This window comes from Shewanella sp., assembly GCF_048265805.1.
Classification (GTDB): Bacteria; Pseudomonadota; Gammaproteobacteria; order Enterobacterales; family Shewanellaceae; genus Shewanella.
Window position 1 is genome coordinate 115,343 of sequence record NZ_JBLXAT010000006.1, and the last position, 57,671, is coordinate 173,013.

Here is a 57,671-nt window from a genome sequence, read left to right on the forward strand (position 1 = left end):
ATGTCGGTGATGGCGCCTGAGAGCAACACGCATATTGCCTGTTACGAAGCAACTCACGAGGACCTCATGGCCCGATTACGCGAGCATAAATTGGACGTGATCTTGTCTGATTGCGCTGGCGATTCATTAAAGTACACGGAAATTCTCTCCAAAAAGCTAGGTGAAAGCGAAGTCGCGTTCTTTCATTTAGGCCCGCTACAACAACCGTTCCCCGCGTGCTTGGCGGAAGCCCCTTTACTAATACCAAGTAAAAAGTCGTCTTTAGGGCAACAGCTGTATCGCTGGTTTGCTGAGTTAGACTTAACTGTGTCGATTGCTGGTGAATTTGATGATGCGGCGATGATGCGGGAGTTTGGCTTTGCTGGCCGCGGTATTATTGTGGCGCCGTCGGTTTATGCCGATGGCATCTTAGCGAGAGGGATGCACTTATTGGGTACTACTCGCGATGTGCTAGAGGAATATCACCTCATCTTTGCTGAACGGATGATTCAACATCCGGCAGTAAAGCTGCTGCTCAGTAGCGATTTTGATTCATTGTTCCAAGGTCACGATTCAGCCTCATGAGCCATTAGGTTAATCGACACTGTCTATCGCAACGAGTAAACTTGGGTCAGCATTTATAAATGGAGTGGCTAAATGACTGAACCGATGAACTTTGCTCGTGTTAAATGGGCTTGCCGTCGCGGTATGTTAGAGCTGGATGTCCTATTTCAGCCGTTTGTTGAAAACCAATACCAATCCCTCTCGAACGAAGATAAAGCGACCTTTGTACGCTTGTTAGAGTGTGAAGACCCTGAATTATTTGCATGGTTTATGGGGCATAAGCAGTGTGCCGATGCTGAACTTGCTGCCATGGTTGCGCGAGTTCGTGGACGTGCAGCGCCATAGTTTTTCCCTCAGAAGTTCTTTCAGCCAGCGGCTAAGTTTTTTGGCGTTGGCTGCAATGTTGCTCGCAACGTTTGCGTTGTGGCCTGACATTGACCTCTGGTTTTATCCCTACCTTAAATATCTCTTGTTGTCGCTTAGTTCAGTATTATTGGTGCGGCAATATTTCACCGTTTGTCGTTGGCAGTTCTGTTTCACTTTGGATGAATATGGGCGGGTACTAGCGGCAGACGAACAGCACTGGCAATTAGCTGAACGAAGCTGGGTATCACCTTGGCTAGTCGTGTGCTTTCTTGAGCGAGACGGTCGCGATATACCGCTATTTTGCTTTGCCGATATGTTGGCGGATGACGACTATCGCAGCTTATGCCGGTTGATAATCAACCGGCGGTCACAACCTCAATCTGGCTGAAGAATTGAAGGTTTTGGGTGCGGCAATTGTTGCGGATAATCAATGTTGTAATGTAAGCCACGGCTTTCATGGCGTGACATGGCACAGCGGATAATCAGCTCAGCCACCTGCACCAAGTTGCGTAACTCAAGTAAGTTATTACTTACGCGGAAGTTACTGTAATACTCGTCAATCTCTTGCTGTAGCATGGTTACGCGGCGTAATGCACGCTCCAGCCGTTTGTTGGAACGAACGATACCCACGTAGTCCCACATAAACAGTCTCAGCTCATGCCAGTTATGGGCAATGACCACTTCTTCATCTGAATTAGTCACTTGGCTTTCGTCCCAAGCTGGGATCTCAACCAGGGACAATTTTTTGGGCAGTTGAGAGTCAATATCTTCGGCGGCGGCTCGAGCGAATACCAGGCATTCCAACAACGAGTTACTGGCTAAGCGATTGGCGCCATGCAGCCCAGTATAGGCAACCTCACCAATGGCATATAAACCGTTAAGGTCAGTTTGGCCGTGTAGGTCGGTCATTACGCCACCGCAAGTATAATGCGCGGCAGGTACCACGGGGATTGGCTGCTGAGTGATATCTATGCCTAAGGTTAAGCAACGTTGATAGATAGTCGGAAAGTGCTTTTTAATGAAATCGCTATTTTTGTGCGAAATATCTAAGTAGACGCAATCGGCGCCCAGCTTTTTCATTTGATGGTCAATCGCTCGCGCTACGATATCGCGCGGCGCAAGCTCTGCCCGTTCATCATATTCTGGCATAAAGCGCGTGCCGTCTGGCCGCAATAAATATGCGCCTTCACCTCGTAGGGCTTCTGTCAGCAAAAAGTTGCGCGCTTCTGCATGATATAAGCAGGTGGGATGAAACTGGTTAAATTCCATGTTCGCCACTCGGCAGCCCGCTCGCCAAGCCATAGCAATACCATCGCCAGATGAGACATCAGGGTTTGACGTATATTGATAAACTTTGGATGAGCCCCCCGTGGATAACGCCACAAAACGAGCTTGGATGGTTTCGACGCGCTCTTGTGCTCGGTTCCACACATAAGCACCGAGTACGCGATTGCCTGAGTGACCTAGCTTACGCGTGGTAATTAAATCCACGGCGTTATAACGCTCTAACACATTAATGTTGGGGTGCTGTTTCGCAAGCTGCTGCAGTGTGGTTTGTACTTCCTTACCAGTAGCGTCAGCCGCATGTAAGATACGGCGATGGCTATGTCCACCTTCACGGGTGAGGTGATAGTGTTCTTCGTCAACACTGCCATCGGGTAATTCATCTTTATCAAAGGCGACGCCGCATTCAATGAGCCATTGCATCGCTGCTTTGGCGTTCTCGGCAGTAAAGGTTACTGCGGTTTCATCGCACAATCCGGCGCCTGCCACCAAAGTGTCGGCCACGTGGGATTCTATGGTATCCTCTGCATCGAAAACGGAGGCGATACCTCCTTGCGCATAATAAGTGGAACCCTCATTCAGTGGTCCCTTGGACAATACGGTGACTTTACAGCGAGTTGCTAGATGTAGCGCTAAGGTTAAGCCTGCGGCACCACTACCAATAATTAACACGTCAGTGGAGTGTTCAACTGCTTGTTTCATGGGGTATTATGCATGGATAAGATGGTGGGTTAATCCTATACCAACTCATACTTGTTAGGTAATACTTTTGTCTTTGAAAACAGATTTCAAAAAATTAAAAGATCATTAAGAACTTTTTAGAAAGGCGCTGGTCTACATATGTGAATATGATTCGAGCGACTGAGAAATCAGCATTTTAGATTTGGGAGAAGTCGGCTCGAATGAGTGGACAGATAAGTGATCAACAACTGGTTGAACGAGTTCAACGAGGTGATAAAAACGCATTTAACCTGTTGGTGCAGAAGTACCAAAGTAAGGTAATTAACTTAATTTCGCGTTATGTACGCAACCAAGCCGATGTGGCTGATGTCGCTCAAGAAGCGTTCATTAAAGCTTACCGCGCGTTGCCTAACTTTCGCGGAGACAGTGCTTTTTATACTTGGTTGTACCGCATTGCCGTTAACACAGCAAAAAATCATCTAGTATCGCAAGGGCGTAGAGCGCCAAGTAATGATGTCGATGCTGATGAAGCTGAGTTCTATGAGGGCAGTGATGCGTTGAAAGAGTTTGCTTCGCCCGAACGTTTAATGCTTTCTGACGAAATCAAACAAGTCATTTTCGACACATTGGAATCATTGCCAGAAGAATTAAAGATGGCCATTTCGCTTCGTGAACTTGATGGAATGAGTTATGAAGAAATTGCCAATGTGATGGAGTGTCCTGTGGGAACCGTGAGGTCCCGAATATTTAGGGCGCGTGAAGCCATCGACAAAAAGCTCCAGCCGTTGCTGGAACGATAATCATCAATCTAACAGGTGAGTTAAGTAATGGAAAAATTTGGTCAAGAGTGGGTCTCTGCAGCGGTGGACGGTGAAGCCGATTCACAAGCACTGGCTGAGCTTGCTAGCGACAAAGCTTCTCATGAAAAGTGGCGCAACTATCATATGATTGGTGATGCGATGAGAGGGGAGCTACCTCAGGCCCTGAATTTGGACCTCTCTGCTCGCATTGCTGATGCGATTGAGCAGGAGCCAACCATTATGGCGCCAGCGCCATCACGCGATGAAGCTACAGAGCAACATGTTGCGGCGAAAGTTTCAGGCGATTCAGTGAGGGTTGTACCGTTCTACAAACAGCTTGGTCAATATGCTATCGCAGCAACGGTCGCAGTTATGGCGATTGTGGGCGTACAAAACATGAACCAGTCTGAAGGGGATACCGATGTTACTGCACCATCGTTGGTGACTCGGCCATTGATTGGTAGTGCTTCACCTGTCAGCTATCAAGGCCCGGGCGCACAGCAGCAAGGTTACAATAATGAGCAGCTGCGTGAGCAACAACAACGTATTAATAGTTATCTACAAGATCATCTGCTGCAACAAAGATTGAATGCAGGTGCCGTTGTGGATAACAATATGAAGGAAGCCCCAGCTCCGGCAAATCAGTAAGGAATTCTTTTTGCGTGCTGTAATCCTCTCCTTTATCTTTTTAGTTTTTCCTGCGCTTGCGCAGGATCAGCTTACCGCAAAAGCCTGGCTCGAGAATATGAGTCAGGCTTTGCATCAAAAACAGTTCAAACTTTCAGTGATTCAGCTACAAGCTGATGAAATTCGGCCGATTATCTATATGCATGGCGTAGTTGATGACACTGAGGTTGCTTTTCTCGAACACCTGAATGGCCCGAAAAAGAACGCTGTGCGCGTAGCGAATACGGTGACTTATCTAGAACATGGGCAGCAAGCTTATAGCATTCGAGCCAAGCGCATCCCTGGCGTATTACCTGAGGCGCTGGCCGGCAATATTGACGAGCTTGAAGCGGGATACCAGTTTGTTTTAGGTGGTCGGACCCGTTTGGCAGGCCGTGTTGGGCAGATGATACGTTTTATGCCGCGGGATGATTATCGCTATGAAGCGGCAGTTTGGGTGGATATGGAGACCTATTTACCACTGCGTTATGACGTCGTTACCCAAGACAATAAACTGCTTGAGCAAGTATTGGCTATTGAACTGTTTACGTTTGATGAACCGCCATCATTGATTGAAGATGCCTATAAACAACCTTGGCCAGCGGCGATGAGTCCATCTGAGCGCCAAGATGGTCAAAATTGGCAGTTTGATTGGTTACCCGCCGGCTTTAAAGTGATTGTACGCGACTACCATAGGTTGTTTAATAGCAGTCAAGCGGTGGAATATGTCGCCTTAACTGATGGGTTAAGCAATATATCGGTGTATGTTGCTCGAAAAGGTGATACTTCCTTGCCTGAAGAACTCATTACTCGCAACGGTATTGCGATGGTGACGCGCGATGTTGGCAAACAAGTTGAAGTGGTTGCCATTGGTAAGGTGCCTAAAGCTGCATTAGAACGTATCGCTGAAGGCATCAAGTTAAAGTGAGGGCTTCGTTATGATGGAGCAGGTCGGTAAAGTCATTAAAGCGGATAGCGATGGTTGGGTAACCGTTGAAGTTGAGATGAAAAGCGCGTGCAGTCATTGTTCACAAAGTGAATCATGTGGCACATCAGCGATCTCAAAAGCGTTTAGTGCGCGCGTCCAGCAGTTTTCCCTCCCTGCAACTCAAGCCTATTCACCCGGCACATTGTTAAAGCTGGGACTACCTGAAAGTGTAGTGCTTAAAGCTGCCGCATTAGTGTATCTATTGCCATTGTTGGGCTTGTTCATTGGCGGTATGGTTGGCAGCATGTTAGCCACTGCTTTAGACATCAATGCCGACGCTAGTAGTGCCATCTGGGGCGTGTTAGCTGCGCTCGCCGCATGGCGCTTGGGTAAAGCGCGTGCTGTCGCGATGGAGCATGACGCCCAACCTGTGATTTTAGCCAACCTTGGCACCCCATTGGTGAGTGAGCCTTCTCATTGCCAGTGTTAAGTCTAACTAGTTTTTCCTCTCCTACTAATCTAATTGGTAAAAGTGCGGCAATCAGGTACAATTCCGCACTTTTAGAACCCCAGTCTCAGTAGAGTTTTTCCAGAAGCATAATGAAAAATATTCGAAACTTCTCAATTATTGCGCACATTGACCATGGTAAATCGACCTTGTCAGATCGACTGATCCAAGTTTGCGGCGGCTTGACCGACCGTGAAATGGCGGCTCAAGTGCTTGACTCTATGGATCTTGAGCGCGAACGTGGTATTACCATTAAAGCGCAAAGTGTGACCTTGGATTATAAAGCCAAAGATGGTGAAACCTATCAGTTGAACTTCATTGATACCCCTGGCCACGTGGACTTTTCGTATGAAGTGTCACGCTCTTTAGCGGCCTGTGAAGGTGCACTGCTAGTGGTCGATGCTGGACAAGGGGTAGAAGCGCAAACGCTTGCCAACTGTTACACAGCGTTGGATATGGACATGGACGTAGTACCTGTTCTTAACAAAATCGACTTACCTCAAGCTGAACCAGAACGCGTTATCGCCGAAATTGAAGACATTGTTGGCATTGAAGCAAAAAATGCGGTGCGTTGTTCCGCTAAAACGGGTCTTGGTGTTGATGATGTGCTGGAAACTATCGTGGCACAAATTCCGCCACCAAAGGGCGATCCTGACGCACCTTTGCAAGCACTGATTATTGACTCATGGTTTGACTCATACCTTGGTGTTGTCTCGTTAGTACGTATTAAAAACGGCATTTTGCGTAAAGGCGACAAGTTTAAAGTGATGTCGACCGGTCAAACCCATAACGCTGATCGCGTTGGTATTTTCTCACCAAAACAAACCGACAAAGCGGAATTGAAGACCGGTGAAGTAGGTTTTGTGGTCGCGGGGATTAAAGAGATTCACGGGGCACCTGTGGGTGACACCTTAACCTTGGCAAAAAATGGTGCAGAAAAACCGTTGCCAGGGTTTAAAAAAGTAAAACCTCAGGTGTATGCCGGGGTATTTACTATCAGCACTGATGATTATGAAAGCTTCCGTGATGCCTTAAACAAGCTGAGTCTCAATGATGCTTCATTGCAGTTTGAGCCAGAAACTTCCTCTGCGCTGGGCTTCGGTTTCCGTATCGGTTACCTCGGCCTGTTGCACATGGAGATTATTCAAGAGCGCTTGGAGCGTGAATATAATCTCGATCTGATCACCACCGCACCAACGGTAGAGTATGAAGTGGAACTCACCAACGGCGATGTGGTCTACGTGGATAACCCTTCAGAGTTGCCGCCGCTGAGCAATATTGAAGAGATCCGAGAACCGATTGTTGAAGCTAACATTCTGGTGCCGAAGGATTACCTAGGTAACGTGATTACGCTTTGCGTTGAAAAACGCGGCGTGCAGAAAAACATGGTTTATCACGGTAACCAAGTGGCGTTGACGTACCACTTGCCAGCAGCAGAAGTGGTGATGGATTTCTTCGACCGCTTGAAATCGACCAGCCGTGGTTACGCGTCATTGGAATATAACTTTGTTTACTTCCAAGCTGCGGATATGGTGCGTCTTGATGTGTTGATCAACGGTGATCGAGTTGATGCGCTGGCCATGATTCTACACCGTGAAAATGTGCGTTACCGTGGTTTGGCATTGGTTGACAAAATGAAAGAGCTGATCCCTCGGCAGATGTTTGATATTGCTATTCAAGCGGCCATCGGCAGTCAGGTTGTTGCTCGCTCGACAGTGAAAGCACTGCGTAAAGACGTTACCGCCAAATGTTATGGTGGTGACGTATCGCGTAAGAAGAAACTGTTGCAGAAGCAGAAAGAAGGTAAGAAACGCATGAAGCAACTCGGCAACGTAGAAGTACCACAGGAAGCCTTCCTGGCGGTGCTAAAACTTAACGAGTAATGGATTTGTTGTAATATTCACTTCTTTTCATTGCGCCGCTTTCTGCGGCGCTTTGGTTAGTTTGCTCAATGGGTTACGCGAGCGATTAACCAAAGTGAATGAAAAGGCTGAGCCCCATTAAGGCAGGAGACTTTTTAATTTATGGCAGCCTATTTTTCGACGTTCCTCGTCATTGTTACGCTTATTTCTGGTGTTATCTGGGCACTAGATGCTTGGTTGTGGGCGCCAAAGCGTAAAGCGCGCTTAGCGGTGGCACAAGCCAAAACGCAGCAGCTAACCGAGGAAGCACAAGCGACGATTCTACGAGAGCCTGGCTTTGTAGAAACGGCTAAGTCGATCTTCCCAGTGATTGCATTTGTCACCATTCTGCGTTCATTTTTATGGGAACCGTTCCAGATCCCGTCTGGTTCAATGATGCCAACGTTATTAGTGGGCGATTTTATTCTGGTAGAGAAATTCGCGTACGGCATCAAAGACCCTGTATGGCGTACAAAGTTAGTCGATACAGGTGAACCACAACGTGGTGATATCTTCGTTTTCAAATATCCAAAGGATGAAACCGTCGACTATATCAAGCGTGTGGTCGGTTTGCCGGGTGACAGGATTATTTACCGTAACAAGCAGTTGTATATTCAACAGGCTTGCCATGAGCAAACCCCATGCCCACAACCTGAGCAGATTAGCCATACTGAAGTGAGTCGTGGTGACTTCCTGCAAGATGGTGTGCCATTGTTGCGTTATCATGAACAGCTTGGCGAAGTGAATCATGATATATTGATCAATCCTCTGCGCCCAGAACCAACCGCATATTATTACCAGCAACCTGGTACCGCTGAAGGCGAATACCTTGTGCCGGACGGCATGTATTTCGCCATGGGTGATAACCGCGATAACAGTACCGATAGTCGTTTCTGGGGCTTTGTACCTGAAGCTAACTTAGTCGGTCGCGCGGTATGCATTTGGATTAGTTTTGAATTTGATCGTAAACCGGACGATTTCCTACCACATTGGGTGCCGAGTGGAGTGAGATTTGACCGTATAGGTGGTTTGAAGTAATGGAACCGATTAAGAACATCGGTCGTTTGTGCCGTACGTTAGGCTATAGTTTTCAAGATGAGTCACTGCTGTTGCAAGCGCTGACTCATCGCAGCGCAGCCAATCATCACAACGAGCGTCTAGAATTTCTAGGTGATTCGATTTTATCTATCATCATCTCTGATGCGTTGTACCATCAGTTTCCCAAGGTAACCGAAGGCGATTTAAGCCGTATGCGCGCGACCTTGGTTCGTGGTGATACTTTGGCGAAAATCGCTAAAGAGTTTCAACTGGGCGATTATTTAACCTTAGGCCCAGGCGAATTGAAAAGTGGTGGTTTCCGTCGTGAATCGATTCTTGCTGATGCCGTTGAAGCCATTATTGGTGCTATCTATCTTGATAGTGAGTTGGAAACTGTCCGCGCCCTGTTGCTGGGGTGGTATCAACAACGACTGCAAGAGATTAAGCCTGGCTTGAGCCAGAAAGATGCTAAGACCCAATTGCAGGAGTACCTGCAAGGGGATAAGAAGCCGCTGCCTGAATATGAAGTGGTTTCTATTGAAGGTGAAGCGCATAACCAACGTTTCACCGTAGAATGCCGTATTGAAGGGCTCAACGACGCTGTTACTGGCGTTGGCAGCTCTCGTCGAAAAGCGGAACAACAAGCTGCCGCGCAAGCGCTGGAGTTATTGAAAAAATGAGTCGCACCCCAGACGTGCCAGAAAACGAGCCGTCATTAGATGATCTGTTAGCTAAGCTAAATTCATCCGATGAAGCCCCAAAATACGACGTGACCTACTGCGGTATGGTGGCCATTGTTGGCCGTCCTAATGTGGGCAAGTCAACGTTGATCAACCGTTTGCTGGGGCAGAAGGTGAGTATTACCTCGCGTAAACCACAAACTACCCGTCACCGTATTATGGGCATTCACACTGACGGCGCTTCACAAATCGTCTTTATCGACACGCCCGGCTTGCATATGGAAGAAAAACGCGCCATTAACCGTTTGATGAACCGTGCCGCCGCCAGCTCTATTGGTGATGTGTGCATGGTGATTTTTGTGGTTGACGGTTTAGCGTGGACTGCTGACGATGAAATGGTGCTCAACAAGCTGCGCCGTGGTGCAGATGAGCGTAAAACCGTATTGGCAGTGAATAAAGTTGACTTCATCAAAGACAAAGAAGCACTGTTTCCACATCTGGAAACCTTGCAACAGAAATTTGCCTTTGACGACATCGTACCTATTTCTGCTAAAACTGGTACCAACGTCAGCAAGCTGCTAGAAATGGCTAAAGATTGTCTGCCTGAAAGCGTGCACTTCTTCCCTGAAGATTACATCACTGACCGTTCCCAACGCTTTATGGCGTCTGAAATTGTCCGTGAAAAGCTGATGCGCTTTCTGGGTGATGAGTTGCCTTATGACGCTACCGTTGAAATCGAACAGTTTAAAATGATGGAAAACGGCGTATACCAGATCAACGCCTTGATTCTGGTAGAACGTGAAGGCCAAAAGCGTATGGTTATTGGCAAGAAAGGTGAGCGAATTCGTACCATTGCCACTGAAGCTCGTATGGATATGGAACGTTTGTTTGATAACAAAGTGTTCCTTGAAGTCTGGGTGAAAGTGAAATCAGGTTGGGCTGATGATGAGCGTGCCCTGCGCAGCTTAGGATACGGCGAAGACTAACAGCCTATGCAGCGCGGCTATCTGCTCCATACCAGCGCCTATCGCGAAAGTAGCTTGTTAGTGCGCTTACTGGTCGACAAGATTGGCCGCGTCGATGCCGTCGCAAGAGTGGGCTCAGGTAAACGTTCACTCAAGAGTATCCTTCAACCGTTTCAGCCGTTGCTGTTCGAATTATCAGGACGCAGCGAACTGCGTAGCATGTACCAAATTGAAAGCGCGTCCCCAGCAGTGCCACTGTCTGGGGACGCTTTATATGCAGGCATGTATCTGAACGAATTGCTAATGCGTACCTTAAGTGTGCATCAAACTGGCGAGAGTTTGTTTCTGCCTTATCACCGCACACTGTTACAGCTTGCTAGGGCTTTTGATGAAGCCAGTCTCCGTTATTTTGAAGTGAACTTAATGCACGAACTGGGCTGCATGCCGTCACTGAGCCACGATGCCACTGGGGACACCCTGTCGGCAGATATTTCATATCGTTATCTTACCGAGGCGGGTTTTTTACCCGGAGAGGGGCGCTACCAAGGCGCCATGTTGCAGCGCTTAGCTACCGAAGCATTAGTGGCTGAGGACTTTGCCGCCGCTAAACACTTAACCCGGAATTTACTCGCGCCGCTGCTAGGGGATAAACCGTTACTAAGCCGCCAGCTTTTTGCGGGCAGAAAGCGGTAAACTAACTGTATTGAAGATAGGGCATAGGCCGTATCGCTATGATTAGAAGAGGAATCGTAAACAATGAGCCGGATTTTGCTTGGGGTCAATATCGATCATATCGCCACTTTGCGGCAAGCGCGTGGCACTAACTATCCTGATCCAGTGCACGCAGCCGCTGTGGCTGAACATGCTGGCGCTGAAGGGATCACTCTTCATTTAAGAGAAGACCGCCGTCATATCACTGACCGCGATGTGTATGTGCTGGCAAAGACCATCAAGACGCGCATGAATCTTGAAATGGCCGTGACCGAAGAGATGCTCAATATCGCTTGCGAAGTAAAACCAGCCTATTGCTGTTTGGTGCCAGAAAAGCGCGCTGAGTTGACTACCGAAGGCGGTTTGGATGTGGCAGGGCAGTTGGATAAAATGACCGATGCGGTTAAGCGCCTCACCGCCGTTGGCATTAAAGTGTCGCTGTTTATTGATGCTGACAAAACTCAAATTGACGCCGCCGTGAAAGTCGGGGCACCGGTTATTGAGATCCACACCGGCCATTATGCCGATGCAACCAATGACAAAGACGCCGCTAAAGAGCTGCAACGTATTGCCACAATGGCAACTTATGCGCATCAACAAGGATTAGTGGTCAACGCTGGGCACGGTCTGCATTATCACAACGTTAAGCCTATTGCCGCTATTCCTGAACTGTACGAACTGAATATTGGGCATGCGATTATTGGCCGAGCCGCTATCGATGGTTTGGCGAAAGCTGTTGCTGATATGAAGCAACTGATGTTGGAAGGCCGCCGAGGCGAGTAATCATGGCAATTATTGGGCTGGGTACCGACATTGTTGAACTCGCGCGGTTTGAGCAGATGGCGGCTAACGCGCTAGCTCGCTTAGCAAAGCGAGTGCTTACCGAGGCAGAACAGCAGACGTTTGCCGAGCACGGCTTCCCGGCACGTTACTTGGCCAAACGTTTCGCGGTAAAAGAAGCGGCTTCTAAAGCGCTAGGCACCGGCATCGGCCGTGGCGTGTCGTTCCAGCATTTTGAAGTGAGCAATAATGAATTTGGCGCGCCACAGCTGCAACTTTTTGAACCCGCGTTAGCGCGGCTGCCAGCCAACAGCAAACTGTGGGTGTCGCTCAGTGACGAGAAGCATTATGCGGTGGCAACTGTCATTATTGAAGCGTCTTAGTGGTGACGCTACCAAAAAAGAAGGCTTGCGATTGCAAGCCTTCTTTTTACATCAATCCCCTAGCGGATGCTGGCATCATAAAATTCAGGCATCACCCGCACGTTTTTCACCATGTTATCCGACACCTCAATAATTTCGATGGGATAGCCTGCTAAACGTAGGCAGGTATTGGATGATGGAATATCTTCCAAATACTCTAAAATTAAGCCATTGAGCGTTTTAGGACCATCGGTAGGAAAATCCCAGCCCATCTCTTTGTTGAGATCACGAATGTTGATGGTCGCATCAATCACTAAGGTGCCGTCAGTTTGCGGCGTAATGTCATCGCTTGGTGCATCAATCATGGTGGTGGTGAAGTCACCAACAATCTCTTCCAAAATATCTTCTAATGTCACCAACCCTTGAATGTCGCCGTACTCGTCAACGACCAGACCAATGTGTTCTTTGTTCTTTTGGAAGTTCGCCAGTTGCACGTTCAGCGGAGTGCCTTCAGGTATAAAGTAGAGCTCTTTGACCGCACGCAGCAGCGAAGACTTGGTAAATTGTTCTTTCGATTGTAAGCGCAGCGCATCACGCATATGCACGAAGCCCACAGCATCATCAATGGTATCGCGATACAGCAATACCCGTGTATACGGGCTGTTGATGAGTTGCTTATTGATACTCTTGAAATCGTCATTGACGTTGATAGCGAACAATTCATTGCGCGGCACCATGATGTCTTCAACGGCGACATTACCCAAGTCCAAAATTGATAACAGCATCTCTTGGTGGCGACGAGGGATCAGCGCCCCAGCTTCGTGCACCACGGTGCGTAGCTCTTCTTGGCTCAACGCATCACTCGTTTTCACTGAGCGAATGCCAATGAGGCGCAAAATGCTTGAGGTGAAGAAGTTCATCACCTTAACCACTGGCGAGAGAATGAACAGCAACCATTTCAGCAGCAGGCTGGATGGAAAGGCGATCGGTTCAGGGTGAAGTGCCGCTAAGGTTTTTGGCGTAACTTCGGCAAACACTAATACGAGCAGTGTTAGTACGCCAGTGGCAATGGCGATGCCGAAGTCACCATACAAACGCAAGCCAATAATCGTGGCAATCTGCGCTGCGAGAATATTGACTAAGTTGTTGCCTATGAGAATGACGCCGATGAGTTTGTCTGGACGGTCTAACAGTTTTTGTGCGCGTTCTGCTGCTTTGTTGCCGTTGCTGGCTAGATGGCGTAAACGGTAGCGGTTCAGGGTCATCATGGCCGTTTCTGAACCAGAAAAGTAAGCGGATATAAGAATAAGCAGCAGCAAGAAAAAAACTAGCGCGCCGGTCGATATGTCGTCCAAGAAATGGCTCCGTAGGAAATAGTAGGTTTAGTAATTACCGAGATTGATAAACGGTGTCAAGGCAGTTAACTACTGCCTTGACACTTTTAAAGAACTAATTGAGGATTAATTCCTTAACGATACGCGCTCCAAAGTAGGAGAGTGACAGAAGAAATGCGCCACTGATGGTATAGATAACGGCGGTTCTAATACGTACGCCTTTAGTATATTGCTGCCACAACATGGCAATGTAAACAAACCATGCGATGCTAGATAGTACGGCTTTGTGTCCTTGAGGGCCGGTGAATAGACCATCCATAAAGATAAAGCCCGTAGCGAGCGATAAGCTCAGCAGAATCACGCCGATAATCACCAAGTGATACAGTTGACGCTCAACTGTCATTAATGGCGGTAATACAGAAGAGACTTTCAGTTGCTTGGTTTTTAGACGATTTTGAATAAACCACAGTTGAACCGCGTAAAGTGTTGCAATCACCATAGTGCTGTAGGCCATCAAGGCTAACACCACGTGCACTAACACTTCAGGGTTATGTTCAAAGTGACGAATATACTGCGGTGGCACTAACCACAATAAGGCTACCGATATCATTGAACAGGCATATACCACGGGAACCAGTACAATCACTTTGATGTGCTGCATCACAATAGTGAAGGTGAGCGCAATAATCCAACATACCAATGAAATCACAATGGTCAGACTAAAGTTTTGCCCGTTACCCGTGAATATGGATTGATATAAGGCCACTGCATGAAATATCACGCCAACCGCGGCGAGTAGTGCTACAGCCTTGCGATTGGGACCTTCTGGGTGAAAAAGACGGCTTGTCACCAAAATCAGCGCTATGCCGTAGAAGACCATAGCAACGGCAGAAAATATGACCATCAGACGTTAACCTATCCTTATTGTAAGTGGTGCTGGTGCGGACATAAACATGTTGCGTTATTTAGAATAACATGAGCTTACCGCTATTGGGCAGTGATACAGACAACAAAATCAGCGGTCGGTTGCATTATTAATAGTAAAACGATGTAAATAGTTCCACCGAGGACAAACTCGTGGCCTCGATAGTGGCATATTACTCGCGCCTCTATATAATAGCGACCAGAACTGTATCTGAATCAACATGAAGAACGCCGTATGTTTGAAAATCTCTCCGACCGCTTATCGCGGACACTGAAAAACATCAGTGGTCGAGGCCGACTGACTGAAGACAACGTCAAAGACACGCTCAGAGAAGTGCGTATGGCACTGCTGGAAGCCGACGTCGCATTACCAGTGGTGAGAGAGTTCGTTAACAGCGTTAAAGAACGCGCTGTCGGACAGGAAGTCACCAAAAGTCTGACGCCTGGTCAGGTGTTTATCAAAATCGTCCAAAGCGAACTTGAAAAGGCGATGGGCGAGGCCAACGAACAGCTTAATCTCGCCGCTCAGCCGCCAGCCGTATTAATGATGGCGGGTCTGCAAGGTGCGGGCAAAACGACCAGTGTTGCCAAGCTAGCTAAATTCCTGCGTGAGCGTGACAAAAAGTCGGTACTGGTCGTCAGCGCTGACGTTTATCGCCCCGCGGCGATTAAACAGTTGGAAACTTTGGCGCAAGAAGTGGAAGTGGATTTCTTCCCATCTGATGTGAGTCAAAAGCCCGTTGATATCGCTAACGCAGCGATTGACCACGCAAAACGCAGATTTATTGATGTAGTTATTGTCGATACCGCTGGTCGTCTGCACGTCGACGAAGCGATGATGGACGAAATCAAAGCGTTGCATGCAGCAGTTAAACCGATTGAAACGCTGTTTGTGGTTGATGCCATGACCGGTCAAGATGCGGCAAATACTGCGAAAGCATTTAACGACGCGTTGCCACTGACGGGGGTTATCCTCACCAAAGTGGACGGTGATGCGCGCGGTGGTGCGGCTCTGTCTATCCGTCATATTACGGGCAAGCCGATTAAATTCTTGGGTGTGGGGGAGAAGACCGATGCTCTTGAGCCATTCCATCCAGACCGTATTGCCTCACGTATTTTGGGAATGGGAGACGTACTGTCGCTGATTGAACAAGTTGAACGCGGTGTCGATAAAGACAAAGCGTTAAAACTGGCGTCTAAGGTGAAATCTGGCGGTAACTTTGATCTGGAAGATTTTCGTGATCAGTTACAACAGATGAAAAACATGGGCGGCATGATGAGCATGATAGAGAAGATGCCAGGCCTCGGTAAGTTACCACCAGATGCCATGGCGCAGCTGCAAGGTGGCAAGATGACGGGTCAACTTGAAGCCATTATCAACTCCATGACGCAGAAGGAACGCCGTAACCCAGACCTGATTAAAGGCTCGCGTAAACGCCGTATTGCCGCGGGTTCAGGCACACAAATTCAAGATGTAAACCGCTTATTGAAGCAGTTTACTCAGATGCAAAAGATGATGAAAAAGATGTCATCTAAAGGCGGTATGTCGAAGATGATGCGCGGTTTAGGCGGCATGATGCCGCCGGGAATGAAATTCCCCGGCCGCTAAAAACGTAAAAACAGCCCGCATTGCGGGCTGTTGCTTATACTTAAATACTCGGAATTTCCTAGGCTATCGGGTTGCATTCAGCCAAAACTTAGGTAAAATTCCTCGGCTTTCAATCTGGGACTCTTCGCGAACACGGAGTTCCAGTTTTTATTTTGCTAGTAAGCAAATCAATAGAGGAACTAGAACGCATGGTTACCATTCGTTTATCTCGCGGCGGCTCTAAAAAGCGCCCATTTTACAACATCGTTGTTGCAGACAGCCGTAACGCTCGTAACGGTCGTTTCATTGAACGTGTAGGTTTCTTCAACCCACAAGCTCGTGGTCAAGAAGAAACTCTGCGTGTTGATCTGGAACGTGTTCAACACTGGGTCGCAACTGGTGCGACTACTAGTGACCGCGTTGCGTCACTGATCAAAGAAGCTAACAAAGCTGCTTAATTGGTCAATAGGTATAGATGATGAGCAGTAACCCAGAACCCGTAGTATTGGGCAAGATTGGCGCACCGTATGGTGTCAAAGGATGGGTGAAAATCACCTCATATACCGAATCTGTTGAAGGTATATTTGACTATTCGCCTTGGCTATTAAATCGTCAAGGGGAATGGGTAGAAGTTAAGTTAGTTAAGTGGCGCTGGCACGGTAAATCTGTGGTTGCGTTGCTCGATGGCTTAGAAAATCGCGAACAGGCTCAAGTACTCACGCATTGCGAAATCGGTATTGCGCCTGACCAAATGAAAGCGTTGCCAGAGAATGAATTCTATTGGCGTGATCTCATCGGTTGCGAAGTCACTAACTTAAAAGGCTATCACATGGGTGTAGTTGAGCAGGTGCTTGAAACCGGTTCTAACGACGTTCTGCAAGTGAAAGCTAATGCCAGAGATAGTTTTGGCAAAGTGGAACGTTTAATTCCCTTTGTCACCGAACAGTTCATCAAATCGGTGGATGTTTCGGCAAAACAGATCCAAGTGGATTGGGATCCAGACTTCTAAGTCGAGGAACAGCTATGTGGTTAGGGGTAATTACCCTGTTTCCTGAGATGTTTCGAGCGGTTACAGACTTTGGGGTAACGGGTCGCGCCGTGAAAAACGGCCTGTTGGAATTGAATACGTGGAGTCCACGCGACTTCACCCATGATCGGCACCAAACCGTAGATGATCGTCCTTATGGCGGTGGTCCGGGAATGTTGATGATGGTTCAGCCCCTTCGCGATGCGATTCATGCAGCGAAAGCTGCCGCAGGCGATGAGGCAAAAGTGATTTACTTGTCACCTCAGGGACGCAAGCTGACACAGCAAGGTGTCGCTGAACTGGCAAGCAACTCGAAACTGATTCTAGTGTGTGGTCGCTACGAGGGTATCGATGAACGCATTATTCAGAGCGAGATTGACGAGGAATGGTCCATTGGTGATTACGTGCTCTCCGGAGGCGAATTACCCGCGATGACGCTGATTGACGCGGTATCGCGTTTGGTACCAGGCGTGTTGGGGAAACAAGCGTCAGCAGAGCAGGATTCCTTCTCTGATGGCTTATTGGATTGTCCGCACTACACTCGACCAGAATCACTTGATGGTAAAGATGTTCCAGCGGTGCTACTTAGTGGCAACCACAAAGAAATTGAACGCTGGCGTATGCAACAGAGTTTGTTAAGAACTTTGCAGCGACGACCAGAATTATTTGAAAATCTAGCTCTGACTGACGAACAAAAGACGTTATTAGCGCAACAGATTGAAAAGCAATCCGAAGCGTAGTCAAGCTCAGTTATTTCTAGTTGGAGAAATTCATGAACAACATCATTAAAATGCTCAACGACGAGCAAATGAAACAAGATGTACCTGCATTCGGCGCTGGTGACACCGTTGTTGTGCAAGTACGTGTTAAAGAAGGCGAAAAAGAACGTCTGCAGGCTTTCGAAGGCGTAGTTATCGCTAAACGTAACCGTGGTCTGCACTCTGCATTCACCGTTCGTAAGATTTCTAACGGCGAAGGTGTAGAGCGTGTATTCCAGACTCATAGTCCTCTGGTTTCTAGCATCGAAGTTAAACGTCGTGGTCGTGTTCGTCGCGCTAAGCTGTACTATCTGCGCGAACGTTCAGGTAAATCTGCACGTATCCGTGAAAAGCTGGCTACTAAGTAAGCCGCTATCCATTAGACGCAGTGTTCGCACAAAGCCCGCCTTTATGGCGGGTTTTTGTTTTTCTAGCGTTGCCACATTTCCGTGTGAAAATTGTCTTGATCTTACCTGCAAACCTAGGCAAACTGATCCTTATTGTAATGGTGTAGCATTACAGCAATACATTAAGGCGCGTATTGCTTATCAGTCAGTATTGGAAAGGGTCATGCAGAAAAATCATCTAGAAGACATTCGTATTCATGCGGAAAAAGTGTTGGTAACCCCTGAGGCGCTTAAGCAACAATTGCCACTATCGGAACGTGGGCACCAGTTTATTTTACAGGCGCGCCAGACTATCTCCGATATTGTGCATAAACGAGATAACCGCTTGCTGGTGATTACCGGGCCATGTTCGATTCATGATATCGCGTCGGCCAAAGAGTATGCGCTGAAGCTGAAAAAGCTCCATGATGAGCTGCAAGACCAGTTTTATATCGTTATGCGGGTCTACTTTGAAAAGCCACGCACCACCGTCGGTTGGAAAGGGCTGATTAACGACCCTGACATGGATGAATCTTTCGACCTTGAGAAAGGGCTACTTATGGCGCGCGAACTGATGCTATTCCTCGCCGAAATTGAGCTGCCGGTCGCCACCGAAGCGCTCGACCCGATTAGCCCCCAGTACATTGCCGAATTGATTAGCTGGTCGGCTATTGGCGCACGCACCACCGAATCGCAAACTCACCGTGAGTTGGCATCTGGTCTCTCTATGCCAGTGGGCTTCAAGAATGGCACGGATGGCAGCATCAATGTGGCTATCAACGCCCTTAAGTCAGCGGCGAGCCAACACCGTTTTATGGGGATCAATCAAGCTGGCCAAGTGGCTCTGCTGCAAACCTTAGGCAACCCTGATGGGCATGTCATCTTGCGTGGCGGTGCTACACCTAACTACGATGCTGATAGTGTGGCGCTCAGCGCCGAGCAACTACACAACGCTGGATTAACGGCGCGATTAGTGATTGATTGCAGCCACGGTAACTCGAGTAAAGACCATCATCGGCAGCCACTGGTGTGCCAAGATGTGTTTGAGCAGATTAATTCAGGCAATACTTCAATAATTGGCATAATGTTGGAAAGTCATCTGTTTGACGGCAATCAAAGTGTGAGCCTTCCGCTGAGTGAGTTGCGCTATGGCGTATCGGTGACCGACGCGTGTATTGACTGGGTAACCACAGAAAATCTACTGCGCCGCGGAGCGAGTCAGTTAGCGGAAGTTATTTCTCAACGCTTTGATAATAAGAATAAAACAGCATGAAAAAGGAATCGCTAATGGCAGAGAAGACCACTGAAGAGCTGGAACAGCTGCGTGATCTTATTGATGGTGTTGACCAGCAATTATTGCATTTGTTGCGTAAAAGATTGGATCTGGTTGCCCAAGTTGGTGCGGTCAAACATGGTGCAGGCTTGCCCATTTATGCACCAGAACGAGAAGCCGCCATGTTAGCGAAGCGTCGTGCTGAAGCTAGTGCGATTGGTATTCAGCCGCAATTGATCGAAGATGTGCTGCGGCGGCTAATGCGCGAGTCTTATCTCAATGAAAAGGATGTTGGCTTCAAGCAAGTGCGCGAAGATCTCGGCAAAGTGGTCATTATCGGTGGTGAAGGGCAACTGGGTAAGCTGTTTGGTCAGATGCTCAATTTGTCTGGTTACCAAGTGGTGTCGTTAGATAAGGATGATTGGCAGCAAGCCGATGCGCTGCTAGATGGCGCAGGGATGGTTATTGTATCTGTCCCTATTGCTGTTACCTGTGAGGTGATCCGCGATAAACTCGCTTCCTTGCCGGAACATTGTATTTTAGCCGATTTGACCTCAATTAAATCAGCGCCATTGGCGGCGATGATGGCGGCGCATAAAGGGCCTGTAGTTGGGCTACATCCTATGTTTGGTCCTGATGTGGGCAGTTTAGCGAAGCAAGTGGTGGTGGTGTGTCATGGCCGTGGTCAACAACATTACCAATGGTTGCTAGAACAGATCACCATTTGGGGCGCGCGCGTGGTGGAAGCTGAAGCACCACAGCATGATAAAGCGATGCAATTTGTGCAGGCGATGCGACATTTTTGTACATTTGTGTATGGCTTTAACCTCTGCAATGAAGGTGTGGATATGGACAGCTTGCTGCAATTCAGCTCACCTATCTACCGTTTAGAACTGGCAATGGTGGGGCGTTTATTTGCCCAGAACCCTGAGTTATATGCCGATATCATCTTTGCCCAGAAGGAAAGTTTTGGGGTGATTTCCCACTACTTGGAAAACTTTACTAAGGCATTGACCCTGATTGAGCAGCATGACCGTGCCGGATTTATTGCTGAGTTTGAGCGAGTATCTCAATGGTTTGGTGAGCTAGCGCCGCAATTCCGGAATGAAAGCCGGGCGATGTTGCAGTCGGTAAATGATCTAAAATCGCATTAATAGGGAGATGGTGGTGTGGCATCAATCGGCGTAACACCGCCGCCTGTTACCCGCTATAGACTTTTGATAAGTGGAACTTGCTGCATGAAAAATGGTCTAATGAGCTCAGTTGCTACGGATTGTCATCATTGTGTGGGCTGCTCATAGCTGAAGATTATTTCAATTGTATGATTGCACATCGCTCATTCTCAACGTATGTTTAGAAAAGCAGTAAACTATCTTACGTCCTGCAGTAGATTGGAGAGATGATAATGACCGGAACTACTTCACATGCTATTCATGCCGAAGACCGCTCCATTGGACATTTCCTTTATGCGTTAATGTGTGCCTTTCCACTTTTTCTTCTACCTGTTTTGCTCAGTTTGGCAATTAATCTCAATCAAAAGCAATTTGAGGCTAACTCGGTGATGGGACAACATCTGCGTTGGCAACGGCACAGTATTTTAGGTCTGTTGGCGTTATTTGTTATCGGTTACGGTACAAGCATTGCTTGGTTGAGTATGGCGTTATTTGCCCTCGGCGTTATCTGGTTTAGTTATCGGGTGTTTAAGGGCTGGATCAGTTTAGCGGATGGCATTGCGGTTTAAGTCTATTTATCGCTAAGAAAAAACCAGCCTCGGCTGGTTTTTTAGGTTAAAATTGCTGACTCGCAACTCGCAACTCGCAACTCGCAACTCGCAACTCGCAACTCGCAACTCGCAACTAGTTTGTCTGATACAGCTCTGTGAGCAATGTTTGATTCACTTCAATATCTTCCAATGCATTGAGCACTAAACCACTGGCCCCTAGCTTGCTGGCGGCGAGCGCCATCGCTTCCGCATTATGTTTGGCGTAGCTCAGGTTAACTATCACCGGTAAATGGCTTGTCGCACGGACGTTGACTAACGAGGTCAAATCCACTTCTAACGCCTCTGGGTGATTAAAGTTACGTACACCTGATTCGCACAACACTAGTTGCTGATTGCCTGCCTGTAAGAACGTCTCAGCGCTCGCCAGCCATTCTGCTTCGGTAGCCATAGTATTGCGCTCCAGCAACACTGGTAAGCTTGATGAACCTAGCGCGCTGAGTAGCATCTTATTAAACATCTGCTTGCCTGGCACCAGCAGCGCATTGGCGTAACTCTGCAAGATATTGAGATCTTGTGGTTGCTCAATAGCCAGAATCGCTTCAAGTCCAGCTAGTTCTAACTGTTGGCACAGTTTGTCCAGTAAGGCCTCATCAATGGGTTGTCCTTCATTATTGGTAACAATCATCGCTTGGAAGCCCGCTTCTTTTAAGGCGGTAGCATGGGCGCCAAAACTTTCGTGGAACCATTCAATCGGCATCTGCGCTAATGCAGCATAGTGCTGCTCACCAATCAGCGTTTGACCCAGCTGTACCTCGGTACTGCTGGGTTTGAACTGACGGGTATGGCGAGCGTCACGTGGGGCTTGCTTAGTGGATTTTGAGCTTTCCGGCTCAATCAATAGTTGACCATGTTCAAGCTGTGTTGGCTTGACAGTTTCACTGGCGTAACAGCCGAGCACTTTGATGAAACGCGCTGAGCGTTCAAGTTCTTTTAGCGCTTGCTGCATGCCGCTAGACGCAAGATTGGCATCAACATCAAGATAAAACATCTCTTCCCATGGGGTACCTGTGATAGGCCGAGACTCCAATTTACTCATATTGATGTTGTGTGCTTTCAATACCAACAGCGTATCGACTAACGCGCCGGGTTTCTGGCCTGTCGCCATAATTAATGTAGTTTTGGCTGGAACTTGCTCTGGTACATCAATGGGTTTGCGTGCGACGACGATAAACCGAGTGCGATTCACTTTTTGATTAGCTAAGCCTGACTCTAGGGCTTCTAGCCCATAAAGGGCTCCACCTTCTGCGCTGCCAATTGCCGCAACTGAGCGGTCACCTTGCAGCACTTTCTCCATCGCTTCGGCACTTGATGAGCAATATTGCAGTTTTAAGTGGCCATGCCGCGCTAAATATTGGCTGCATTGGCTGATAGGTTGTGGATGAGCATACAGCGTTTGGATATCGCTCATTAAGCTATCTGCTTTGGCGAGCAAACAATGGCCGACATCAATAGTGGTTTCACCAACAATCGCAAGATTGGTATGTTGCAGTAGGTCAAACACTTCGTTAATTGAGCCGGAGGAGGTGTTTTCAATTGGCAGAAAGCCATAGTCGGCGTGGCCAGATTCAACGGTTTGGGCAATTTCGTCAAAACTAGAACAACCAATGTCATGCATTTCTACTTGGCGACGTTGGCAGTAACGTGATGCAGCTAAGTAAGAATAAGTGCCGCGCGCGCCAAGATAGGCCACAGCCATCCGCTGCTTTTGACTATTGGGATTGGCTTGCCCTTGCAGATAAGCCTGTTGGTTAAGCACTGAATCTTCAATGATCGTGTGGTACAGACTGAGTACGTAATGGGCATCTAGTCCTTGTGCGCGACCTTGTTGAACCAAACGTGCTAGTAGCTCTTTTTCTCTCAGGGTATCGCGGATTGGACGGATATCAGCTTCTTTGCTGCGGGCAACTTCAATACTTAGATGACGACGTTTGGCCAGTAGTGTGAGCAGCTCATTATCTAAACTGGTAATGAGCTCTCTAAGTTGGTTCAGTTGTGGTGCTTTCTTCATGCTGACCTCGTGGTACTGGCTAATGCTATTCAATATACAAAAAAGCCTCCCGATTGGGAGGCTTGGTAATTTTCACTTTCGTTTTTACACGATACCGCCGCCTCCGCAATGAGGTGTAAAAAAGAAAGTAAAAAACGAGAAGAGTACGGTATTCATGGGCATTCAAACTAAAGCGTAGTGGGGAATGTGTCAATCATATTTTATCCAGAAATCAAAAGGGCGCATATTCATGCGCCCGAACAGCTCTATGCTGCGTACTCTTCTGAATAATCTTCAGGAGGGGCGACGACGGCCACTGGAGTACGTTTAGCGGGTTTGTGGGTCAAGCGATTGAGTTGTTTCTCCAGCTTCTGACCCATGGCATTAATGGCCGTGTACAAGTTCTGATGTTTGGCCTGTGCAAACAGTTGACCATTGTTGACCTTAATTGAAGACTCTACCTTAAACATTGGCCCATCAGTGATAATGATGATATGGGGATTTATCATGTCGACATCGTGGCGATTCAGCTTCTCCAAGCGGCTTTCGATGCGGTTGCGGATGGCGTCGGTGACATTGAATTCTTTGCTGGTGATTTTAAGCATATTGTTCAATCCTCTGTTGTTTCCACGTCTTCAGAGTATCAATTATGGACACTAAATTTGTGATGTAAATCACCTTGAGGCGTTTGCTAAGAACGTTTAGTTCATAATTTTGAGCTGTTAAACACCTTTTGATTAAGTAAGGTAAAAGTGCTTGCAACTGCTGCTATAACCCGCCATATTTGAGTGGATAACAAGGCTGAATAGCTCAGTTATTGGGTGGTTATTGAACTATCAATCACTTATCTATCTTGCCAGGATTGCGCACTACTTACCCATTTTAATCTGCCTTTTATAAGGCCATACTATTTAGTCACTTCACTTCGTAATGAAATTCAGTAAACTGTCTTCATGTACTGTTACGTGAAGACGATGTAGTTATGCGGCCAGATTGGCAACAAGTGCTAGAAAAGGTGAACGCCATGGATAACGGCGATAACCTGATTTGTTTATTTGAATTGCTGTTGACGGAAGATGAGCGGCAAGCGATTGCTGGGCGTTTACGTGTATTTCAGCTGTTGCTTGAAGGACAGTTGAGTCAGCGACAAATTGCGGCTGAGTATGAAGTAAGTATTGCCACTATTACTCGTTGCTCAAATTACCTCAAGAATATGTCACCGGCGTTGCGGCAGCGCATCAGCACGTTAATCCAATAAAAAAGAGCCCTGAGGCTCTTTTTACGGTGTGATTATCGAGGATGTGGTTAGCCGTGGCAGCCACAACCGCCGTTACCGTCACAACCCTCTTTTTTCTCACCGTGATCGTGGCCGCCGCAACAACCTTCATCACCATGGTCATGACCACCACAGCAGCCACCTTCATGACCATGATCGTGACCGTGTGCATGGATATGACCATGAGCAACTTCTTCTGCAGTTGCTTCACGTACTTCCATCACTTCAACATTGAATATCAAAGATTGGCCAGCCAATGGGTGGTTACCATCGACGATAACAGTGTTATCACGTACTTCAGTTACCTGAACTGGACGTTGGCCCATTTCAGTTTCAGCGATGAAACGCATGCCGGGAACGATGTCTTGGATATCGCCGAACGCTTCTAACGGAACTTCTTGGCGCAGGCCATCATGGTATGGACCATAGGCTTGTTCGCAATCGATAGTGACTTCTAAAGTCTCACCCTGAGTTTTACCTTCAAGTGCTTTTTCCAGCCCTGGGATCAGATTGCCCATTCCGTGCAGGTAAACCATAGGTTCGCCGTCAAATGAACTTTCAATTAATTTGCCTTGCGTGTCGGTCAAACGGTAATGAATAGTGACCGCACTTTGTTGGGTGATTTGCATATCGCCTCCCGTTAAAGATGTCGCGGCATGATAGCGTGCTTTTTTGCTGCTGGCGAATAATGGCCTTTGCTTATGCTAACTACTGCACAGTGTTTGCACTATTTCGGATAGTGCGAATAAGTCCCGAGCGTACTCCGCATGGAAATGCAGCTTTCAGATGCAAGGCGCAGTTTGCCGCGCATGGTGACCCCTTTGCAAAACTGCAGCGTGACAGGTGAAGCTGTATGCCACGCCCTGCGGGGGTAAGCTAGCGCATTTCGTCGTTAGCCAACTTTCCCATGCTCCAGCATGTCCGCAGTTAGCTGCCTTGAACTGCTATTGCATACCAATCCAGAGTGTCGCGAGGTCTTGTTTGCACCTTCCTTAGCATTTATAGGGAGAACTTGCGTTAGCGCTATCAAAGCAGCGGGATTGTTGAGGCGTTAGATAAAATGGAATAACTCGGACAGCTTACTGAGATATTTTCACTGAACGTCGAATTTTGTTAGTAAATCGCTTGAGAAACTCCTTGACAAGCTATGCTAAAAAAAGCAATTCTTGTTGCCAGCAAATCTTGGTACATAACATTAACAAATTCAGGGTCGTATAGATTTTATGGTTCTATCCATGACGTTGTCAGCCAATATCACTACTACCATTATTATTACCACCACCATTACTGGTGCGGGGGCGGGCTGATATACCCTGAGTTTAGAAAATTAAGTAAAGCCCGCCTATCGAAAGAGAAGCGGGTTTTTTTATTGTTGGGTGGCGGTTTTTAGGAGAAAAACGATGAAGGTGATGAAGTTTGGCGGTACATCGTTGGCAAATTGGCAACGTTTTGAGATGGCCGCTGATATCGTGACGGAATCAGCGAAAGAGGAAAGCATTGCAGTGGTGCTTTCGGCTCCCGCTACAGTCACCAATGGATTGCTTGCCATGGTGGAGTGTGCACTGGAGAAAGGCGATGTTGCCGTCGCCTTAAGTAAGGTTGAAAGTGTTTTTCGTCAGCTTTATTCCGATGCATTCGTCATGATTAATGAGCCAACCGCAGAAGCATCGTTGACTCATAAGTTAGATGGGCAGCTGAAAGAGTGGAAAGCCAAGTTAGACGGTATCGTTTTGTTGGGCGAGTGTCCTGACACTGTGCGTGCTGAAGTGGTCGTGGCGGGGGAGCGTCTATCGGCGGCATTGATGATTAAAGTGATGGAAGCCAAAGGACTAACGTCTGGGTTGCTTGACCCGCGTGCATTGTTCCTCGCTCATGGAACTCCGGCAGAATCTGTGGTGGATATTAACATCAGTAAACCACGTTTCTCGCTACTCAGTTTGGACGACAAGCGTGTATGGGTTATGCCCGGATTTACTGCCGCGAACGCCGAAGGCAAAGTCGTGACACTTGGACGCAATGGCTCAGACTATTCTGCCGCAGTATTGGCTGCCTGTTTAGATGCCTCAAGCTGTGAGATCTGGACCGATGTGGATGGGGTATATAATACCGACCCACGCATCGTAAAAAATGCCAAGTTACTGTCGCAGCTTAGTTACCAAGAGGCGATGGAACTTTCTTACTTTGGTGCCAAAGTTTTGCACCCGAAAACTATCGCCCCCATCGCTCAATTCCAAATTCCTTGCTACATCAAAAACAGTTTTAACCCGCAAGCACCGGGCACCTTAGTGTCTAGCAGTCCAGATCAAACGGGTCTGCAAGTGAAAGCCATCTCTAACTTGGATAATCAAACCATGGTCGATGTTTCCGGCCCAGGAATGAAAGGCATGGTCGGCATGGCATCACGCATTTTAGGTGCTATTGCGCGGGCGGGCGTGTCGGTGACCTTGATTACTCAAAGCTCTAGCGAATATAGCATCAGCTTTTGTGTGCCGTCGGCAGATGCCGCGAAAGCCAAATGGGTATTGGAGCAAGAGTTTGAACTTGAACTCAAGAGTGAACTGCTTGAACCAATAGTGATGCGCCATCAACTGTCGATCATTTCACTGATTGGCGATGGCATGCGTACCTATAAAGGTGCTGCGGCTAAGTTCTTCCAAGCGCTAGCGCAAGCGAGCGTTAACATCGTCGCTATCGCTCAAGGGTCATCAGAGCGTTCTATCTCTGCCGTCATCGAACAACGCAAGATCACCAACGCCATCGGCGCCTGCCATCAGGGCTTTTTTGATGTGCAGCAGTATCTCGATCTATTTTTGGTCGGCTCCGGCAACATTGGCGCTGGCCTGCTAGAGCAGATTGCCAAGCAGACGGCGTTTTTGAAAAAGCAGAACATCACTATTCGCGTGTGTGCTATCGCTAACTCGAACACCATGCTGCTCGACGCGGGGGGGATTGCGCTAGATAGCTGGCAAGACAGTTTGAATGCGTGCCAGCAACCATTTGAACTACAAGCTATGCTCGACTGGAGCAAAGAGCAGCAGCTACTTAATCCTGTATTGGTAGACTGCACCTCATCTTCTGCGATAGCGAGCACTTACCCTGACATCATGAATGCGGGCTTCCATGTGGTAACGCCAAATAAAAAGGCTAACACCGCCGATATGGATTTCTATCGTGTATTACGTAAAACTGCGTTATCTCAACGTCGTCAGTTTTTGTATGAAACCAACGTTGGCGCAGGTTTGCCTGTTATCGATAACTTGAAAAAACTGATGTATGCCGGCGATAAGTTAAAGTCATTCAAAGGGATTCTTTCAGGCTCTCTGTCCTATATTTTTGGCATGTTAGAGCAGGGCATGAGTCTGTCAGAAGCGACCCTCATTGCGCGTGAAAAGTGTTTCACTGAACCTGATCCGCGCGACGACTTGAATGGTATGGACGTGGCGCGTAAGGTATTAATCATCGCTCGCGAAGCGGGTATGCCATTGGAACTGAAAGATATTCATGTTGAATCGGTACTCCCTGCAGATTTCGATAGTGACGGTGATGTTGAACAGTTTATGGCGCGCTTACCAAGCATAGATATTTGGATGGCAGAGCAAATTGCTAATGCCAAAGCACAAGGTAAAACGTTGCGCTATGTCGGCGAGATTTCTGAGGCTGGCTGCAGTGTCGGGATTCGTGCGGTGGGTGAAGATGACCCACTATTCAAAGTGAAAGACGGCGAAAATGCGTTAGCATTTTATAGCCAATATTATCAACCTATTCCGTTTGTACTGCGCGGCTACGGTGCTGGTACCGAGGTGACTGCAGCAGGGGTATTTGCTGACTTGCTACGTACGCTGAATTGGACAAGAGAGGTAGATTTATGAGTTCAGCAGCGTTAACCGTGTATGCGCCTGCATCGATGGGCAATGTCGGCGTAGGGTTTGATCTGCTCGGGGCGGCACTGGCACCGATAGATGGCAGCTTGTTGGGCGACACCGTCACCATTAGTGCTGCTGCATCAGGTGTCCAGCTGGCGCAAGTTGGTGAATGGGCGGCCAAGTTGCCCCCCGCACCAGAGGACAATATTGTTTATCAGTGCGCTGAGTTTTTTTTGGCTAAGTTTGCCATTAATAGTGGTGTGTCACTCCGCCTAAGCAAAAATTTACCTGTAGGCAGTGGGTTAGGCTCGAGTGCCAGCTCCGTCGTGGCAGCGCTTTATGCGTTGAATGAGTTTTTTGGTAAGCCCTGCAACCCGCAGCAGTTGTTGGCGTTGATGGGCGAGTTTGAAGGGCGCATCAGTGGTGCGATTCATTATGACAATGTCGCGCCTTGTTACCTTGGTGGAATGCAACTCATGCTGGATTTACCGCAGCGAATTTGTGAAGCGATTCCAGCTTTTGAACAGTGGTATTGGGTGGTGGCTTATCCAGGTATTTCGCTATCTACTGCCAAAATGCGCGCTTTGATGCCTGCACAGTATGACAAGAGTGTGGCTATCGAATTTGGTAAAAACCTCAGTGCATTTGTGCATGCTAGCTATCGCCAAGATGCGCAATTAGCCATTACGGTGCTCAAAGATGTGTTAGCAGAACCCTATCGCGCAGCAGCGATTCCCGGCTTTGAACAAGCCAAGCACGCGTTGGCTGAATTAGGAATGTTAGCCACAGGGATCTCTGGCAGCGGGCCGACATTGTTTACTGTGACGGATGATTTAACTAAAGCCAATGCCGCTAACGAATGGCTACAAGCGCACTATTTAACAGAAGCGGGCGGCTTCTCGCATATTTGCCGACTCGACTCTCAGGGGGCAAGAGTCTTGGCAGTTGAATGATGTATGACAACTTATAAGGCAATGACGAATTATGGAACTTTATAATCTGAAACACCCCGCACAACGGGTAAACTTTGCAGAGGCAGTCAAGCTCGGTCTGGGGATGGATCGCGGCTTGTTTTTTCCAACCAAAATTCCGCGTTTATCTAATGTTGAAGCTTTATTAGCTCTGCCATTTGTTGAACGTAGCAAAGCGATTTTGGGCGCTTGGCTGGCGGATGAATTGGGTCAGCCGTTAGTCGACCAACTTGTTGAAAATGCATTCAACTTTGCATTGCCACTCGTTGAAGTTGATGACCGTCGTAGCAGCTTAGAACTGTTTCATGGGCCAACCCTTGCGTTTAAAGATTTCGGTGCACGTTTTATGGCTCAATGCCTTAACGCCGTGGGTGGGGATGATAAAATCACCATTCTTACCGCCACCTCGGGCGATACTGGCGCCGCAGTAGCCGATGCGTTTTATGGCTTAGATAAAGTTCAAGTGATGGTGCTGTATCCCAAAGGTAAGATCAGTGAACTGCAGGAAAAGATGTTTACCACCTTAGGGGACAACATCCATACCGTGGCTGTGGAGTCTGACTTTGATGATTGCCAAACCTTAGTTAAGCAATCCTTTGAAGATAGCGATGTGCGCGATGGCTTGCACTTGAACTCAGCTAACTCGATTAACATCAGCCGCTTGTTAGCGCAGATTTGTTACTACTTCGAAGCGGTAACCCGTTATCGTCAGCAGTACCAAGACGATCCTGTGATCTGTGTACCCAGTGGTAACTTTGGTAATTTAACCGCCGGCCTATTTGCTAAGGCGATGGGCTTGCCAGTGAAACGCTTTGTGGCAGCCACTAACAGCAACGACACCGTACCGCGTTATTTGAGCTTTGGCGATTGGGCACCACGTCATACTGTGGCAACAATGTCGAATGCTATGGATGTCTCCGAGCCATCTAACTGGCCGCGAGTTGAAGCCATTTTTGCTGAAATGAAATGGCCTCTTACTGACTTAACAGGCGTCGCGCTGTCAGAATCGCAAACCCATCAGTCGTTAAAAGCCTTGAAAGACTTAGGCTATCAGTCAGAGCCGCATGCGGCGATTGCTGCTGAAGCGCTCAAGATGACCATGAAAGAGGATGAGCACGGTATCTTTTTAGCCACGGCTCACCCCGCTAAATTTAAAGACGTGGTGGACCGTGAATTAGGTACTGATTTGCCGCTGCCGAAGGCGCTTGCCGATGTGGCTCATAAGCCAAGCTTAGCTGCGACGCTACCAGCGGATTTTGCTGCCCTTAAAGCGCATATGCTTAAAACGTTGGGTTAATGCCGTTGGATATTATAAGGCTCCGTGAGGAGCCTTTTTTATGCCTGACGCTCAGCGGCTCACACTTTGCAGCCAAGCAATTTCATCGGGCCAAATCTCTGGCCGAACTGTTTCAAGCACCAGCGGGATCTTGGTGGTGGCTGGATATTGCATAATGAATTCAAATGCAGTTTTACCAATAGTGCCATAGCCTAAAGAATCGTGACGATCGACACGACTGGCAAAAGCTGTTTTACAGTCGTTCAAATGCATCCCTTTGAGATACTCAAAACCGACGACTTCGCCAAATTGATCAAAACTCTGCTGGCAGGCCTCGGTAGTGGTGAGATCATAACCTGCGGCAAACATATGGCAGGTATCTAAACAAATACCGACACGACTTTTATCTTCCACGTGGTGGATGATCTGTGCCAATTGCTCAAACTGATGCCCCAGATTGGAACCTTGGCCAGCAGTGTTTTCAATCACCGCGGTGACCCCTTGCGTTTGTTCCAACGCGACATTGATTGAATCACTAATATTACGCAAACATAGTGTCTCGGATATTTTGCGCAGATGACTGCCGGGATGAAAGTTGAGCAACGTAAGTCCCAATTGTTCACAGCGCAGCATCTCATCAACAAATGCCTCACGCGACTTGGCAAGCAGTTCTGGCTCGGGATGACCAAGGTTAATCAAATAGCTATCGTGCGGCAGGATCTGGGCGGGTAGAAAACCATGTACCTGACAATTTTGTTGGAACGCCTCAATATCTGCGGTTTGCAGTGGTGCTGCTTGCCAACGCCGCTGGTTCTTGGTGAATAAAGCGAATGCGGTGGCGCCGATGTTAGCGGCGTTAAGTGGTGCGTTGGCAACGCCACCTTGGGCGCTAACGTGGGCACCAACCCAGCGTTGGGAAGTCATAGCGGTTTGGCTCTTTAGTCAAAAATTGCCGCAAGGCTACCATCTCCAACTTTGTGTATTCAAGCATTAGCATGGACTGGGGTGCGCGACTTTCTTATTGTGGTTGGTGTGATTTTCTGTGATTTTGTTCGCTTTATCTGCCACAAGGTCAATAAATTTCCTTGATCACTATCAAGTATTTATCCTTATGCAGTCGCTAATATTGGGTAATTTGAAAATTATTTACTAAATTTTAACCAATAAAGGCCCCAGCCTGGAGAGCCCTATGCTGCCTAGATTACAAAATGATCATAAGCACATTGCTGTGTTGCTCAATCTGCTTAAAGGAAAGTACCAGAAGCTGGCCGATGGTGAGTCGGTCAATTTTGGCCTCGTGCGGGATGTTGTTGAATATATGCAAAGCTATACCGAGCATAGCCACCATCCACTTGAAGATATTATCTATGATTACTATCTGGAGCGATTCGCACGTAAGGACGCAACCAAACGACTTAGTCAGGAGCATCATAAGTTGGTGGAAGCATCGACGACGCTAGCAGCCACCCTCAATTTGATTCTTAATGACATAGTGGTAGCCAAAGAGAAACTCATTGACGATCTGAAGTCCTACGTCACTATGCAAGAAGAGCATCTGCGTTATGAGGAGGAACATATCTTTCCATTGTTAGAAAAAACCATGACAGCAGAAGATTGGCAAAAAATTGAGTCCACCTGCTCAGAAAGGCTGGTCGACGACCCGTTGTTTGCCAATGGTGATGACATCGTATTCGAGGAGTTGCGTGGTTACATTCAAACTGTTGAGCCCATCTCGTTAAATTAATTTTTATGAACTCCAGAAAAGTCGGTGATATCCGGCTTTTTTGCGTCTTATCCGCCTCTATTTATACGTCTTATCCGCCTCTATCCGCCACAGATGAATGTTTTAATAATGGTTGCAACTTATTGAGTTGGTGTGAATAAAAACGCTGATTCAGCAATTGCTAAACAAGATCCTGACGGTAATATTGCAAAAATGTATAAATAATGTCCGTTTTAGTATTTCTTTGTTACTGGTAAATACACTAATGTTTAACTATTATACAAAGAGTATATTCGGTATAACTGACAGAAAAATAAAGAATATTTTTGTTTTTTATGGCCGAACAATTGGCGGGTGCCGGAGATTTGACATTGTTGAAGAGTAAGGGAGGTGGTTTCTCTCTCATTGAGGTGATGGTCGCGCTAGTTATCCTAGTGATCGGCCTTATTGGCATTTTTAATCTGCACATTGTGGCCAAACGGTCGAGTTTCGAGTCATTTCAGCAAACTCAAGCGGCATATCTAGCCAGTGATATTTTGAGTCGGATGAAATCGAATCGCACCGAATTAGCCGATTACTCGGGCACTTATGGTGGGCTAGCCGCAGGCGAAACGGCACCAACTTCATGTGACCTAGTCGGTGCCGCTTGTAATTCCGCGGCCATGCGTGTTTGGGATCTGTATCAGTGGCGCTGGACGTTTTCTGGCGGTGCTGAAGTTGAGAATGGAAAGAGTGTCGGCGGATTAGATACCACTACCGCCTGCATTGTCGTCAACGATCGTAATGTCGATATTGTCATCGCCTGGCGCGGAATTAGAGAGATGGCCGGCAAGGTGAGCTCTACCTCTGATTGCGGCTCCGCTTTAGGCAATCGTCGTCGATTGTTTGAGTTAGCAAGTGTGATTGAGCGTAATTAGGCTATGACAAAGATAACAATGACCAAAGGGTTCTCCCTTATCGAACTGATGGTTGCAATGCTCATTAGCCTGTTTCTCACGCTCGGGCTATTTGCGATGTTTTCTATGTCGGCAACTAACATCATCACCACCGGACAGTTTAACCAACTACAAGAAAATGGTCGGCTGGCGTTGGCCATTATTACGCCAGACTTGATGCAGACTGGCTTTATGGGTGATGCCACTGGCCAATCTCTGCGCCTAGGCACCGGTGTTGAGGTGCGAGACGCAATAGCCAATGACTGTATCGGCGCAGGAATTAATAACCGCTCGTTACCTACCTCTGCAGGCAATTTTAGGCTGTTGTGGGGCTACGAAAATGGTAATAGCGCCGAATCTATTGGCTGCTTGTCGAGTGTCGAAGCTAATACTGATGTGGTGCAAATAAAGCGCATGGTGGGACCCGCAGCAGCATCTTCAGGGTATCGTGCGGCAACGAAAGGCGACAATATCGTTTTCTTCTCTAATGAGGCCAATAAACCTACCGATATTGAATATCGTACATGGCAGTATCAGCACCGTATTTACTACATCAGTGATGTTAATGGTGAACCGGTACTCACTCGCAGGGCGTTATCCTCCTCTGGAATGAATAATATCGAGCAGTTGGTCGAAGGCGTTGAAAACATGCGTATTCTTTATGGTATTGATATGAATGGTGATGATGTCGCAGATAAGTTTCTGGCGGCTAATGATGTCGCTGAGACCATGTGGAACAACTCATCTACCAATAGAGTGGTCGCATTTAAGGTGTTCTTTTTAGTTCGTGCTGTCGACGCCGATCGTAGTTATCAGAATGACAAAACTTATACGCTTGGCGATAAACAGTTAGGGCCATTTAACGATAATTACCGCCGTATCGTGTTATCCACCATGGTGGTGTTAGAAAACCCCTTGGCTCAGTTGGAAGATAGCTAACTTATGAAAAGCATACAGCGACAACGTGGCGTTGTTTTATTTTTTGCACTGATATTACTAGTGATTATGACCTTTATTGGGGTTGCGCTAGCGCTTAATTCTGGTCAGTCGCTGCGAATGGCTGGAGCGGGTTCAGAGCGGGTGGATGCAAAAGCGGTGGCTGATGGTGGCCTAGCGGCGGTGCTGAATAGTATGTCGGGGGGGAATTTGGCTACGCTAATGCAGCGTACCGAACGTACCTTATTTAACGGTAAGCAAGTACTCACCCCGATCCCATTAGTTGACGATGGCGCTGGTGGGCTTAAAGTTTTGCCACAAGATGTGTCCTGTAAACGTAGTGCCAATGCAAGCGACACTACGCTGATTAGGTGTCGGAGAGTCGAGGTATCCAGTGCGGTGGTTTATGGTCGCGATAACCTCGGCCAACTGATGGTGACTGAAGGTGTCGAGCAGCAAGTGCTTAATGGGAGCGGCTCATGAGAAGCAATAAATTATTGGCCAGTGTATGGTCTTTTGCGCTGGTGCTTTTAGCGAGTCAGGCACCTGCTGATGATACTGAGTTGTATGTCAATGCTAACGCCACCGAAAAACCGAACGTGCTTATTATCTTTGATAACTCTGGCTCGATGGACACCTTAGAAACCGGCGTCGCGGCTTCCTACGATCCTAACCAGCAGTATGATGCCGTAGGTTCTTCGAATTCCTATCAAGGCCGCATGATCTACTTTACTGTCGGTAGTGGTATGGATAACAGCTCCTTGCCGGTGCCAGATAGCCCGTCGGAATCACGTCGTTTTAATGACGCAATTAACGCCTGCACAGCGGCAAAAAGCGCGCTGGATCGCTATGGTCGCTTTACTGGGTACATTAGAGAGTACATTACCAAAGGCAACGGTAAGGGAACTTGGCAACCGCTGAAAGAAAATAGCGGTGCGGAACTTAATAATCCCGTGGACTGTTTTGAAGATATCGAGTCCGAGCTAGGGGACAATAACAATCGTTATCAAGCGGGCTTCCCGCAGAATAGTGTGCGAACTGGCGGAGACTATGATCCTTGGGGCGATACTGCTGATATGACGGTAGGCAATCAGTTTCTGCAAGGGGAACAGGTAACGCTTTATACCGATAATTACCTGCGCTGGTATACCTTGTACCAGAATGGTCAATTGGGCACTACGTCGGTTAGCCGTTTGGATATTGCTAAAGATGCCATTAAAGGCATCATCGGCAGTATGTCATCGGTTAACTTTGGTGTGGCGGTGTTTAACAAAAACTATCCCTATGAAGGTGATCGTGACGGTGGCCGCGTCATTGCTTCGGTAAAGCCTCGCACTATCTCCGAGAAAGAAGCGCTAATCTCCTCTGTTAACAATCTTGATGCTGAAACTAATACCCCGTTGTGTGAGACGCTGTTTGAGGCTTACCGCTATTTTAGCGGGGGGGCAGTGCAATTTGGTCACCGAGATGTAGGCTATCGTGATGGCAACACGCCGCCGTATGATGCGAGTGCAGAAGTCCCAAATCAAAATCGTTATGATTCACCGCTGGGCGTCTGTAGCGATGTCGCTTATATCATCTATATCACCGATGGCGAGCCGACTCTTGATCATAGTGCCGACGACTTGGTGCGCGGTTTAGTCAGCGGTGCTGATTCAAATGGCGAGTATGGTGCTTACACCTATGGTTACGAGTACAGTCGTTATGGCTACACTGCACTACAAAGTTATATGCCATCACTGGCAAGTTACATGTATCACAATGACCAAATACCTGCGACGACCAGTTTTCAACGGGTGGTGACTCATACTATCGGTTTTGCTCTCGATGACGACTCCAATGCTGAACCCTTGTTGATTGAAACTGCCAGACGCGGCGGCGGTCAATATTTTGCGGCTAACAGCGTTGCCTCATTACAGTCTGCGTTGAGCACGGTGTTAGATGAAGTTACTCGTACTGGTCAGCGTTTTTCTGCGCCTGGGGTGGCAGTAAACAACGCCGACCCAACGCGTACTTTAGATTCTGCTTACTATGCTGTGTTCTTACCCTCGTTAGGGCCACGTTGGTCTGGCAATTTGAAGAAATTTAAAGTCAGTGCTGAAGGTGCGATTGTTGATGCGAATAATGTCTACGCTATCAACAGTGATGGGGGGATTAAAGACCGAGATAATGGCGATGCCAATACGGCTTGCTCGGTGTGGAGTGATTGCAACTCCCCTGACGGTAACAAAGTCGAAGAGGGTGGGGTCGCACGTAAGATCAACCCACAGACGCGTAATCTTTTGAGCGATTTGGGAGCGGGGTTAGTGCCATTAACTCAGTCTGCAGCTAGCAGTTTTGCTGGGGGCGATACTGAGCTTGCGTCTTATATGGGCTTAGATATGTCCGTTGATTCTACGAGTACAGCCCTTGATAAGGCGTTTCGCTGGATTAAAGGGTACAACGTTGACCGAGATGAAGCTGGTGATTATACCTCAACCGATTACAACGGTGTACGCGGTGATATCATGGGCGATCCATTGCATTCACGGCCATTGGTCATTGATTACGGCAGTAGTGGTAGTGGCAGCAATATCATGATCTACATGGGGACTAACCACGGTTACTTCCACGCATTTCATGACACTGGTACGGATGTATCTGAAAGTTGGGCGTTTATGCCTTATGAGCTGTTGCCGAATGTACAAACCCTAAGGGAAAACAATTATTCCAATGGTCATAGTGTGTACGGTATTGATGGTTCGCCAGTCGCTTATATTGAGCGTAGCGAATCGGGCAGCGTGTCTAAGGCTTGGTTATTTGTAGGTATGCGCCGTGGTGGCAGTTCCTATTTTGGCTTTGACGTGACAACCCCTAATGCGCCGCGACTGCTGTGGCATATTGATTCTAATACCTCTGGATTTGCGGAATTGGCGCAATCATGGTCAACCCCGGTGGTGACTAAACTGCCCGACTCTGATGAGCCTGTCGTCATTTTTGGCGGCGGTTATAACTTAGGTTATGATGCTAACACTGGAACCAACTCTGATGGTCGCGCGGTGTTTGTGGTCAACGCGGAAACTGGCGTCTTAAAGCATACCTTTGGTGTTGGTGGCGATATTGCCCTGCCGGGCATTGAAAATGGTATTGCGGCGCAGATGGCAACACTAGATAGTGACAGCAATGGTGTTACTGACCGCATCTATGCCGCTGACTTGGGGGGCAATATTTGGCGACTTGATATGCCAACTGCTGATCCAAGCTTATGGAGTGGCTTCAAATTTGCGGCACTCAGTGGTGCCACAGAAAGTACCACTCGGCGCTTTTTCAATGCCCCTGTGATTGCCCAGACGTATGTGACTAACTTGAACACGGTGACTTATATCGCTGCTGATGGTACCGAAAAGACCACTAACGCCTATGAGAACACCCCACTTGATGCGTTGGCGATTGGCAGCGGCAACCGTGCTGGCCCCCTCAGTACCACGTCTCAAGATATGTTCTTCGTCTTGCAAGACCGTAATATTATTAGCCAATCCTTTGGTGGTTCTGGCAATGCCGCCGTGCCTGATGCATTAACCGTTGATGACCTCTACGATGTCACCTCAACCATAGTGGATACTGACTCTGAGAACCTCGCGTTTGGTCAGAAACGCGGCTGGCACTATGACTTTACCGCTGTCGGTGAAAAAAGCCTGTCACGTCCTACTATTTATGACGGTTACGTTTACTTTACCTCGTTTGTGCCAGCTCAGACCTCGGCCACTACTGAAACCTGTTTAATCAGCTCTACCGGGCGGTTGTATTCCTTTGGTTTAGCTAAAGGATATAGAAGTGCGGTGACAGAGTATGAAGAGATATGTAAGGACTGTATTCCGCCGGAGTTGCCACCTATCACTCCTCCTACGGACGAAGGGGAAACTTCTGGTGAGTTGTTGTTTATTCTTGGTAGCGGCGAATGTGATGCATCGGGCGATAATTGCACCGGCACCATTACACCAAAATCAACGTCACCTTTGAGTCGTTACCGTCTGTACTACCATGTAAATGAGTAAGAGATATGAAGAGGTTATCTGGCTTTGCATTGATAGAATTGATGATTGTCGTTGTCATTATTGGCATTTTGGCGTCGATCGCTTATCCGTCATATATCAATTTCATCACCAAAAGTAACCGTGCTGAGGCGCATGCCGCATTGATGAAAGTCGCGAATTTGCAAGAACAGTACTATTTGGATAACAAAACTTATGCGACAGATCTTACTGATTTGGGGCTTAATGCGTCACCGTTCCTCACCGACAACGGAATCTATGAGGTAAGTTCGGCGGGGACTTCGCAATTTACTGTTTCAGCTAAAGCCTTAGGTGCACAGGCAACGCGAGACACGAGCTGCGGGACAATCACGATAACCGATGCTGGCGTGAAAGCTCCGGGAGGATGCTGGTAATGAACAAACGATTATTCGTCGCCGTATGTATGAGTTGGCTGTTGTGGGGATTGCCGAGCTATGCTGCTGGCGTTAAAAAGCAAGATTTTAAGTGTTATCTTGAATCTACTGCTGGCGATAAGGTGATGTTTTTTAAATGGCATGAGGACGACAAACTCAAGCAACAGGCGGGGCTTGTTGCGCAGAAAGTCACCTCCGGTGGGCAAGACGTTTATATTAAGAGCGTTACTGAATGCGTCCCGCTTAACGAGCCATTTAAACGTGCCAAGGCGAATGAGTTAGATAAAAAGACGTTACGATAATCGTTTTCGGTTCGCACAATACAAAATCAAGCTGCTGGTAAGCGGCTTGATTTTGTTACATCGTATGGACATCAATATAGCGTTTGCGTTTTTTTGGTTTCAGCGCCTCAATATCCACTAGCACTACACCATCAATGCAATCACCAAAATCGGCATCTACACCAAAATCCAAAAAACTCACCCCTTGAGGATGACACAGTTCGCCATACTGTTTATACAAAGTGGGTACGGCCACGCCCATAGTCGCGAGAGTTTGTTTTAGCAGCTTAAAGGCGTCATCGTAGTCCTGTCCTTGATACAGTTGATCTAGCTGCTGACGGCGGTTAACGCTGAGTTCAAACGGATGGAAGGAGTGACAGTAATCTTGTGCGGCGGGGAATTGGTGCTGATAGAAATGTACTAACATCTCTTTGGCGGCAGGGGGCAGCTGGTTGCTAATGGTCACAGGGCCAAACAGATAGCGATACTCTGGATGCTTAGCCAAGAACGCGCCAATACCAAACCATAGATAATCTAGACTACGCTTGCCCCAATATTTAGGTTGAACAAAGCTACGGCCAAGTTCTAACCCTCTAGCGAAAAACTCATCAAAATTGGTCTGATAACTAAATAACGACTCGCTATACAGTGACAATCCCTGTTGATGCAGTTGCTGCGCGCTGGCAAAGCGGTAAGCCCCAACGATTTCTAGCTCATCTCTGTCCCACAACACTAAGTGCCAATAATGCGGATCATATTGATCGGTATCTCGCCGTTTGCCTGTGCCTTCGCCTACCGCGCGGAATGATAACTCACGCAAGCGGCCAATTTCACGCATGATCGGGCTGCTTTGACGATGCTGATACAGGTAGATCTGTTTTGCGTCTTGGGTTTCTCCGAGGAGTTCACATTCGGCTAAGGCGCGTTGTAGTGTTTGGCGCTCCTCTGGATGGGCAATAGCGCTTTGCGTTGTAAAAATGCCCGGGCGGTTTTTACCAATTCGATAGAGATGATTCTTTAGCAGGGTTACCTTGGTTTTGAGTGCGAAATCGTTGCCGCTAACCACATCTGCGGCTATTAAGCCGCCGATGCGTATCGGAATGGTACGGTTAGTCTGTTTGAACATCTCTTTGACTAACATCAAGGTGGCTAGCGGCTTGTACAGCATCGATGCACCATAAAATGCCGCTGAGTTTTTCGCATTAACAAACATTGGCAGCAATGGCGCATTACAGCTCTGGGCTAACCTGAGAAAGCCTGAGTGCCAGCGGGTGTCACGGACGCCATTGGGGCGCAGCCGCGACACTTCTCCCGCAGGAAAGATCAGCACTGCGCCATCTTGATTCAGGTGCTGATGAATTTTTTCTAACTGCTGTTTCGGTGTGCCGCCGGTCATATTGCGCACAGGCAATAGCAAATTGTGCAGCGGTGTAAGCTGCATCAGTAGTTCATTGGCTACCACTTTAAGGTCATTGCGCACTTCGCTGATCAGTTTTATCAGCACCAGCGCATCAAGCGAACCTATCGGATGGTTGGCAAATATCACTACTCGGCCGCTGGGCGGCAGATTTTCCAGTTCCACATCGGGCACTGTATAAGCAATATTGAAGCGTTGTAATACCTGTTCGACAAAATCTTGTCCATGTAGGTGACTAAATTCTGCCGCGATATCATTGCACTGCTGCTCGTTTAACATAAAGCGCAGCATGGCTTTCGTGGGCCTAGCTAGCCAAGGTTTGTTGTTGAGGGTAGGGAGGTTATCTTCAACCACTTTATCGACAGTAAATATCATGTTAAGCCTTATCGATGGCAACGCCGCAGGCGGTCGCCGAGAGGCTTAGCCTTGTCGCGGCAGATTTGAACTTACTGTAGCTAGCATGTTTGACTGCACCATGACGCTTGCATGGCAGAATGATGACAGCCCTGTCGAATGAATAGGGCTAGTCGTTGGGCATTAGTGATATTAACGCGTTAGAAAAACAGGTGAGCCATACCGGCAATCACCGGCAGAGTAACTAAGGTACGTAGCAAGAAAATCACAAATAACTCGCCTGCATTTACTGGGATTTTGCTGCCTATTAGCAGCGCACCGACTTCACTCATGTAGATCAGCTGCGTGACCGACAATGCAGCAATAACAAAGCGGGTGATGTCGGCGTGGATAGCATCATTGGCCAGAATCGACGGGATAAACATATCGGCAAATCCCACCACAATGGTTTTAGAGGCTTCAATGGCTTCAGGTAATTGCAGCAACTCTAAAAGTGGGCGAAATGGCATACCAAGATAGTTAAAAATCGGCGTGTGTTCGGCGATAATCAACGCCGTAGTCCCGATGGCCATAACCACAGGAATAATACCAAAAATCATATCGATGACGTTTTTACCGCCCTCAGTAATAAGCTGCTTAACGCCGCCAAAGTTACTGGCTTTTTCCATTGCTAGATGAAAGCCCCACGAAACCACATGGTGGTGCTCTGGTATCGCTTCGTCATGCTCTTGGCGTGGTGAGCCATCAATGTAGTTATCTTTTTTCCAGCGTAGTGGTGGTAAACGCGGCACCACGACCGCAGCGACTAAGCCAGCCAAACACACGGTTAAATAGAACTGCACAAACATCGCTTCAAGTTTCACCTGAGCGATAACCACTAAGCTAAAGGTGATAGACACCGCAGAAAACGTGGTGCCGATAATCGCCGCTTCGCGCTGGGTATAGTATTTATCTTCATATTGTTTACTGGTTAACAAGATCCCGACGCTACCATCGCCTAACCAAGATGCAACACAGTCAATCGCACTGCGGCCTGGCAGGTTAAATAGCGGCCGCATAATCGTGGTAAGCAGGGTACCAAACAGCTCCAACAGGCCAAAGTTGAGCAGTAACGGCAGTAATAGTCCGGCAAAGAAAAACACACAAAATAGTGTAGGTAATAAATCGTTAAGTACTAGGCCGCCAGTTTCTGAGGAGGTGATAACATCAGTGCCGAGATTAAAATAGGTAAGGAAGATAAACACGGCACCCAATAAGCGCATGCTTAGCCAAAAAAGATTCACGTTCAGTAAGTTGTTTAAAAACCCATCTTTACGGATAAACTTCGGTCGCAATAGCTTTACCGCCAAACTGACGACCGCCATCACTAACACCACCACTGTTAATAGCCCAGTAATTGCGTCGCCAATGAACGCTTGCAATGCTTTTGCCAGCAACGCGACTGGAATAGTCACTGCGTCTTGGTAACTGATTGGCGTCATGAACAGAAATACGCCAACAAGCGATGGCACGATGAAGGTCAGTAATTGTTTTAATGAATGTTTTTTTATTGTTGTCACATCAATTATCCATTGTTGCTTAGCGGCGAGTAATCATTTGGGGGGATCGCCAATTCACTGTATAACAGCGGCAAAACGCTAAGGTTACCTGTTAGCTAATGGCTTGTAAATTTACCCGACTGAAAACGGAGCCATTTGCTGAGCTATCGACATCACGAAAACGTGCGAAAGTGGCGCAATGTCTTCAAAGAGTGAACTTAGCCAAGTTAAATAATATGAAAAGCTAAAGTGGCTAATGTTATTATTTATTCGATAGTTTTTATCCATATCAGCCTTGGTTTTGATGCTGGTCAAACATTCTTCTCAGTGACACATTAATCTTACGTGCAACGTAAGGTGTTGACCTTTGTTGATTGTTTTTAACTCCTAGGCGCGTCTGTTTTAAGGAAACGACAATCATGGAAAAACAAACGCGACTAGCTCGTCTTGCTGTTGGATTTGGCGGATTGGGCGTTTTCGGGATTGTCGCTAGTGTAGTTATTGCACTGGTGGGCGCGGCTGCGTCTGCCTCGTATGCTATTTCCCCGTTGAATTACACCATGAGTGAGTTAGGTAACTATGGACATTCACCGTTGGCGGTGGTGTTAAATGGTGGTTTATTCTTCGGTAGCTTGTGCTTAGTGTTGTTTTGTCTGTATTCCATGCCGTTAACCAAGTCGGTATCGGGAGCGTTGTGTTACTTAGCCATGGCATTTGCCTGCTTTACGCTGGCAGGGATCGGCCTGTTTCCACTCAATGTGTACCACCTGCATATCATCATGTTGAAATGGTTTTTTATTCTAGGTTCATTGAGTGCGCTATTTTATCTGGTCAATCTTGCTTTAGGTTTTCAACAGGTATTCAAGACGTGGTCATGGTTTCCGGCTGGATTGGCGCTGGTGGGGCAGTCCAGCTTTCTCTTATTACCGCTATTTAAGTTAGGCCTTACTGACGGCGATCGGCCGTTCTACCATGAGATGGTGTTGGAAGGTGGCAGGCCCGATGTGTGGTTACCAGCTTGTATCGAATGGTTCAGTTTTTCGGTCTTTATCCTGTGGATTTTGACCCTGCTGATCGACAAATATTACTGCTTACGTCATCAACCGCATTAAGTAAACTGCAGCACATACCCGCCACGGTAGATGCTGCAGCGCAGTTATCTCATCGCTAATTATGGCTGAGGGTCATCCCAGCAGTGTCATGCCAATAACCATTGCAGGTGAGCTGATGCTTACTCACGGAACGTTCGCCGTCGATCAGCGCTTCAGTAAACGCCACGCTCTCCAAGCTGTCGGGCGACACTCTAAACCAATCGACGCCCAACTGTTCCATTTGCGGAATTTCATCCCGTAAATCCATACATGCTGCGGATTGTGTTTGAATGCCGTTGAGGCGCAATAGCGGTTGGTGCTCCAGCGTTTGGCTCAGCAACCCATGCGGATGATTGGCACAGATGGTCTCGCAATTATCTTTGTTTAGCCCATGGTGGCGGGCAGTAAAACAGCGAGCCGAGTGTGCAAGTGGTAGATAGCCATAACCCAGCACTTCAATCTCAAACTGCGGTTGCTGCTCAATGATGGTCGCTAGCCACTGTTTAGATAAATCTACCGGCATCACAAAGCGTTGCATCCCCCAACTGGCCATTTTTTGCAGGCTGGTAATATTGTAGTTATTGATGCTGGGGCCGCATACAAACGGTAACTTGAGCTGATTGGCCAACGCGACGGTGCCCATGTCGTTGGCTTCAATTAGAAACTCACCGTTATCAAGCTGTTTTTTAAGCTCTGCGAGCTCTGAACGAGATTCCACTAATGCGAGTGTTGACAGCACTACCGATTTACCGGCATCGCGTAATAGCTGCGCTAATGCCAGATAATCACCAAAGCGGAGTTTACGTCGCTTACTGCAGACCGTTTCACCGAGATAAATCAACGGAATTTGACTTTTGGCGGCGGCTTGGTAAAACGCCTCTACCGCCGGCTTGTCCCAGCAATATTGCAATGGGCCGAGAGAAAACTTCATGTAAATATCCTATTGCCAACTACGTTGATAAGCACCTGCGGTGGTGGCTTGTCCTTCCGACACTTTGGCGAGCACTTGTTGCCAGATGGCTCGGCTTTGATAGTGCTCGGGGGCGCGCAGGTAAGTATCGATGGCTTGTCGCCATACTTTGGTAACCTGTGAAACATAGGCCGGACTGCGTTGTCGTCCTTCAATTTTGAGTGAGCCAACGCCAGAGCGTGCTAGTTCCGGCAGTAATTCGAGTGTGCTCAAGCTGGTAGGGGTTTCGAGAATAAATTCGGGTTGCTCTGTACCATCAGCCAAGTAACGGCCTTTGCAGATCACCGGATAGCCGATGTTCTCTTCAACGCCTGTCTTATCAACCAATACATCATTTAAGCGTGTGAGGCGCTCGCCGTTAGCCTCGTGCCAGCGTACATGTTTAGCGGGCGAACAGGAGCCGCCACGGTTGGGGGACTCCCCCGTGACATATGAGGATAGCTGACAACGGCCTTCGGCCATGATGCACAAGCTACCAAAGGCGAACACTTCAAGTTCTACGCTGGTGTCTTTGGCGAGGTCTCGAATCTGTTTTAGCGATAGTACCCGTGGCAGCACTGCCCGACGAATACCAAACTGCTGCTGGAAAAAGTTAAGCGCGGCAGCGTTGGTCACACTGGCTTGTACCGACAGATGTAACGGCAACTGCGGATGATGTTGGCTGGCATAATCCAATAGCGAAATATCGGCCATGATTAACGCATCAGCTTGATAGTCTGCTGCGGCATTGATGGCATCATACCAGCGCTGTTCCTGTCCCGTTTGCGGAAAGGTGTTGATTGTCAGATACATTTTTTTACCCGCCCGTTTGATTAACGCAGCAGCTTGTTTCAATGTTTCTGGTGTGAAATTGAGCCCAGCAAATGAGCGGGCGTTGGTATTGTCTTTAATACCCAGATAAATCGCATCGGCGCCAGCGTTGAGTGCGGCTTTTAACGAGGCCATGTTGCCCGCAGGGCAGAGGAGTTCCATGAATCTATCCCTTACATTCCGTTAGAGCAGGAATATTAACGGGGATAGATATTCATGAAATTGATTTAAAACAGTATTATCAACATAAACAGTCAGTAAACTAACAGCATTTTTCTGCGGGACGACCATAGCAATGCCTTTTATTTTCCCTCGCCAGCTCGCCGATGCGGTGATTAGCAAGGCGCCTACTTTGTTAGCCAAACCGTTAACATTGACCCCATTTGCCATCAAAGAGCAGCTGCTGCTGCAACTTTGTCATGTCATGCTTAAAGAGGCATTGCAGCAAAACGCGTTAGATTTCCTCGCGGGTAAATGGGTGGCGATTGAGATAACCGATCTGCAATTGCGCTTTGAGATCGGATATCAGCATGGCTTAGTGGTTCGGCCGGTAAAGGCACCTGATGTTAGATTTATTGCCAACAGTGATGACTTGCTGTTGATCGCCGCTGGTGTTGAAGATCCCGATTCGTTGTTCTTCCGCCGCGAGTTAGCCATTGAAGGCGATACCGAGTTAGGGCTACAAGTGAAAAACCTGCTTACATCCCTCGATTATGATCAACTCATGCCGGTATTAAAGTTAGGGTTATCGTCTGCGTCTAAGGCATTGGTTTGGTTACAACAAAAATCTTCTCGCCAAGCCATATACTTGTAAAAATCAGCCAAAAAAATAGCGACCCGAGGGTCGCTTCAATTAATTCAGTTTGGTTGCGCTAACACCAAAAAAGGGAGATGGATGATGAACAAAAAATCGTTTCAATTATTCAGACTCAAGCTGATTAAGTTAGTTCAATAAAATAATGCAAATAGTAAAAAAATATGATTTGGCAGGATTTTTAAGCAAAAAAATAGGCAGTCATTTGACTGCCTTAACTCTTTAGGTGGAACGGTTGTGCGCTAGTCCAACGGTTCCAAGGGAGGATGATGATGAAACACATTCGCTTCAAAAGTTATGACTATGACCTTTGAAAGAAGTTCAGAAAATTTTTAAAAATCACAAAAAAAAGCGGCAACCTAAGGTTGCCGTTAAAATATAAGTAGTTGGAGATGAATAAAGACTTGTGCGCTAGTACAAGTGTTATTCAGGAGACAAAACACATTAAGCAGTTTCATAATTTATGACAGAGCCAAATGACTAAAGTTCCACGCTGCTAAATAAAATCTAAAATTTTTCGCAGCGGCTCGTTGCTTGCCATTTTTTACTTTTAGACATTGACGGTATGTGAGCAAGTTCTTACGGTGATGAGTTCACCATTCTCCCACAACAAACATAAAGGGAAGGTGTGAATATGTCCCGTGCGACGCTAACGCATTGCCTCGTTCGCCTGCGGTACTACAGCATGTCGCAGCTAGCTGCCTTGAATTGCTGTTGTTGATAACTCCAGAGTCGCGCGAAGAATTTTCGTTCCTTGCTTAGTTTGGCTACGCTGCTAGTGGGTCAGAATTTGGGTCATAAAAAAAGGCAGCTTAAGTAAGCTGCCTCTCGATCCATCTGGATCAATGGGGCCGCGCTAGAAGCCCCGCTAGGGAGAATGATGAACAAAAAATCCGTTCACTATGTTTGACGAGAAACCGTGAATAGAGTTCCCACTATATTTGATAAATTTTGAAATATTTTGAAGTTGTTCATCTAACATATTGAATATTTGGAGAAATAAAAATTTAAGATTTATCGGATGTTAGTCTTAATCGCCCAAAGCGTGCTATTTTATTTGGCGCAGTATGAGCAAGCGATGTTGGCTTGGTCTTATGTTTTAGTGCTTTTATGAACCGATAGGAGATGACCTTGAGCGATTCTAACGTCCCACAAGACGATCCAATCCAAGATGTTGGACAGATGATCCAATCGGTCACGCAGGCTGATGGGGAAGCTCAAGCTGAGCTTTTTGACGAAGTCCTCGAAGAACTTGATGCTGGCACGATCGCTTTGCTACTTGAGTCGTTGCCGCTAGAACAACGTTATCAACGTTGGCTGCAGGTAGAAGAAAGCGAACGTGTGGACGTGCTTAGCGAGATGCGTGCCGAAGCACGATTTAGCATCTTGCGGCAATTAGATGAAGCGCAATTAGATAGCATTTTTGCCAGCTTGACGCCTGAGGCGATGATCGATTGGAGTGACTCGCTACCCGATCGTTACATCGAGCGTGCGTTAGAACTAGTTAGCCATCGTCATCGCGAACGCTATGAGCTGTTTGATCAATACAGTGACAACCAGATTGGTCGTTACGTTGATCACCAATTGTTGGCGCTCACCACCGATGCCACAGTGATGCAGGCGCAGCGTTTTTTCCGCCGTACCGCGCTGGACTGCTGCTCCAGCGTATTTTTGGTCGATGAAAACGACAAATATGTCGCGAGTATCAACCGCTATCAAGTCTTCCGCGCCGAGCCGGAAGCTAAGTTAGTTGATATCGTTGAAGATGAATGGCGCGTACTGCGCGCCGATATGTCACTGTTAGATGCGGTGGAAGCCATTGAGCACAGTGCGGTGACTGAGCTGCCGGTTGTGGATGCTGATGGTGTGTTGATTGGCCGCCTGACCTTGCGAACTGCCACCGCGTTAGTGCGTGAACATTATGAAGCGCAGATGATGGCGCATGCCGGTATGGATGAAAGCGCTGACTTGTTTGCGCCGGTTTTCTCTGGCGCTAAACGTCGTGCAGTATGGCTCGGCATTAACTTGCTAACTGCGTTTCTCGCCTCGGCCACCATTGGCATGTTTGAGAACGTGTTAGATAAAGTGGTGGCGCTGGCAGTATTAATGCCGATTGTCGCGTCTATGGGCGGCATTGCGGGTTCGCAAACCTTAACCTTGATGATCCGCGGTATGGCAATGGGGCAGGTCTCTATCGGTAACTTGTTGGCGTTATTGCGCAACGAATTAGCGATCGGCGCCATTAACGGTGTGGCTTGGTCGTTCGTCATTGGGGCGGTTGCAGGCTGGTGGTTTGGTGATGTCACAATGGGTATCACCATAGGCATCGCTATTTTGATCAACTTGGTGATCGCGGCGATGGCCGGTGTGGCCATCCCGATGCTATTGCAGAAGCTCAATCAAGATGCGGCGTTATCAGGCTCGGTTATCCTAACCACAGTGACTGATGTGGTGGGGTTCTTTGCCTTTTTAGGCGTCGCTAGCATGTTCTATCTCTAGTGCTTCGCGCAATAAAAAACGCTCTGTTAGTTAACAGAGCGTTTTTGTTGGTAACGGTCGCGAGCTTAGGCGATAAAGGTCTCGATCTTTTGCAACAGACCTTTGGCATCTAGTCCAAGCTCAGCAATGATTTCTGCTGGTGCTCCATGTTTGACAAACTCATCAGGTAAGCCTATTTGTAACACTGGTTTGCAGATTTTCTGCTTGGCTAATACTTCCAGTACGCCACTGCCTGCACCGCCCATAATCACGTTTTCCTCAACGGTGACTAACACATCATGGCTGGCGGCTAATTCTAGCAACAGTGCTTCGTCTAATGGCTTTACAAAGCGCATATCGGCTACGGTGGCATTCAGTGATTCAGCGGCTTCTAATGTGGCCGCCAGAGTAGTACCAAAGTTGATGATGGCGACTTTGTTACCTTGGCGTTTGATGACTCCTTTGCCGATAGGCAGTGCAGTCATCTGTTCTTCTGCTTTTACGCCTGTGGCGCTGCCACGTGGGTAACGCACAGCGACAGGGCCATCTGGATAACAATAACCTGTGTATAGCATCTGACGACATTCATTTTCATCTGATGGTGCCATGATTACCATGTTTGGCACACAACGTAGGAAGGTCAGGTCAAACGCACCTTGGTGGGTTGGACCATCGGCACCGACAATGCCGCCACGATCAATGGCAAACAGCACTGGCAGGCGTTGCAGGGCCACATCGTGGATCAGTTGGTCATAGGCGCGTTGCAAGAAGGTGGAGTAGATAGCAACAACAGGTTTGTAGCCCTCACAGGCAAAACCCGCTCCCAGCGTAACTGCATGTTGCTCGGCAATCGCCGCATCAAAATATTGCTCAGGGAAACGCTGTGAAAACTCTACCATGCCAGAGCCTTCACGCATTGCAGGTGTAATACCTAGCACTTTCTCATCGCGGCTAGCCATGTCGCACAGCCATTTACCGAAGATTTCTGAGAAGGTTGGCAAGCCCGGTTTGGTATCTGGCTTACGGAATTGAGTCGGGTCAAATTTAGGCACCGCATGCCAACCAATCGGATCTTTTTCCGCGGGTTCATAGCCTTTGCCTTTCTTGGTCATAATATGCAGCAACTGCGGCCCTTGCAGACCGCGCATATTGCGCAAGGTTTCAACCATGGCATCGACATCATGGCCATCGATTGGGCCTATGTAATTAAAGCCCAACTCTTCAAACAAGGTGCCCGGCACCATCATGCCTTTCAAATGTTCTTCGGTGCGGCGCGCCATCTCTTTAATGACCGGCATGCCCTTAAGCACTTTCTTACCGCCTTCGCGGATAGTGGTGTAGAAGCGACCGGACATCAGTTGTGCTAGGTGTTTATTCAGCGCGCCGACGTTTTCAGAGATCGACATCTCGTTATCGTTTAGCACAATCAGCATGTCTTTATGCAGATCGCCAGCGTGGTTGAGTGCCTCAAACACCATACCACCAGTCATGGCGCCATCACCAATCACTGCCACAATTTTACGGCCTGCTTGTTCTTTGTCGGCAGCAATGGCCATACCTAATGCGGCGGAGATAGAGGTGCCAGAGTGGCCAACACTGAAGGTGTCATATTCACTCTCTTCGCGCCAAGGGAATGGGTGCAGACCTTCTTTTTGACGGATGGTGTGCATCTGTTCTCGGCGGCCAGTCAGAATTTTGTGCGGGTAGGCTTGGTGGCCTACATCCCACACTAGACGATCAAACGGCGTATTAAATACATAATGCAGCGCGACAGTCAGCTCAACGGTGCCGAGTCCAGAGGCAAAGTGCCCGCTTGAACGGCCAACTGACTGCAATAAGAAGGCGCGAAGCTCATCGGCTAATTGAGGCAATACTGCCTGTGGTAATGCACGCATTTCATCTGGCGTATTCGCCTGTGCTAGTACCGGAAACTGAGAAATATCCAGGTTCATAAAATCATTCATTAGGTTATTTATACTCGCCGTTCAATGATATAGCGGGCGAATTCTGCAATTAGTTGGCTATTGTAGGGCAAATCATCCAAGGCTGATAGTGCGTCCTGTAACAGCTGTTCGGCGGTGGCTTTGGCACCTTCTAAGCCTAGCAAACGTGGATAGGTACTTTTATTAGACTTTGTATCTGAACCTTGTGGTTTACCGAGTTCCTCAGTGGAGCTGGTGACGTCCAAAATGTCATCTTGCACTTGGAAGGCAAGGCCAATGGCATCGGCGTATTGGCGTAGTTTTTTCTGAGTAATAGCATCACCCGCTGCGGCAATGACTGCCAGTTCGACTGCGCATTGGATCAACGCTCCGGTTTTTAAGCGGTGCAGTTGGGTCAGTTCGGCCAAGCTGATCTGCTTGTCGGTGGCGGCCATATCTAACGCCTGGCCACCGCACATACCACTATAGCCAGCAGCTTGTGCCAACGAACGTACCATCGCTAGTTGCTGTTCGGCGGAAAATTCGCTTGGGGAGGTTAAAATATCAAATGCCAATGATTGCAAGCCATCACCCGCAAGAATGGCGGTTGCTTCATCAAAAGCGACATGTACTGTGGGTTGCCCACGGCGCAGCGCATCATCGTCCATTGCTGGTAAATCATCATGGATCAACGAGTATGCATGAATGCATTCAATGGCGGCGGCACAGTTATCTAACTTGTGTAAGGGCACGCCTAACATATCACCCACGGCGTACACCAAAAATGGTCGTATACGCTTACCACCGAGTAGCACGCCATGTTGCATGGCCGCTTTGAGAGAAGCGTCGGTTGAGACGAGTTTGTCAAGCAATGAGGCTAGGTGCTGATTAACGCGTTGTTGATAGCGGGTAATAGCGTCAGATAACAATTACTGTTCCTCAGATTCAAACGGTGAAAGTGGTGCTTCCGCGTCGTTCGCCAGCAAAATCGCGACTTTCTGTTGCGCTTGCTCTAACTTGTCTTGACTGGCGCGTACCAGATGCACGCCGCGTTCAAACTGCTTTAGTGCATCGTCTAAAGCGACGTCGCCTTGTTCAAGTTCGTTGACTATTTGCTCCAGCTCACCGAGTGACTGCTCAAAACTGAGATTTTCGGGTTTCTTAGCCACTTCAAAATCCTGTTATTCCAATCTGGGACGAGAGTATACCAGCCAACACGGCAGGACGGCGACCATCCTTTTCACCATAATGGGGCTGCAATGCGCAGCGAGAAAGTCGCAAACGTTATATCAGTGATGACTAACGGTCAAATGAGCTGCTTGGTTCTTTGTCACACCGCACGGTTTGTGACATAAAAACCTTTGGTTTCGCTAAAATTCTTTCTAAACTTGGCGGAGCTATGACCGATAAACAAAATAGAACCCGTTAATTTAGAGTAAGTTGGTTATACTTACTCATCGTAGGATTAGACTGAACATGGCAGCATAGCGCCAGAGTAGTCACGATAATGAGCAATCATTCTCTCGAGGAGCAACAGTGGATTTAGCAACGATTATTGGGCTTATTGGCGGGTTCGGCTTTGTTCTCGGCGCAATGGCAACAACTGGTGGCATCGGCACTTTTATTGATGTGCCGTCCGTACTCATCGTGGTGGCTGGCAGTATGTTCGTGGTGATGATGAAATTTAATCTGAAGCAGTTTCTCGGTGCGGTGAAAATTGCCATCAAAGCGTTTATGTTCAAGTTAGACAAGCCCGAAGAGCTGATTGAACAATCGGTGACAATGGCGGATGCGGCGCGTAAAGGGGGCTTTTTGGCGTTGGAGGAAGCACAAATTTCCAACTCTTTTATGCAGAAAGCGGTCGATATGCTGGTGGATGGTCACGATGGTGAGGTCGTGCGAGAAGCGTTGGAGAAGGACATTGCTTTAACGGAAGAGCGTCACAAAACGGGCATTAGTATCTTTAAGGCGTTTGGTGATGTAGCGCCGGCGATGGGGATGATTGGTACATTGGTCGGCTTGGTGGCTATGCTGCAGAACATGGATGACCCTAAATCCATTGGTCCGTCGATGGCGGTGGCGTTGTTAACAACTTTGTATGGCGCAATTATCGCTAACATGGTGTGTATTCCCATCGCCGACAAGTTATCGCTGCGGATGGGTGAAGAGATGCGTAACCGCAACTTGATTATGGATGCGGTATTGGCCATTCAAGACGGCCAAAACCCGCGTGTGATTGAAGGCTTCTTGAAAAACTATCTCGCCGAAGGTCAGCGTAAAGTCGACACCACAGGCGGAGAGTAATCCATGGCTAAGCCAAAGTGTGAATGTCCACCTCCAGGCGCTCCTGCTTGGTTGGCAACCTTTGCCGACTTGATGTCGCTATTGATGTGCTTCTTCGTATTGTTGCTTGCGTTTTCTGAGATGGACGTACTGAAGTTTAAACAGATTGCGGGTTCAATGAAGTATGCCTTCGGCGTACAAAATAAAGTTGAAGTCAAAGATATTCCGAAAGGGACGTCGGTCATCGCTTTGGAATTCCGCCCGGGTCGGCCCGATCCGACGCCAATCGAAATTATCAACCAGCAAACCAATGAGATGACTGAGCCGACGTTGACCTATCAAGCCGGTGAAGACGATAGCTCTGGTGGCAACCAGCAGCAAAACGGCGACCAACGTGGTGGTGAAGCTTCGGCTTCCGCGCAGGATGAAGATGTGGCGGAAACCCAAACGTCTCAAGCAGAGCAAGCGCAACAGCAAGCGGTGAATGAAGAAGCGAAAAAGCTGGCCGAACAACTCAATAAAGAGATTGTTGATGGTGCGATTGAAGTGGAAGCGTTGGGGCAACAGATCATTATTCGCATTCGTGAAAAAGGCGCGTTTGCTTCCGGCTCTGGCTTCCTACAACCACAATTTCGTCCCGTGATCCGCGCTGTTGGGGAACTGCTTAAAGATGTGCCGGGGATTATCACTGTGTCGGGTTACACCGATTCCTCTAATATCAGCAACGAGTTATATCAATCTAACTGGGACTTATCTTCGCAACGCGCGGTAGCTGTGGCGCATGAGTTAATCCATGTTAATGGTTTTGACCAATCACGTATGAAAGTGGTGGGCATGGCATCAACCCATCCTTTGGTACCTAATACTACGCCGGAAAATCGTGCCCGTAACCGTCGTGTAGAAATTAGCATTGAGCAAGGTAAAGCAATGGAGTCGCGTGATGAAATTCAAGCAATACCAGCCCCCGCGAATGGAAGTGCACCAGCGAGTAATGATAATGCCGCGGCGAATAACACCGCTCCCCCACCGGCAAATTAAGTGCTGGCGCGGTTGAGCTGTTGTGTTTGATTTTTCAAATTAGACAGCTTATGAACGAAGCGCGACCAGTGGCGCTTCGTCAACTAAGCAAGCTATAAGCTGCCAATGCCGACATCATGTCGGCATTTTTGTTGTGTCTAGAATGCTACACCTCGATGCAAAGCATATCGGCCGATGTGCTTTTATTTGCGCAGTAGTACTGCTGTTTTGCTATACTGCGCCGATTGCCGATTTTAATGCTGTTTTTTGCGGAAGTTCCATGAAGTTTATCGTTAAGCTGTACCCTGAAATCATGATGAAGAGTAAGCCGGTGAGAATGCGTTTCACCAAAATGCTCGAATCAAATATTCGTAATGTTCTTAAAAAAGTTGATGAAGACGCTGCTGTACTAAGACAGTGGGACCGCATCATGGTGCATGTGCCTACGGGTAAGCCTGAGCTGGTTGATGTGTTTGCTGAGCGCCTTGGTTGTATTCCAGGTATCTCGACCATCAGCCAAGTGAATGAGTACAGCTTTAGTAGTGTGCATGAAATCTACGAACATTCGCTCAAAGCGTTTGGTGCGTCACTGGCGGGGAAAACCTTCTGTGTGCGCGTGAAGCGTTCAGGTCAGCATGACTTTAGCTCGATTGATGTGGAAAAGTATGTCGGTGGTGGTTTGAACCAGCACACTGACGCCGCTGGCGTTAAATTGAAAAACCCTGACACCACAGTCAATATTGAGATCAACAACGACAAACTGTATCTGGTTGAGAAGAAACTACCGGGCTTGGGCGGTTTCCCTATCGCCACTCAAGAAGACGTGTTGTCACTGATTTCTGGTGGATTTGACTCTGGGGTTTCTAGCTTCCAATTTATCAAGAAGGGCGCGCGTACCCATTACTGTTTCTTCAACTTGGGTGGCGCACAGCACGAGATTGGCGTGAAACAAGTAGCGCATCATCTGTGGCAGCGTTATGGCGAGTCGCACAAAGTAAAATTTGTCACCATCCCATTCGAACCTGTGGTGGAAGAGATTTTAGAGCGTATCGATAATGGCATGATGGGCGTTATCCTCAAGCGCATGATGATGCGTGCTGCTAGCCGTGTGGCTGAGCGTATGGGCATTCAAGCTTTGGTTACCGGTGAAAGTTTAGGGCAGGTATCGAGTCAGACCTTGACCAATCTTAACGTGATTGACCGTTGTACCGATATGCTGATCTTGCGTCCGTTGATCACCATGGACAAGCAAGACATTATTGATGAAAGCCGTAAAATCGGCACCGAAGATTTTGCCAAATCGATGCCCGAGTATTGTGGTGTGATTTCGCAACGTCCAACAGTGAAAGCGGTATTGTCTAAAATTGAAGAGCAAGAGACTAAGTTTTCTGAAGATCTGCTCGACCGTATCATGGCCGCAGCTGAAGTGATCGATATTCGTGAGATTGCTACCACTATGGATACCAAAGTCACCGAAACTGAAACCGTGAGCACTGTCGCCGAACAGCAAGTGGTGATCGATATTCGCGCACCAGAAGAGGAAGAACGTAAGCCGCTACAATTGGGCGATACCCAAGTGTTGCATATCCCGTTCTTTAAGTTGGCTACGGCGTTTAACGATCTTGATACCAGCAGAACTTATTTGCTGTATTGCGAACGCGGTGTGATGAGCAAACTGCAAGCGCTGTATCTGCTGGAGCAGGGCCATAGCAACGTCAAAGTGTATCGTCCTTAACCGAGACGATAACGCAAAAAGTTATTCAAGCCGCAGCATTGGTCTGCGGCTTTTTTTATACAAACTGCCAAGACCACCAATCTGTTACTTAAAAAATCTGCCTCCTGCTCGAAAAATGCTAGCGCCCGCCATAAATAAGATGCCAAAATACGGATTAGAAAATCTAATAATAATGTTGAAGGAATTTTATGAGTAAGCGCCTTCCACCTCTTAATGCCGTCAAAGCATTTGAAGCCGCGGCGAGGCATTTAAGCTTTACCCGAGCGGCTGAAGAGCTGTTTGTGACGCAAGCAGCCGTTAGCCATCAGATCAAAGCCTTGGAAGACTTTTTGGGGCTCAAGTTGTTTCGCCGCCGCAACCGTTCACTGCTACTGACCGAAGAGGGGCAGAGCTATTTCCTTGAGATTAAGGATATCTTTACTCAACTGGCTGATGCCACCGACCGCTTGCTCGCCCGCAGTGCGGTTGGCTCGCTAACGGTCAGCATGTCACCCAGTTTTGCCATTCAATGGCTGGTGCCACGGCTGGCAAAATTCAGTGAAAAAAATCCCGATATCGACGTACGCATTAAAGCGGTAGATGGCGAATCCGGCTCGCTTACTGATGATGTGGACGTAGCGATTTATTATGGCCAAGGCCATTGGCCGAACCTCCGCGCCGATAAACTACGTAATGAAGTGTTGATCCCCGTGTGTTCGCCAATGTTGTTAAACGGCCCTAAGCCGCTCAGCCAGCCGGCGGATCTGAAGCATCATACCTTGTTGCATGATATGAGCCGTCATGACTGGCAAGCGTGGTTTCGTCAATGTGGCGTGACCGATGTGAACGTCAACCAAGGGCCGATTTTCAGCCATTCATCTCTGGTGCTGCAGGCCGCTGCGCACGGACAAGGTGTGGCCTTGGGTTATAGCGTACTGGCTAAGCCGGATATTCAAGCTGGCCGTTTGGTATGTCCATTCCAAGAAGTGCTCGTCAGCAAAGATGCTTACTATCTGGTGTGCCAACAAAAACACGCCGAGTTGGGAAAAATTGTGGCTTTTCGTGAGTGGATGTTAGATATGTTTGCCGAGGAATCACGCAGTGAATTACTCCCCGGATGATTGCCGCTTTGATAGCGCACCCAATGCGGACACCTTATTGATTTTTGCCCATGGCGCGGGCGCCGATATGCAGCATCCGTTTATGCAAGCCATGACGGATTTATTGGTTGAACAGCGCTTCGCCGTTCTTAGGTTTAACTTTCCCTACATGCAAAAACGCGCCGAGGATGGTAAACGCCGTCCGCCAGATCGGGCGCCCAAGTTGTTAGTACGTTTTAATGAGGTGCTACAGCAAGTATGCCGTGAACAGCGTTATCAACGGGTATTCTTGCTGGGTAAATCTATGGGCAGCCGCATGGCGACCATATTGGCTGGTGAGCCGCTACCTGACATAGTTAAAGGCGTGATTAGCCTCGGCTATCCGTTTTTACCTAAGGGCAAAACGGAGCCGCGACTAGAGGCCATCGAACAATGCCAATTGCCGTTGCTCATCGTGCAAGGTGAACGTGACAGCTTTGGTACCCGTGAGCAATTGCAGCGTTGGTCAATACCAGACAGTGTCTCCGTGGTATTTTTAACCGATGGCAACCACAGTTTTGAACCTCGTAAGCGCGCTGACGTCTCATTAACACAGAATTATCAACAAGCTGTAGCTGCGATTACGGCATTTGTTAGGAGTCACCCATGAAAAAAGGGCTATTTATGTTGGCCGCCATTAGCGGTTTTTTTGCCGTGGCGTTAGGTGCGTTTGGCGCGCATGGTTTAAAAAGTGTGGCGCCGCCCAATCTGATCGCCATTTTCAACCTTGGCGTAGAGTATCAGTTTTATCATACGTTCGCGTTGATCGCCGTTGCATTTGCAGGCCACTGGATTAACTCGCGCCTACTCAACTGGGCGGCAGGCTTCTTTATTGCGGGGATTGCGCTGTTTTCTGGCTCGCTCTACTTATACGCCATATTGGGCGTAAAAATGTTGGGCATTGTCACTCCGTTTGGTGGTGTGTGCTTGCTGGTGGCGTGGATGTTACTGGCTGCCGCGGTTTATCGTCATCGTATGGATGAATCTGGTCTTTGATTTGTTATACTTGCCGCCGTTTTAGGTCGATGATATCCGCTATCCATGAATAACCTGTTTTTATACTGCCGCGCGGGCTATGAAAAAGACTGTGCCGCCGAGATCCAAGATGTTGCCAATCTGTTCGGGGTGGCGGGTTTTGTTAAAGCCGCGAAAGATGCCTATGTG

General features: G+C 47.9%; 55 protein-coding genes, 2 pseudogenes and 1 other annotated feature (2 of these 58 running past the window's edge). Of the genes and pseudogenes, 43 read left to right on the forward strand and 14 right to left on the reverse strand.

Features of this window, described 5'->3' with window-relative positions; genetic code table 11:
* From nhaR to ACN0TT_RS06195, 3 genes are all read left to right on the forward strand, one after another.
* On the forward strand, nt 1-564 hold the 3' portion of the coding sequence (nhaR, locus tag ACN0TT_RS06185) for a transcriptional activator NhaR (protein ID WP_417761265.1). It extends 336 nt beyond the left edge of the window; the window shows 564 of its 900 coding nt (coding positions 337-900); its start codon lies beyond the left edge, outside the window; it ends in the stop codon at nt 562-564.
* 72 nt (nt 565-636) lie between these two features.
* Nucleotides 637-888: a succinate dehydrogenase assembly factor 2 gene (locus ACN0TT_RS06190; RefSeq protein WP_417761266.1), complete on the forward strand. Its 252-nt coding sequence runs from the start codon at nt 637-639 to the stop codon at nt 886-888.
* A 55-nt stretch (nt 889-943) separates the two neighbouring features.
* Nucleotides 944-1,297: a protein YgfX gene (locus ACN0TT_RS06195; RefSeq protein WP_417761267.1), complete on the forward strand. Its 354-nt coding sequence runs from the start codon at nt 944-946 to the stop codon at nt 1,295-1,297.
* Here the strand turns inward: ACN0TT_RS06195 and nadB are convergent.
* Nucleotides 1,285-2,895 (reverse strand): L-aspartate oxidase, encoded by a 1,611-nt coding sequence (gene nadB, locus ACN0TT_RS06200; protein ID WP_417761268.1) that lies wholly within the window; start codon nt 2,893-2,895, stop codon nt 1,285-1,287. The genes ACN0TT_RS06195 and nadB overlap by 13 nt on opposite strands.
* A gap of 200 nt (nt 2,896-3,095) precedes the next feature.
* Here nadB and rpoE point away from each other — a divergent pair, with 200 nt between their 5' ends.
* The 11 genes from rpoE to acpS all read left to right on the forward strand — a co-directional run bounded on the left by rpoE (nt 3,096) and on the right by acpS (nt 12,234).
* Complete coding sequence (gene rpoE / locus ACN0TT_RS06205; protein WP_417761269.1) at nt 3,096-3,674, forward strand: RNA polymerase sigma factor RpoE; 579 nt, start codon at nt 3,096-3,098, stop codon at nt 3,672-3,674.
* Between the two features lie 27 nt (nt 3,675-3,701).
* Nucleotides 3,702-4,322: a sigma-E factor negative regulatory protein gene (locus ACN0TT_RS06210; RefSeq protein ID WP_417761270.1), complete on the forward strand. Its 621-nt coding sequence runs from the start codon at nt 3,702-3,704 to the stop codon at nt 4,320-4,322.
* Nucleotides 4,323-4,332: 10 nt separating this feature from the next.
* Nucleotides 4,333-5,268, forward strand: a complete 936-nt coding sequence (locus ACN0TT_RS06215) for a MucB/RseB C-terminal domain-containing protein (protein WP_417761271.1) — start codon at nt 4,333-4,335, stop codon at nt 5,266-5,268.
* 10 nt (nt 5,269-5,278) lie between these two features.
* Nucleotides 5,279-5,758 (forward strand): SoxR reducing system RseC family protein, encoded by a 480-nt coding sequence (locus tag ACN0TT_RS06220; RefSeq protein WP_417761272.1) that lies wholly within the window; start codon nt 5,279-5,281, stop codon nt 5,756-5,758.
* A 110-nt stretch (nt 5,759-5,868) separates the two neighbouring features.
* Entirely contained in the window at nt 5,869-7,659 is a 1,791-nt protein-coding gene (lepA, locus tag ACN0TT_RS06225) for a translation elongation factor 4 (protein ID WP_417761273.1), read from the forward strand.
* 141 nt (nt 7,660-7,800) lie between these two features.
* On the forward strand, nt 7,801-8,715 hold the full coding sequence (gene lepB / locus ACN0TT_RS06230; protein WP_417761274.1) for a signal peptidase I: 915 nt from the start codon (nt 7,801-7,803) through the stop codon (nt 8,713-8,715).
* Nucleotides 8,715-9,395, forward strand: a complete 681-nt coding sequence (gene rnc / locus ACN0TT_RS06235; protein ID WP_417761275.1) for a ribonuclease III — start codon at nt 8,715-8,717, stop codon at nt 9,393-9,395. Before lepB ends, rnc begins: the two co-directional genes overlap by 1 nt.
* On the forward strand, nt 9,392-10,381 hold the full coding sequence (era, locus tag ACN0TT_RS06240; protein ID WP_417761276.1) for a GTPase Era: 990 nt from the start codon (nt 9,392-9,394) through the stop codon (nt 10,379-10,381). Before rnc ends, era begins: the two co-directional genes overlap by 4 nt.
* 6 nt (nt 10,382-10,387) lie before the next feature.
* A complete protein-coding gene (gene recO, locus ACN0TT_RS06245) occupies nt 10,388-11,053 on the forward strand; it encodes a DNA repair protein RecO (RefSeq protein ID WP_417761277.1) in 666 nt (221 codons plus the stop codon).
* Nucleotides 11,054-11,116: 63 nt separating this feature from the next.
* On the forward strand, nt 11,117-11,854 hold the full coding sequence (gene pdxJ, locus ACN0TT_RS06250; RefSeq protein WP_417761278.1) for a pyridoxine 5'-phosphate synthase: 738 nt from the start codon (nt 11,117-11,119) through the stop codon (nt 11,852-11,854).
* Nucleotides 11,855-11,856: 2 nt separating this feature from the next.
* Nucleotides 11,857-12,234, forward strand: a complete 378-nt coding sequence (gene acpS / locus ACN0TT_RS06255) for a holo-ACP synthase (protein ID WP_417761279.1) — start codon at nt 11,857-11,859, stop codon at nt 12,232-12,234.
* A gap of 59 nt (nt 12,235-12,293) precedes the next feature.
* Here the strand turns inward: acpS and ACN0TT_RS06260 are convergent, their stop codons facing one another.
* Together ACN0TT_RS06260 and ACN0TT_RS06265 are read right to left on the reverse strand one after the other, a co-directional pair.
* Nucleotides 12,294-13,568 carry an HlyC/CorC family transporter gene (locus ACN0TT_RS06260; protein ID WP_417761280.1) on the reverse strand — a complete coding sequence of 425 codons (1,275 nt, stop codon included), beginning with the start codon at nt 13,566-13,568 and terminating at the stop codon, nt 12,294-12,296.
* 94 nt (nt 13,569-13,662) lie between these two features.
* Nucleotides 13,663-14,451 (reverse strand): cytochrome C assembly family protein, encoded by a 789-nt coding sequence (locus ACN0TT_RS06265; RefSeq protein WP_417761281.1) that lies wholly within the window; start codon nt 14,449-14,451, stop codon nt 13,663-13,665.
* Nucleotides 14,452-14,706: 255 nt separating this feature from the next.
* On the opposite strand from ACN0TT_RS06265, the gene ffh reads away from it, so the two are divergent.
* From ffh to ACN0TT_RS06305, 8 genes are all read left to right on the forward strand, one after another.
* On the forward strand, nt 14,707-16,080 hold the full coding sequence (gene ffh / locus ACN0TT_RS06270) for a signal recognition particle protein (RefSeq protein WP_417761282.1): 1,374 nt from the start codon (nt 14,707-14,709) through the stop codon (nt 16,078-16,080).
* Between the two features lie 188 nt (nt 16,081-16,268).
* Complete coding sequence (gene rpsP / locus ACN0TT_RS06275; protein ID WP_417761283.1) at nt 16,269-16,517, forward strand: 30S ribosomal protein S16; 249 nt, start codon at nt 16,269-16,271, stop codon at nt 16,515-16,517.
* Nucleotides 16,518-16,537: 20 nt separating this feature from the next.
* Nucleotides 16,538-17,068: a ribosome maturation factor RimM gene (gene rimM / locus ACN0TT_RS06280; RefSeq protein ID WP_417761349.1), complete on the forward strand. Its 531-nt coding sequence runs from the start codon at nt 16,538-16,540 to the stop codon at nt 17,066-17,068.
* Between the two features lie 14 nt (nt 17,069-17,082).
* Nucleotides 17,083-17,826, forward strand: a complete 744-nt coding sequence (trmD, locus tag ACN0TT_RS06285) for a tRNA (guanosine(37)-N1)-methyltransferase TrmD (protein ID WP_417761284.1) — start codon at nt 17,083-17,085, stop codon at nt 17,824-17,826.
* Between the two features lie 32 nt (nt 17,827-17,858).
* Nucleotides 17,859-18,212, forward strand: a complete 354-nt coding sequence (gene rplS, locus ACN0TT_RS06290; protein ID WP_417761285.1) for a 50S ribosomal protein L19 — start codon at nt 17,859-17,861, stop codon at nt 18,210-18,212.
* A gap of 202 nt (nt 18,213-18,414) precedes the next feature.
* Complete coding sequence (locus ACN0TT_RS06295) at nt 18,415-19,503, forward strand: 3-deoxy-7-phosphoheptulonate synthase (protein ID WP_417761286.1); 1,089 nt, start codon at nt 18,415-18,417, stop codon at nt 19,501-19,503.
* Between the two features lie 14 nt (nt 19,504-19,517).
* On the forward strand, nt 19,518-20,657 hold the full coding sequence (tyrA, locus tag ACN0TT_RS06300; protein ID WP_417761287.1) for a bifunctional chorismate mutase/prephenate dehydrogenase: 1,140 nt from the start codon (nt 19,518-19,520) through the stop codon (nt 20,655-20,657).
* A 251-nt stretch (nt 20,658-20,908) separates the two neighbouring features.
* Entirely contained in the window at nt 20,909-21,244 is a 336-nt protein-coding gene (locus ACN0TT_RS06305; protein WP_417761288.1) for a hypothetical protein, read from the forward strand.
* A gap of 115 nt (nt 21,245-21,359) precedes the next feature.
* On the opposite strand, the gene ACN0TT_RS06310 is transcribed toward ACN0TT_RS06305, so the two are convergent.
* Together ACN0TT_RS06310 and hpf are read right to left on the reverse strand one after the other, a co-directional pair.
* Nucleotides 21,360-23,294 carry a chorismate mutase gene (locus ACN0TT_RS06310; RefSeq protein WP_417761289.1) on the reverse strand — a complete coding sequence of 645 codons (1,935 nt, stop codon included), beginning with the start codon at nt 23,292-23,294 and terminating at the stop codon, nt 21,360-21,362.
* Nucleotides 23,295-23,329: 35 nt separating this feature from the next.
* Nucleotides 23,330-23,451: a sequence feature (Phe leader region), on the reverse strand.
* 88 nt (nt 23,452-23,539) lie between these two features.
* Nucleotides 23,540-23,878 (reverse strand): ribosome hibernation-promoting factor, HPF/YfiA family, encoded by a 339-nt coding sequence (gene hpf, locus ACN0TT_RS06315; RefSeq protein ID WP_417761290.1) that lies wholly within the window; start codon nt 23,876-23,878, stop codon nt 23,540-23,542.
* Nucleotides 23,879-24,255: 377 nt separating this feature from the next.
* Here hpf and trpR point away from each other — a divergent pair, with 377 nt between their 5' ends.
* The gene (trpR, locus tag ACN0TT_RS06320) at nt 24,256-24,531 is read left to right on the forward strand and encodes a trp operon repressor (protein ID WP_417761291.1); all 276 of its coding nucleotides are present in this window, start codon (nt 24,256-24,258) and stop codon (nt 24,529-24,531) included.
* A 47-nt stretch (nt 24,532-24,578) separates the two neighbouring features.
* Here trpR and slyD read toward each other — a convergent pair whose 3' ends face one another.
* Complete coding sequence (gene slyD, locus ACN0TT_RS06325) at nt 24,579-25,178, reverse strand: peptidylprolyl isomerase (protein WP_417761292.1); 600 nt, start codon at nt 25,176-25,178, stop codon at nt 24,579-24,581.
* 771 nt (nt 25,179-25,949) lie between these two features.
* Here slyD and thrA point away from each other — a divergent pair.
* From thrA to thrC, 3 genes are read left to right on the forward strand one after another with little or no spacing between them, the layout of a single operon-like run.
* Nucleotides 25,950-28,418: a bifunctional aspartate kinase/homoserine dehydrogenase I gene (gene thrA / locus ACN0TT_RS06330; RefSeq protein WP_417761293.1), complete on the forward strand. Its 2,469-nt coding sequence runs from the start codon at nt 25,950-25,952 to the stop codon at nt 28,416-28,418.
* Entirely contained in the window at nt 28,415-29,365 is a 951-nt protein-coding gene (gene thrB, locus ACN0TT_RS06335; RefSeq protein ID WP_417761294.1) for a homoserine kinase, read from the forward strand. The genes thrA and thrB overlap by 4 nt, the downstream gene beginning before the upstream one ends.
* A 31-nt stretch (nt 29,366-29,396) precedes the next feature.
* Complete coding sequence (gene thrC, locus ACN0TT_RS06340; protein WP_417761295.1) at nt 29,397-30,680, forward strand: threonine synthase; 1,284 nt, start codon at nt 29,397-29,399, stop codon at nt 30,678-30,680.
* A gap of 51 nt (nt 30,681-30,731) precedes the next feature.
* Here thrC and nfo read toward each other — a convergent pair whose 3' ends face one another.
* On the reverse strand, nt 30,732-31,583 hold the full coding sequence (gene nfo / locus ACN0TT_RS06345; RefSeq protein ID WP_417761296.1) for a deoxyribonuclease IV: 852 nt from the start codon (nt 31,581-31,583) through the stop codon (nt 30,732-30,734).
* 265 nt (nt 31,584-31,848) lie between these two features.
* Between nfo and ACN0TT_RS06350 the strand changes: the two genes are divergently transcribed.
* From ACN0TT_RS06350 to ACN0TT_RS06380, 7 genes are all read left to right on the forward strand, one after another.
* On the forward strand, nt 31,849-32,403 hold the full coding sequence (locus ACN0TT_RS06350; RefSeq protein ID WP_417761297.1) for a hemerythrin domain-containing protein: 555 nt from the start codon (nt 31,849-31,851) through the stop codon (nt 32,401-32,403).
* A 314-nt stretch (nt 32,404-32,717) separates the two neighbouring features.
* Nucleotides 32,718-33,299 (forward strand): type IV pilus modification protein PilV, encoded by a 582-nt coding sequence (gene pilV, locus ACN0TT_RS06355; RefSeq protein WP_417761298.1) that lies wholly within the window; start codon nt 32,718-32,720, stop codon nt 33,297-33,299.
* Between the two features lie 3 nt (nt 33,300-33,302).
* Nucleotides 33,303-34,256, forward strand: coding sequence for a PilW family protein (locus ACN0TT_RS06360; RefSeq protein WP_417761299.1), 954 nt, complete (start codon nt 33,303-33,305; stop codon nt 34,254-34,256).
* A 12-nt stretch (nt 34,257-34,268) separates the two neighbouring features.
* Nucleotides 34,269-34,736: a pilus assembly PilX family protein gene (locus ACN0TT_RS06365; protein ID WP_417761350.1), complete on the forward strand. Its 468-nt coding sequence runs from the start codon at nt 34,269-34,271 to the stop codon at nt 34,734-34,736.
* On the forward strand, nt 34,733-38,287 hold the full coding sequence (locus tag ACN0TT_RS06370) for a pilus assembly protein (protein ID WP_417761300.1): 3,555 nt from the start codon (nt 34,733-34,735) through the stop codon (nt 38,285-38,287). The genes ACN0TT_RS06365 and ACN0TT_RS06370 overlap by 4 nt, the downstream gene beginning before the upstream one ends.
* A gap of 5 nt (nt 38,288-38,292) precedes the next feature.
* A complete protein-coding gene (locus ACN0TT_RS06375; RefSeq protein WP_417761301.1) occupies nt 38,293-38,679 on the forward strand; it encodes a type IV pilin protein in 387 nt (128 codons plus the stop codon).
* Entirely contained in the window at nt 38,679-38,981 is a 303-nt protein-coding gene (locus tag ACN0TT_RS06380; protein WP_417761302.1) for a TapY2 family type IVa secretion system protein, read from the forward strand. The genes ACN0TT_RS06375 and ACN0TT_RS06380 overlap by 1 nt, the downstream gene beginning before the upstream one ends.
* 55 nt (nt 38,982-39,036) lie before the next feature.
* Here ACN0TT_RS06380 and ACN0TT_RS06385 read toward each other — a convergent pair.
* Nucleotides 39,037-40,788: pseudogene (locus ACN0TT_RS06385) on the reverse strand (GNAT family N-acyltransferase); the annotation flags it as partial.
* 143 nt (nt 40,789-40,931) lie between these two features.
* Nucleotides 40,932-42,212: a YjiH family protein gene (locus ACN0TT_RS06390; protein WP_417761351.1), complete on the reverse strand. Its 1,281-nt coding sequence runs from the start codon at nt 42,210-42,212 to the stop codon at nt 40,932-40,934.
* A 476-nt stretch (nt 42,213-42,688) separates the two neighbouring features.
* On the opposite strand from ACN0TT_RS06390, the gene ACN0TT_RS06395 reads away from it, so the two are divergent.
* Nucleotides 42,689-43,381, forward strand: coding sequence for a hypothetical protein (locus ACN0TT_RS06395; protein ID WP_417761303.1), 693 nt, complete (start codon nt 42,689-42,691; stop codon nt 43,379-43,381).
* 55 nt (nt 43,382-43,436) lie between these two features.
* Here ACN0TT_RS06395 and ACN0TT_RS06400 read toward each other — a convergent pair whose 3' ends face one another.
* Together ACN0TT_RS06400 and ubiU are read right to left on the reverse strand one after the other, a co-directional pair.
* Nucleotides 43,437-44,291 (reverse strand): U32 family peptidase, encoded by an 855-nt coding sequence (locus tag ACN0TT_RS06400; RefSeq protein ID WP_417761304.1) that lies wholly within the window; start codon nt 44,289-44,291, stop codon nt 43,437-43,439.
* A 9-nt stretch (nt 44,292-44,300) separates the two neighbouring features.
* The gene (gene ubiU / locus ACN0TT_RS06405) at nt 44,301-45,302 is read right to left on the reverse strand and encodes a ubiquinone anaerobic biosynthesis protein UbiU (RefSeq protein ID WP_417761305.1); all 1,002 of its coding nucleotides are present in this window, start codon (nt 45,300-45,302) and stop codon (nt 44,301-44,303) included.
* 133 nt (nt 45,303-45,435) lie between these two features.
* Here ubiU and ubiT point away from each other — a divergent pair, with 133 nt between their 5' ends.
* A complete protein-coding gene (gene ubiT / locus ACN0TT_RS06410; RefSeq protein WP_417761306.1) occupies nt 45,436-45,954 on the forward strand; it encodes a ubiquinone anaerobic biosynthesis accessory factor UbiT in 519 nt (172 codons plus the stop codon).
* Between the two features lie 1,125 nt (nt 45,955-47,079).
* Complete coding sequence (locus ACN0TT_RS06415) at nt 47,080-48,453, forward strand: magnesium transporter (RefSeq protein ID WP_417761307.1); 1,374 nt, start codon at nt 47,080-47,082, stop codon at nt 48,451-48,453.
* Between the two features lie 65 nt (nt 48,454-48,518).
* On the opposite strand, the gene dxs is transcribed toward ACN0TT_RS06415, so the two are convergent.
* Genes dxs through xseB form a run of 3 tightly spaced genes read right to left on the reverse strand, consistent with a single transcriptional unit; the run spans nt 48,519 to nt 51,523 of the window.
* A complete protein-coding gene (gene dxs, locus ACN0TT_RS06420) occupies nt 48,519-50,384 on the reverse strand; it encodes a 1-deoxy-D-xylulose-5-phosphate synthase (protein WP_417761308.1) in 1,866 nt (621 codons plus the stop codon).
* 20 nt (nt 50,385-50,404) lie between these two features.
* Nucleotides 50,405-51,283, reverse strand: a complete 879-nt coding sequence (ispA, locus tag ACN0TT_RS06425; protein WP_417761309.1) for a (2E,6E)-farnesyl diphosphate synthase — start codon at nt 51,281-51,283, stop codon at nt 50,405-50,407.
* Nucleotides 51,284-51,523 carry an exodeoxyribonuclease VII small subunit gene (gene xseB, locus ACN0TT_RS06430; protein ID WP_417761310.1) on the reverse strand — a complete coding sequence of 80 codons (240 nt, stop codon included), beginning with the start codon at nt 51,521-51,523 and terminating at the stop codon, nt 51,284-51,286.
* A 367-nt stretch (nt 51,524-51,890) separates the two neighbouring features.
* On the opposite strand from xseB, the gene pomA reads away from it, so the two are divergent.
* The 7 genes and pseudogenes from pomA to rlmM all read left to right on the forward strand — a co-directional run.
* On the forward strand, nt 51,891-52,658 hold the full coding sequence (gene pomA, locus ACN0TT_RS06435) for a flagellar motor protein PomA (protein WP_417761311.1): 768 nt from the start codon (nt 51,891-51,893) through the stop codon (nt 52,656-52,658).
* Between the two features lie 3 nt (nt 52,659-52,661).
* Nucleotides 52,662-53,603 (forward strand): annotated as a pseudogene (locus tag ACN0TT_RS06440) (flagellar motor protein MotB); the annotation flags it as partial.
* A 331-nt stretch (nt 53,604-53,934) separates the two neighbouring features.
* Nucleotides 53,935-55,389 (forward strand): tRNA uracil 4-sulfurtransferase ThiI, encoded by a 1,455-nt coding sequence (gene thiI / locus ACN0TT_RS06445; protein ID WP_417761312.1) that lies wholly within the window; start codon nt 53,935-53,937, stop codon nt 55,387-55,389.
* A 188-nt stretch (nt 55,390-55,577) separates the two neighbouring features.
* Nucleotides 55,578-56,489 (forward strand): transcriptional regulator GcvA, encoded by a 912-nt coding sequence (locus ACN0TT_RS06450; RefSeq protein WP_417761313.1) that lies wholly within the window; start codon nt 55,578-55,580, stop codon nt 56,487-56,489.
* A complete protein-coding gene (locus ACN0TT_RS06455) occupies nt 56,470-57,117 on the forward strand; it encodes an alpha/beta fold hydrolase (protein ID WP_417761314.1) in 648 nt (215 codons plus the stop codon). The genes ACN0TT_RS06450 and ACN0TT_RS06455 overlap by 20 nt, the downstream gene beginning before the upstream one ends.
* Complete coding sequence (locus ACN0TT_RS06460) at nt 57,114-57,503, forward strand: DUF423 domain-containing protein (RefSeq protein ID WP_417761315.1); 390 nt, start codon at nt 57,114-57,116, stop codon at nt 57,501-57,503. The genes ACN0TT_RS06455 and ACN0TT_RS06460 overlap by 4 nt, the downstream gene beginning before the upstream one ends.
* A gap of 45 nt (nt 57,504-57,548) precedes the next feature.
* Nucleotides 57,549-57,671: the 5' end (the start) of a 23S rRNA (cytidine(2498)-2'-O)-methyltransferase RlmM gene (gene rlmM / locus ACN0TT_RS06465; RefSeq protein ID WP_417761316.1), read on the forward strand. 948 nt of this gene lie beyond the right edge of the window; only the first 123 of its 1,071 coding nucleotides appear in the window; it begins with the start codon at nt 57,549-57,551; its stop codon lies beyond the right edge, outside the window.

Excerpts from the sequence above, each read along its gene's own strand:
- nadB (WP_417761268.1), bottom strand. The coding sequence starts at position 2,895 with ATGAAACAAGCAGTTGAACACTCCACTGACGTGTTAATTATTGGTAGT.
- ACN0TT_RS06360 (WP_417761299.1), top strand. The coding sequence starts at position 33,303 with ATGACAAAGATAACAATGACCAAAGGGTTCTCCCTTATCGAACTGATG.
- nfo (WP_417761296.1), bottom strand. The coding sequence starts at position 31,583 with ATGACTTCCCAACGCTGGGTTGGTGCCCACGTTAGCGCCCAAGGTGGC.
- ACN0TT_RS06220 (WP_417761272.1), top strand. The coding sequence starts at position 5,279 with ATGATGGAGCAGGTCGGTAAAGTCATTAAAGCGGATAGCGATGGTTGG.
- ACN0TT_RS06265 (WP_417761281.1), bottom strand. The coding sequence starts at position 14,451 with ATGGTCATATTTTCTGCCGTTGCTATGGTCTTCTACGGCATAGCGCTG.
- thiI (WP_417761312.1), top strand. The coding sequence starts at position 53,935 with ATGAAGTTTATCGTTAAGCTGTACCCTGAAATCATGATGAAGAGTAAG.
- era (WP_417761276.1), top strand. The coding sequence starts at position 9,392 with ATGAGTCGCACCCCAGACGTGCCAGAAAACGAGCCGTCATTAGATGAT.
- ACN0TT_RS06310 (WP_417761289.1), bottom strand. The coding sequence starts at position 23,294 with ATGAAGAAAGCACCACAACTGAACCAACTTAGAGAGCTCATTACCAGT.
- dxs (WP_417761308.1), bottom strand. The coding sequence starts at position 50,384 with ATGAACCTGGATATTTCTCAGTTTCCGGTACTAGCACAGGCGAATACG.
- ACN0TT_RS06350 (WP_417761297.1), top strand. The coding sequence starts at position 31,849 with ATGCTGCCTAGATTACAAAATGATCATAAGCACATTGCTGTGTTGCTC.
- ACN0TT_RS06295 (WP_417761286.1), top strand. The coding sequence starts at position 18,415 with ATGCAGAAAAATCATCTAGAAGACATTCGTATTCATGCGGAAAAAGTG.
- ACN0TT_RS06210 (WP_417761270.1), top strand. The coding sequence starts at position 3,702 with ATGGAAAAATTTGGTCAAGAGTGGGTCTCTGCAGCGGTGGACGGTGAA.
- rplS (WP_417761285.1), top strand. The coding sequence starts at position 17,859 with ATGAACAACATCATTAAAATGCTCAACGACGAGCAAATGAAACAAGAT.
- rpsP (WP_417761283.1), top strand. The coding sequence starts at position 16,269 with ATGGTTACCATTCGTTTATCTCGCGGCGGCTCTAAAAAGCGCCCATTT.
- ACN0TT_RS06305 (WP_417761288.1), top strand. The coding sequence starts at position 20,909 with ATGACCGGAACTACTTCACATGCTATTCATGCCGAAGACCGCTCCATT.
- thrB (WP_417761294.1), top strand. The coding sequence starts at position 28,415 with ATGAGTTCAGCAGCGTTAACCGTGTATGCGCCTGCATCGATGGGCAAT.
- ACN0TT_RS06375 (WP_417761301.1), top strand. The coding sequence starts at position 38,293 with ATGAAGAGGTTATCTGGCTTTGCATTGATAGAATTGATGATTGTCGTT.
- thrC (WP_417761295.1), top strand. The coding sequence starts at position 29,397 with ATGGAACTTTATAATCTGAAACACCCCGCACAACGGGTAAACTTTGCA.
- ACN0TT_RS06380 (WP_417761302.1), top strand. The coding sequence starts at position 38,679 with ATGAACAAACGATTATTCGTCGCCGTATGTATGAGTTGGCTGTTGTGG.
- rpoE (WP_417761269.1), top strand. The coding sequence starts at position 3,096 with ATGAGTGGACAGATAAGTGATCAACAACTGGTTGAACGAGTTCAACGA.
- rimM (WP_417761349.1), top strand. The coding sequence starts at position 16,538 with ATGAGCAGTAACCCAGAACCCGTAGTATTGGGCAAGATTGGCGCACCG.
- ubiT (WP_417761306.1), top strand. The coding sequence starts at position 45,436 with ATGCCTTTTATTTTCCCTCGCCAGCTCGCCGATGCGGTGATTAGCAAG.
- ACN0TT_RS06190 (WP_417761266.1), top strand. The coding sequence starts at position 637 with ATGACTGAACCGATGAACTTTGCTCGTGTTAAATGGGCTTGCCGTCGC.
- slyD (WP_417761292.1), bottom strand. The coding sequence starts at position 25,178 with ATGCAAATCACCCAACAAAGTGCGGTCACTATTCATTACCGTTTGACC.
- ACN0TT_RS06400 (WP_417761304.1), bottom strand. The coding sequence starts at position 44,291 with ATGAAGTTTTCTCTCGGCCCATTGCAATATTGCTGGGACAAGCCGGCG.
- ACN0TT_RS06395 (WP_417761303.1), top strand. The coding sequence starts at position 42,689 with ATGGAAAAACAAACGCGACTAGCTCGTCTTGCTGTTGGATTTGGCGGA.
- trmD (WP_417761284.1), top strand. The coding sequence starts at position 17,083 with ATGTGGTTAGGGGTAATTACCCTGTTTCCTGAGATGTTTCGAGCGGTT.
- ACN0TT_RS06460 (WP_417761315.1), top strand. The coding sequence starts at position 57,114 with ATGAAAAAAGGGCTATTTATGTTGGCCGCCATTAGCGGTTTTTTTGCC.
- ubiU (WP_417761305.1), bottom strand. The coding sequence starts at position 45,302 with ATGGAACTCCTCTGCCCTGCGGGCAACATGGCCTCGTTAAAAGCCGCA.
- thrA (WP_417761293.1), top strand. The coding sequence starts at position 25,950 with ATGAAGGTGATGAAGTTTGGCGGTACATCGTTGGCAAATTGGCAACGT.
- pilV (WP_417761298.1), top strand. The coding sequence starts at position 32,718 with ATGGCCGAACAATTGGCGGGTGCCGGAGATTTGACATTGTTGAAGAGT.
- recO (WP_417761277.1), top strand. The coding sequence starts at position 10,388 with ATGCAGCGCGGCTATCTGCTCCATACCAGCGCCTATCGCGAAAGTAGC.
- pdxJ (WP_417761278.1), top strand. The coding sequence starts at position 11,117 with ATGAGCCGGATTTTGCTTGGGGTCAATATCGATCATATCGCCACTTTG.
- ACN0TT_RS06450 (WP_417761313.1), top strand. The coding sequence starts at position 55,578 with ATGAGTAAGCGCCTTCCACCTCTTAATGCCGTCAAAGCATTTGAAGCC.
- lepB (WP_417761274.1), top strand. The coding sequence starts at position 7,801 with ATGGCAGCCTATTTTTCGACGTTCCTCGTCATTGTTACGCTTATTTCT.
- acpS (WP_417761279.1), top strand. The coding sequence starts at position 11,857 with ATGGCAATTATTGGGCTGGGTACCGACATTGTTGAACTCGCGCGGTTT.
- ACN0TT_RS06415 (WP_417761307.1), top strand. The coding sequence starts at position 47,080 with ATGACCTTGAGCGATTCTAACGTCCCACAAGACGATCCAATCCAAGAT.
- trpR (WP_417761291.1), top strand. The coding sequence starts at position 24,256 with ATGCGGCCAGATTGGCAACAAGTGCTAGAAAAGGTGAACGCCATGGAT.
- ACN0TT_RS06390 (WP_417761351.1), bottom strand. The coding sequence starts at position 42,212 with ATGACGCCAATCAGTTACCAAGACGCAGTGACTATTCCAGTCGCGTTG.
- ACN0TT_RS06195 (WP_417761267.1), top strand. The coding sequence starts at position 944 with ATGTTGCTCGCAACGTTTGCGTTGTGGCCTGACATTGACCTCTGGTTT.
- hpf (WP_417761290.1), bottom strand. The coding sequence starts at position 23,878 with ATGCTTAAAATCACCAGCAAAGAATTCAATGTCACCGACGCCATCCGC.
- tyrA (WP_417761287.1), top strand. The coding sequence starts at position 19,518 with ATGGCAGAGAAGACCACTGAAGAGCTGGAACAGCTGCGTGATCTTATT.
- ffh (WP_417761282.1), top strand. The coding sequence starts at position 14,707 with ATGTTTGAAAATCTCTCCGACCGCTTATCGCGGACACTGAAAAACATC.
- rnc (WP_417761275.1), top strand. The coding sequence starts at position 8,715 with ATGGAACCGATTAAGAACATCGGTCGTTTGTGCCGTACGTTAGGCTAT.
- lepA (WP_417761273.1), top strand. The coding sequence starts at position 5,869 with ATGAAAAATATTCGAAACTTCTCAATTATTGCGCACATTGACCATGGT.
- ACN0TT_RS06370 (WP_417761300.1), top strand. The coding sequence starts at position 34,733 with ATGAGAAGCAATAAATTATTGGCCAGTGTATGGTCTTTTGCGCTGGTG.